This is a genomic window from Bradyrhizobium sp. LMG 9283 (genome assembly GCF_045571415.1).
Lineage (GTDB): Bacteria > Pseudomonadota > Alphaproteobacteria > Rhizobiales > Xanthobacteraceae > Bradyrhizobium.
In genome coordinates this window covers 5,036,664-5,092,629 of sequence record NZ_CP120691.1, presented here as the reverse complement: position 1 = coordinate 5,092,629, position 55,966 = coordinate 5,036,664, and the positions used below count along the sequence as shown (strand labels likewise).

Sequence of the window (55,966 nt, the reverse complement as noted above, 5' to 3'; positions counted from 1 at the left end):
CAGATTTCGAGCCTGCGTCACTAGGACCTCTGACTAGGGACTTGGCCCAATAGGGGACTTGGCCCTATTCACCAGCCAGCTTGAGCCAGGGCTTGCTCGCACCTTCTCGCGCCCGCAGCCGGGCTTCCTCCCGCGGGATGTAGTCGCGGATCATCGGCACCACGCCCTGGCGACGGGTGAGCTGGATCTGGAAGTTCATCATGGCTTGCTTGCGGAACGTCATCTCGCAGGCCGCCAGATAGAATTCCCACATCAGGGCGAAGCGCTCATCGTAGAGCTGCACGGCCTCCTCGCGCCGCGCCATGAAGCGCTCCCGCCAGGCCTTCAGCGTCTCGGCATAGTGCAGGCGCAGAATTTCGATGTCGCAGACCAAGAGGCCCGCGCGCTCGATCGCCGGCAGCGCTTCCGATAGGGCGGGGATGTAGCCGCCGGGGAAGATGTATTTGGCGATCCAGGGATTGGTCGAATCCGGGCCCTGCGAACGGCCGATCGAATGCAGCAGCATGACGCCGTCCTCGCTCAGCAGTTCGGCGCAGCGCTGGAAGTAGGCGTCGTAGAACCTTGCTCCGACATGTTCGAACATGCCGACCGAAACGATGCGGTCGAACTTACCGTCAATGTCGCGGTAATCCTGGAGCAGGAATCTGGCCGAGGCCGTCAGGCCCTTTTCGGCTGCGCGCGCATTGGCGACCTGCAACTGCTCGGTCGACAACGTGACGCCGGTGACATCGGCGCCTGCGATCTCGGCGAGATAGAGCCCTAGGCCGCCCCAGCCGGAGCCGATGTCGAGCACCCGCTGGCCGTCCTTGATGAGAAGCTTCGCCGCAATGTGCCGTTTCTTGGCAAGCTGTGCGTCGTCCAGCGGCATCTCGGGCGTTTCGAAATAGGCGCAGCTATATTGCTTGTCGGCATCGAGAAAGAGCGAATACAGTCGGCCGTCGAGATCGTAGTGGTGCGCCACATTGCTGCGAGAGCGCGAGCGCGGGTTGAACTGCTTCAGGTGTCGCGTCAGGTAGCGCAGGTGCCACCAGGGTTTTGCCCACTGCGGCAATAGGTCGGGTTGATCGAGCAGGATCGCGAGGGCATCAGCTATGGTGCCGCGTTCGACCACGAACTCGCCGTCCATATAGGCCTCGCCAAGCCCCAGCTCGGGATTGATGAGGACCTTCCGCTCCGCGTCCGCGGTGACGAAGCGCACGGCCACCGGCTCGCCAGAGCCGTCGCCGACGGTAAACTTCGATCCGCTTGCGCTGGTCACCGTCATCGACCCGCGGCGGATGAATTGAGACAGGAATCTGCGCAACAAGCGGTCCATCGGCACTTCCTCTCGAGCGAACCCGAAAGATGCGACTAACCCGGCCTTCATATCTGACGCCCAGGCGCCGCAGCGGTTCCTATGCGTTTGCATCTAAATGTAGCGAGGCGGTTCCGGCCGCGCTATTGCACTGTACTCAAAGCCGATATTCGAAAACTGCTTAGTCACGTCCTTGCGCGTGGGGCCTGCTTCCATTCGCGGCTCAATCGGTTAAAAGGTGACCCGCCGCCGCGTAGGATGCCGGCTGCATTCGCGTTAAATTCAACGGAGATAATGGGAATGTCGAGCCGAGCGCTCAGCCTCGCGACGGTATTGCTTCTGATCGGCTTCGGTGCGGCCGATTCCGTTCTTGCGCAGGCGACGAACCTTGAGGCCGGCAAGACCCCGTCCCAGCTATTCGCGCAGACCTGCAATGCCTGCCACAAGAGCCCGCGCGGACTTCTGAAATCCGTGGCGCCGGGCTCGCTGCCGGGATTCCTGCGCCAGCACTACACCACGAGTTCGGACATGGCGGGCGTCCTCGCCTCCTACCTGGTCTCGAACGGTGCCACCGACACCCGCTACCAGGCCAAGGATGGCAAGAAGGACGGCGCTAAGGAGAAGGAAGCGAGCACCGCTCCGGGCCAGTCGCCTGAGCATCAGGGCCGCCGCCATCGCTCGCAAGAGGCCACCAAGCCCGAGGGCGAGGGCGCCGCTCCGGTCGCTGAGGGCGCGCGCCAGAAGCGTGCGGCGCGGCCTGCCGACGACGGCGCCAAGCCGGAAGGACAGGCAGCGCCCGAGGCACGCAAAGGCAAGCGGCGCGCTAAGCAGGCGCCTGAGGAAGCCCCTAAGGTCGATGCTGCCGCCCCGGCTACCGAAGACAAGAAGAGCGAGTCCAAGCCTGAGACCGCCAAGCCTGAGACCGCCAAGCCTGAGACCGTCAAGCCCGACAGTGCCAAGGCCGAGCCCGATAGTGGCAAGGCATCCGAGAAGCCCGCCGAGACCAAGCCTGATAGTGCGAAGGTCGACCCGCGCGAGGCTCCGGCATTACGACCCGACCCCGTCCCGCAAGCGACGCCGGCTGCACCTGCCGCCGCAAAGCCTGCCGAGCCGGCGCCCAAGCCGGCAGAAGAGGCTGCTTCCAAGCCGGCCGCGCCTGCGGCCAGCTCCGAACCGGCGGCCAAGTCGCAGCAGGAGCAGGCATCGCCCGCGGCCGCTGCAGCCCCGCCCGCGGCGCCAGCCGAATCATCCGGTCCGCCGACACCGCCGATCTCGCGCTAAGCCCACCACGTTCTTTAGACCGATATGCGGAGGCCGCCTTCATCGCGGCCTTCGCATCGTATTGACCCGGACTAGAGTAGGGCTCTAGAGTAATGCTCTAGGAGGCGCCGATGGCGAACAGCGTGCGAGACGATCTGTTGGCAGCCGGACTGATGGTGTTCGATCGCGTCGGCTTCGAAGCCGCGACGGTCGCCGCGATCCGCACCCGGGCGCGCGCCTCCAATGGCAGCTTCTTTCACGTCTTCGGCTCGAAGAAAGAGCTCGCCGGCGCGCTGTTTCTGGAGGTCCTGCGGCACTATCACGCCGCGGTGCTGGCCGCGCTTGATCCCGTCCCCAACGCGGAGCAGGGCATCGATCGCCTGATCCGGGCGCACCTCGACTGGGTCGTCACCAGCCGGCGCGAGGCGCGCTACCTCTTCGAGATCTCGCGCAGCGAATGGGGCGAGGACGTGCGCGACGCCCAGCGCGCACAGAATGCGCGGCTTGCCGAAGGCATTGAACGCTGGCGCGCGCCGCTGGTTGCAAGCGGCGAGCTTCTGCCGATGACGCCGGTGATGTTCGTCAGCCAGCTGATCGGTCCGGCGCAGATCTTCTGCCGCGCCTACCTGTCGGGGCGCGAACGCACCGATCCGCGAACTGAGGCCGACGCGCTGATCGCCCTAGCCAATCGTGCGCTGAGGCCATGCGACCGGATCAACAAGCAATAAGGAGAGACCGCATGCGAGTCGAAGCTGATCCGGAATTCGCGCCAATTGCCGAGCGCATCCACACCAATGTCAGCCGGCAGGGTGGAGCGCCGGCCGGAGCTGCTGCAGCAGCACGGCTTCTTTCATGGCGGCGTGACCGCCTTCCTGGTCGACAACGCCACGACGATCGCAGCCGCAACCTCGCGCGGCCAGCCGGCGCTGACGGCCGAATACAAGCTCAATCTGTTGTCGCCGGCGGTCGGGGAGAAGCTGATCTGCCGTGCCAGGGTGATCAAGCCGGGCCGCCAAGTGTCGGTGGTTGCGGCCGACGTGTTCTGCGTCAGCGATGGCGTCGAGAAGCACACGGCAACCGCGCTGGCCTCGATCGCGATGCTGAGCGAGGACGTCGCCGCCAAAACGAAAAGCCCGGCCGCCTGAGGCGGCCGGGCTTTCGATGCTTGTCATTGCCGGGCTTGACCCGGCAATCCATCCTTCAACAAGAGTCTTTTTTTGGTGATGGATGCGCGGGTCAAGCCCGCGCATGACGTGCAGTACATGTAGCCTTACTTCTCTTCCGCAGCCGGCGCCGGCGCGACCTCTTCGTGCTGAGCTTCCGGATCGAAGAACTCGCCGGCGGCGGCGATCGCCTCGGCGGCCGCATCGCGATCCTCGTTCCGGGTCGAGATGTCCTCGCCGCGGTTGATGCGCTCGGCCTCGTCCTGGCTGCGCGCAACGGTCACGGTGATCTCGACCTCGACCTCGGGGTGAACCGCAACGGTGACCGTGTGCTTGCCGATGACCTTGATCGGTGCGTCGAGCTGCACCTGCGGGCGGTCGAGATGGACGCCGTCGGTCTCGAAGGCGGCGACGAGGTCGCGCACCGTGACCGAGCCGAACAGCTGGCCGGCTTCGGAGGCCTGGCGGATCACGATGATGTTCTTGCCCTCGATCTTCTCGGCGACCTTGGACGCTTCGCCCTTGGCCTTGAGGTTGCGGGCTTCGAGCTCGGCCTTCATGCCGTCATACTTGGCCCGGTTGTCGGCGGTGGCGCGCAGCGCCTTGCCGCGCTTGAGCAGGAAATTGCGGGCGTAGCCGTCGCGAACCTTCACGACTTCGCCCATCTGGCCGAGCTTGTTGACGCGTTCCAGCAAAATGACTTCCATATTCGTTCTCCTTTTGAAGTGCTCTGTAAGTTTCAGTTTCGGGTGACTTTACGGGGTCGGCAGTGGTGGCGGCTGCCGGCTGCGCAGGAAGCGCTCGCGGAAGCCGAACACGGCATCCGCGAGGCCGAGGATCACCATCGCGATCACGGGCCATCCGAACACGACGACGACGGCGTAGGTGGAGCCGAGCCAGAACGTGCGGCTCTTCAGCGCGAGCGTGAGCGTATGCAGTACGGCGAAACCGGTCAGCGCATAGCCCATCATCAGCGCGGCCGTGGCGATCTGCGCGACGATGGCGAGCAGCCCGCCAGTGAAGCAGAGGGCGAGGGCGATGCAGAGCGCCACCAGCGTCATGGGCGGCAGCTCGGCGGTCATCAGATCCGGCCAGGGACGGCGCAGCCGGCCTGACGTCGCGGTCACCTTGGCGCTGAGCCAGAGGTTGAGAGTCAGCGTCATCATCGCGATGATGGTGGCGGCGGCTGGCGCGATGCGCACCAGCGCGTCGACGAACTGACTGGCTTCGCCCGAGGTCTGCGGGTCGGTGGCGCGGAGGAGGCGCATCAGGCCGCGCCGCAGCGTGCCGGTAATGGTTTCGGCGTCGGTGCCGAGCGTGAGCAGAGCGGCGATCGTGGTCAGCATGGCGAAGCCTGCGATCCAGAGCAGGATGCGGCCGACCGGGTACCACTCGATCTCGGGCTCGGCCGGCGGTTCGGCGGTGGTGGCGTCCGTCGCGACACTTCCCACCTGCCGACCGAGCAGGACGAGATGGCCGAGCCACCAGGCGGGCAACGCGACGGTGACGGCGAAGGCGATGCAGTAGGGCAGGCCGAACAGGGCGCCGAGGCCGATCGCAGCGGCAATGCCGCCGAGGCTCGCGCAAAGCGGTCCCCAGCCGATCGCGGCGACCATCAACGGCAGAGGTGCGAGATAGAACAGGACGAGCGAGATCAGCGCGCCCGAGATGATTGAGGCGAACATCAGGGCCGACGCGGCGCCGGCGATCAGGGCTATCAGTCCAAAGGCCATCATCAGCTGTCCCGCTCCCTTCGAGCGGTTAGAGGCGTCTTTTGCCCCAACCATCGGCGACCGGACGATCCGGAAGCCTTATGAGTTCAGAAAGTGGCGACCGGCGGCGCGATGGCCGCCGGCCGAATTGGTCGTCTTAGCGAATGACGTAGGGCAGCAGACCCAGGAAGCGCGCACGCTTGATGGCGCGGGCGAGCTCACGCTGCTTCTTCGCGGACACCGCGGTGATGCGGCTCGGTACGATCTTGCCGCGCTCGGAGACGTAACGCATCAGCAGCTTGGAGTCCTTGTAGTCGATCTTCGGCGCATTGGCGCCCGTGAACGGGCAGCTCTTGCGACGACGGAAAAACGGGCGACGTGCACCAGCTTCAGCCATTGGTCTTACTCCCCATCCGTGGTTTCAACTTCATCGCGCGGACGGCGCGGTCCGCGATCACCGCGGAAACCGCCCTCGCGGTCGCCACGGAAGCCGCCTTCGCGCTCGCCGCGGAAGCCGCCGCCGCGGTCGTCACGCTCGCGATCGCGATCGGCCTTGCGCATCATCGCGGACGGGCCTTCCTCGAGCTCCTCGACGCGGACGCTGAGATAGCGGATCACGTCCTCGCTGATGCGCTCCTGGCGCTCGATCTCGGCGATCGCCGCGGACGGCGCGTCGATGTTGAGCAGCACGAAGTGCGCCTTGCGGTTCTTGTTCATGCGGTAGGTGAGGGAGCGCACGCCCCAATTCTCGGTCTTGGTGACTTTGCCGCCGAGACCTTCGACGATACCGGTCATCTGCGCAGTCAGCTCTTCGACCTGCTGCGGGCTCGCGTCCTGACGCGCGAGAAAAACATGCTCGTAAAGAGGCATGGACGTCCTTTCCTCATGTTGGCGCATCGCCCGGCGTCAAACCCTTAAGAGACCTTCGGAAAGGACTCTGGGATCAAGCTCAGAAGGCGGAAACACGGGACGACGGGCCGACTGGCCCTGCCACACCAAAATCACGAATGACTTGCTGAGACCGTCCGTTCAGCTCCCGGCCGGGGTCTGCGGATGGGCGCCTTATACGGATTTTGGCTGGCTTTGCAAGGTTGGAAGGGCATTTTCGGTCCTGATCCTTCTTTCGCGACGAGTCAGACCATCCTCCCCGCACCACTTTCTGGCTTGATCTATTTGTTTGTATGACATACAAATAAATCAACGAAGAGGACTTCCATGGCGGAAACGTCGGCCGATGCGCCGCTCGAGGCGGCAGGCGACCCCAAGCACGCCGCGCGTGCGACGCGCTCGGCCGGCCGCAAAATGCGGTCGCTGCTCCTGGATGCTGCGAGCCCGCTATTTCGGGAGCGGGGGCTGTCCGGCACGGCGATCACCGACATTGCGGCCGCCGCGAACGCATTTCCGAGCCAGATCACCTATTACTTCCGCACCAAGGAGGCGCTGTTCGTCGAGTGCGCCTGCCGCGATCTCTTGTATCTGGCGCGCGCGACCGAGCAGGCGGCGCTGAAGGCGCGCACGCCCCGGGAATACACCCACGCGCTAGCCGGGACCGTGACGGCGAGCGATTCGGTCACCTTCTTCGCCGAAGCACTGACATTGACGCGTCGTCGCCAGGATCTCGCGCCGCTGGTCGAACGTACCATCGAGCGCCTGCACAGCGAAGGCGCGCGCGCCTATGCGGCCCAGGTCGAGCGGCACGGCTGGCGTTCGCTGCGCGCGCCCGACGAAAGTTCGCGGCGCTTCTGGGCGGTCGCCATCGGCGTCATTCTCGAAGGCTACGCCATGGGCCGTTCGCCCGAGGAGCTCTGCACCGAGATGCTGCGCGTGCTGGGCGAGCAGGCGAAATCCACTGAAGACACCGGGCGCCTGCGTCTCGTCGAGGAGCGCGACGCATCCAGCAATTCGAATGGAGAGGGTTAGGCCATGACTGCGCTTCGCATGCGTGCCCGCGATTTCCTGACCGATGATCAATTGGCTGACGTGCGCCAGCGCGTGACGTGGAAAGGCGCTGCGCTGATCGCGCACGCCTGGGCGCTGATTTCAGGAGCGATCGCTCTGGTCGCGTGGTGGCCCAATCCGATCACCTATATCTTCGCCGTCGCCATCATCGGCTCGCGTCAGCTCGGCCTTGCGATCCTGATGCATGACGGCGCCCACGGCTGCCTGTCCGCCGACGAGAAAACCAACCTGGCCTTGAGCCAGTGGTTCTGCGCCTATCCGCTGTTTGCGGAGACGCGTAGCTACCGGCGCTATCACGTTCAACATCATGCGCGCACTCAGCAGGAGGACGATCCCGATCTCGTGCTGTCGGCGCCGTTTCCGATCACCAAGCTGAGCTACCGCCGCAAGTTCATTCGCGATATCACCGGGCAGACCGGCTACCAGCAGCGCAAGGCGCAGTTGCTCAACGCGCTCGGGCCAAAGGACTGGTCGTGGCGCCAGCGAGCGGCGCATTTCTGGCAGATGCTTGGCCCGCAATGCGTGGTCAATGCGATCATGTTTGCGGCGCTCACTGCGGCTGGCGTGTGGTGGGCCTATCCGTTGCTCTGGCTGGTGCCGCTGCTGACCTGGATGATGGTCATCACCCGCATCCGCAACATCGCCGAGCACGCCGTCGTTCCTGACAGCAATGATCCCTTGCGCAACACCCGCACCACGCATGCCAATTTTCTCGAGCGCCTGTTCATCGCGCCGTACTACGTGAACTATCACCTCGAGCACCATCTCTTGTTCTATGTGCCCTGTTACAATCTGCCGAAGGTGCATCGCCTGCTGAGCGCGAGCCGGTACGCCGGCCGCATGGAAGTGCAGCCGAATTACGCGGCGGTGCTGCGGCTGGCGACGGCAAAGCCAAACCGCGAGGATCGGCCGGGGCAACTTGTCAACAGTGCACGCCGCGCGCGCGCCGGGGCGGAAGTCGATCCCAACCAGACTGCCGGCGGGTTCTAAAGGGCGCATTCCACGTTGAATGCTGGTCCAAGTTCCCGTCTCGGCTTGACAGTGCGGCCCCGGACGGTGTCTACGGCCCCCTTTGGAGCATGATCCGGAACCATGGCCCAAGGCCGTGCGTAATCGGCTGCCGGTTCTCGAGAGGGATCATGCCTGACACGCAGGGAGCGCCGATGACGGCTGCATTCACATTTCCTGGGCAGGGTTCCCAGGCGGTCGGCATGGGCAAGGCCCTGGCCGACGCCTTCCCAGTGGCGCGCGCCGTGTTCGACGAGGTCGATGCCGCGCTTGGGGAGAAGCTGACGGCCATCATCTGGGACGGTCCGGCTGAAACCCTCCAGCTCACCGAGAACGCGCAGCCGGCGCTGATGGCGGTGTCTATCGCCACCCTGCGCGTGCTCGAGGCAGAGGCAGGGTTTTCCGTGGGACGAGACGCGGCCTTCGTTGCCGGCCATTCGCTTGGTGAATATTCGGCGCTGGCCGCGGCCGGCAGCCTGACGGTTTCGGATACCGCCCGTCTGCTTCGCACCCGCGGTCTCGCAATGCAAAAGGCCGTCCCTGTCGGCGCCGGCGCGATGGCCGCGCTGCTCGGTCTCGACTATGAGGCCGCCATGGAGGTTGCTGGCGAGGCGGCGCAGGGGCAGGTCTGCCAGGCCGCCAACGACAATGGCGGCGGGCAGGTGGTGGTTTCAGGCGACAAGGCCGCGGTCGATCGCGCCGTCGAGATTGCCAAGGCCAAGGGCGCCAAGCGCGCGATGCTGCTGCCGGTGTCTGCGCCGTTCCATTGCAAGCTGATGCAGCCGGCCGCTGACGCCATGGCGGAGGCGCTCTCGAAGGTCACGATCAAGGCGCCGGCGGCGCCGCTGGTGTCGAACGTGCTGGCGAGCGCCATCAGCGATCCCGACGAGATCCGCCGCCGCCTGGTCGAGCAGGTCACCGGCACGGTGCGCTGGCGCGAGTCGGTCGCCTATATGGCCGGGCAGGGCGTCACCCGCTTCTTCGAGATCGGCGCCGGCAAGGTGCTGACGGGTCTCGTCAAGCGCATTGCGGATGGTGCCGTCGGCATTGCGGTCGGCGGTCCGAACGATATTGCCGCCGCCAAGGATGCATTGGCCGCTGCAAAGCAGGCTTGAAGGAGTCATCAATGTTCGATCTGACTGGCCGAAAGGCGCTCGTCACCGGCGCGACCGGCGGCATCGGCGGCGCGATCGCGCAGGCGCTGCACGCGCAGGGCGCCACCGTCGCGATATCGGGGACGCGGAAGGAGGTTCTGGACGAGCTTGCGGGCAAGCTCGGCGAGCGCGCCCATGTGCTGCCATGCAATCTCTCCAAGGCCGACGAGGTCGAGGCGCTGGTGCCGGCTGCGGAAGCGGCGATGGGCCAGGTCGACATTCTCATCGCCAATGCCGGCATCACGCGCGACAACCTCTTCGTGCAACTCCGTGACGAGGACTGGGACGAGGTCATCAACGTCAATCTGACCGCGACCTTCCGCCTGGCGCGCGCCGCGACCAAGCTGATGATGCGCAAGCGCTTTGGCCGCATCATCGCCATCACTTCTGTCGTCGGTGTCACCGGTAATCCGGGGCAGGGTAATTATACTGCGTCGAAGGCAGGCCTGATCGGCATGATCAAGACGCTCGGTGCCGAATACGCCAAGCGTGGCGTCACCGCGAACTGCATCGCGCCCGGCTTCATCAAGACGCCGATGACGGATGCGCTCAACGACAAGCAGCGCGAAACGATTCTGACCAAGGTTCCGGCCGCCCGCCTGGGGACGCCCGAGGACATCGCGGCAGCTGCGGTCTACCTGAGCTCGAACGAAGCGGCCTATGTCACCGGCCAGACCATCCACGTCAACGGCGGCATGGCCATGATCTGACGCTGTGTGCCGCGCCGCCTCTCAGGGGCGGTGCGGCATGCGGCAACGGCCGTTTCCGGAGCGAAATGAGGCTTGTAGTCAAGGCAATTGAAGTATGATAACCGGACCTTCAACGGATGGGCAAAGAACGCCATTGCAGGTTTTTGAAACCCTGTATATTGGCGATGCGGAGCCTTTGGCCGTCGTTCGCCGGGGCCGCATCGGTTAGGATGGGCCACATCAAAGTTCGTAAGCGAAGGCAGTCAAACGACCACGACGGCTCGTATCGTCCCGGGGGGTCGGGTCTACAGGGAACAACACGAGGTTAAGCAATGAGTGACATTGGCGAGCGGGTTAAGAAGATCGTGGTCGAACACCTTGGTGTTGAACCCGAGAAGGTTGTCGACAACGCGAGCTTCATCGACGACCTCGGCGCCGACAGTCTGGATACCGTCGAGCTGGTGATGGCGTTCGAAGAGGAATTCGGTTGCGAGATTCCGGACGACGCCGCGGAAACGATTCTTACCGTCGGCGATGCCACGAAGTTTCTCGAGAAGAACGCGAAGAGCTAAGGCTCTTCATTTTCGCGGGGACAACATTGAAACCGGACGGGCCGCTTCGCAGCGGTCAGCCGGTTTCTTGTTATTGGCCGTGAATCTTTCGATGCGGAGTTTTCGGATATGAGGCGGGTCGTCGTCACGGGTCTCGGCATGGTCTCGCCACTCGGCTGTGGCGTCGAGCCGACCTGGAAGCGCATCCTAAACGGCGAAAGCGGTGCGCGCAGAATCGAGAGCTTCGATGTCTCCGATCTTCAGACCAAGATCGCCTGCACGGTCGTGCGCGGCGACGGGGCGAACGACAGCTTCAATCCCGACAAGTGGATGGAGCCGAAGGACCAGCGCAAGGTCGACGACTTCATCATCTTCGGCATGGCCGCGGCCGGCCAGGCGCTCGACGATGCCGACTGGCATCCCGAGACCGAAGAGGACAAGTGCGCGACCGGCACCATGATCGGGTCCGGCATCGGCGGCCTCAACGGCATCGCCGATACCGCGATCCTCTTGAAGGAGCGCGGGCCGCGCCGGGTCTCGCCGTTCTTCATTCCGGGTCGCCTGATCAATCTCGCTTCCGGCTACGTCTCGATCGCGCACGGGTTGAAGGGGCCGAACCATTCGGTTGTCACGGCCTGCTCGACCGGTGCGCACGCGGTCGGCGATGCTGCCCGCCTGATCGCGCTCGGCGATGCCGACGTGATGGTCGCAGGCGGCGCCGAGTCGCCGATCAGCCGCATCGGCATTGCCGGCTTCAACGCCGCGCGTGCGCTCTCGACCGGTTTCAACGAGACGCCCGAGAAGGCCTCGCGTCCCTATGACAAGGACCGCGACGGCTTCGTGATGGGCGAGGGCGCCGGCGTCCTCGTGCTGGAAGAGCTCGAGCACGCCAGGCGCCGCGGCGCCAGGATCTATGCCGAGGTGATCGGCTACGGCCTGTCCGGCGACGCCTACCACATCACCTCGCCGTCGCCCGACGGCGATGGCGGCTTCCGCAGCATGTCGGCGGCGCTCAAGCGCGCCGGCCTGACGCCGTCCGATCTCGACTACATCAACGCGCACGGCACCTCAACGCCGCTCGGCGACGAGATCGAGCTCGGTGCGGTCGAGCGTCTGCTCGGCAATGCCGCCTCCAAGGTTGCGATGTCCTCGACCAAGTCGTCGACCGGCCATCTCCTCGGCGCCGCCGGCGCGATCGAAGCGATCTTCGCCATTCTCGCGATTCGCGATAATGTCGTGCCGCCGACGATCAATCTCGACAATCCGTCGGTCGAGACCGCGATCGATCTCGTGCCGCACAAGGCGAAGCAGCGTGAGGTCAACGTCGCATTGTCGAACTCTTTTGGTTTTGGCGGTACCAATGCGTCGGTGATCGTCCGGCGTTTGGCCAGTTAGTTTGCGTTTGAGACGAATCCACCGTTTTGCCGTATTCGGCGATAGTCATGGACGTGGGCGTGCATTTTGGCAGGGCAAGCGATTGTCGGGCCGCGATTGAACCGGCAGGATTCAGGTTGTTTCGATGAGTGAAAGGCCGCCCATTTCACCCCGGAGCCCGCGGGCCGCGCTCGAGCCCGAGCAGCTCCCGCCGCCGCCCAAGCGGTCGGACCGCGCGCGCAACCCGCTCGTGATCGTCGGCAACGCCATCATCACCCTTGTGCTGATCATCATGCTCGGCGCCGGCGGAATCTATTATTACGGCCGGCAGGTGCTCGAGGCGCCCGGACCACTGAAAGAGGACAAGATCGTCAACATCCCGCAGCGTGCGGGCAAGCGCGACATTGCCGAGACGCTGAACCGGGAAGGCGTGACCGATGTCAATCCCTGGGTGTTCATCGCCAGCGTCGCCGCGTTGAAGGCGAGCTCGGACCTCAAGCCGGGTGAGTATTCCTTCCAGAAGAACGCGTCGCTGCGCGACGTGATCGCCACCATCGTCGAGGGCAAGGTGGTGCAGCATGCCGTCACGATTCCGGAAGGCCTGACCTCCGAGCAGATCGTGGCGCGGCTGTCCGACAACGACATCTTCACCGGCAGCGTGCGTGAGCTGCCGCGCGAAGGCACGCTGTTGCCGGAGACCTACAAATTCCCGCGCGGCACCCCGCGCGAGCAGGTGATCCAGCGCATGCAGCAGGCGCACAAGCGCGTGCTGGCGGAGATCTGGGAGCGCCGCAATCAGGACATTCCGGTCAAGACGCCGGAGCAGCTGGTCACGCTGGCATCCATCATCGAGAAGGAAACCGGCAAGCCCGATGAGCGCAGCCGCGTCGCCGCGGTGTTCGTCAACCGCCTCAAGCAGCGGATCAAGCTGCAGTCTGATCCCACGATCATCTATGGGCTCGTCGGCGGCAAGGGCACACTGGGCCGGCCGATCAAGCGCAGCGAGATCACGCAGCCCTCGCCGTACAACACCTATGTGATCGAGGGGCTGCCGCCGGGCCCAATCTCCAATCCGGGCCGGGCCTCGCTCGAAGCCGCCGCCAATCCGGCCCGCACCCGCGACCTCTATTTCGTCGCGGACGGCACCGGCGGGCACGCCTTCACCGAGACCTACGACGCGCACCAGAAGAACGTCGCGAAGCTGCGCGCGATGGAGAAGCAGATCCAGAACGATACGGTCGAGCCGGCCGAGGACGCGCAGCCGCCGGCCGCCGCCGCGCCCGGACCTGCCGACACGCCGACTGCGACCACGCCGGCGCGGCCCAACCAGCAGAAGAAGCCGCCGGCGGCGCGCCCGGCCAATCCCGCGCCGGCCCGGCAGGGCGCGGTCCAGTCCTCGCCGCCGGTGGTCCAGCGCTAGGCTCGCGGACCTTACCTGCGGACATTGCGGATTCCACTTTCCGGCAAAATAGTCTTAAGATTCGCGTGGCTTGATGGCCTCGCGAATCCCGTGTTCCTGGAGAATCTGAACTGATGGCGCTGTCGTCCATGACCGGCTTTGCCCGAAGCCACGGCGCGAGCGGGCCTTACACGTTCGAATGGGAATTGAAGTCGGTCAACGCCAAGGGCTTTGACCTCAGGGTGCGCCTCCCACAGGGGTTCGACGAGCTCGAGGCTCATGCCAAGAAGCGCGCCGGCGAGCTGCTCTCGCGCGGCACCGTCTACGCCAATCTCAACGTCAAGCGCACCGACGCCGCCGCTACGGTGCGCGTCAACGAGGACGTGCTCAACGCGGTCCTCAAGGCCGCCGCGCTGATTTCCGGCAAGGTCGACGCGGTGGCGCCGAGCATCGACGGCCTGCTCGCCATCAAGGGTGTCGTCGAGGTCGCCGAGCCCGAGGGTGACGAGGAGGAGGACAAAGCCGCGCGTGCCGCTGCAGCCGACGCCTTCGACAAGGCGCTCGCCGACCTCGTCGCGATGCGCAAGCGCGAGGGCACGTCGCTGGGGCAGATTTTGACCCAGCGCGTCGACGAGATTGAGCAGCTGGCCAAGAAGGCCGAGGCCGCGCCCGGCCGCAAACCGGAGGCGATCAAGGCCAAGCTCGCTGAGCAGATAGCTACGCTGCTCGACACCTCCGATCGTTTTGACGCCGATCGCCTGATGCAGGAGGCGATCCTGATCGCGACCAAGGCCGACATCCGCGAGGAACTCGACCGCATCGCCTCGCACATCGCGCAGGCGCGCGAGCTGATCGGCAAGGGCGGCCCGATCGGGCGCAAGCTCGACTTCCTGGCGCAGGAGTTTCACCGCGAGGTCAACACCTGCTGCTCGAAGTCGAACGATATCGAGCTGACCAACACGGGGCTGGCCATGAAGAACGTGGTCGAACAATTCCGCGAGCAGGTCCAGAATCTGGAGTGATCGATGACGACGGGCGGTCACGGAACTGACGGTGTCGAGCGGCGCGGATTGATGTTCGTGCTATCTTCGCCGTCGGGCGCGGGCAAGACGACGCTATCGCGTCTCCTGATGGAGCGGACGCCCGGCTTGAAAATGTCGGTCTCGGCGACGACGCGGCCGATGCGTCCCGGTGAAATCAACGGTAAGGATTATTCGTTCGTCGACAAGGCGACGTTCGACGCGATGGCGAAGGCCGGCGAGCTCCTGGAATGGGCGACGGTATTCGACAATAGTTACGGCACGCCGCGCGGCCCCGTCGAGGCGGCGCTGTCGGCGGGACAGGACGTGCTGTTCGACATCGACTGGCAGGGCACGCAGCAGCTGCGCGAGAAGGCGCGTGCCGACGTCGTCAGCGTCTTCATTCTGCCGCCTTCGGCGGCCGATCTCGAGAAGCGCCTGCACTCGCGCGCGCAGGATTCCGACGAGGTGATCCGCAAGCGGATGAGCCGCGCCAGTCACGAGATGAGCCACTGGGCCGAGTACGACTACATCGTCATCAATCGCGACGTCGACGAGGCCTTCGCCGAGGTGCAGTCGATCCTGAAGGCCGAACGCCTCAAGCGCGAGCGGCGGATTGGCCTCGTAGGCTTCGTGCGAAGTTTGCAAGGTCAGCTTCAAGGTTAGGCCGCGACAGGCGCGGCCCTTCCTTCGCCAGCTGCTCCAGCATCGTCGTGATGGCGTCGACATCGACCGCATCCTGATCGCGGCCTGCCGGCGCCTCATCGCGATCCGCGCCAATTTCGTCGGCGGCTAGCTTGGGTGCAGCAGCCCGATCGAACAACTTGATCTCGACCTCGGCCGGCTTGGTCTCGACATGTTCTGCAGCAGGAACTGCAGCGCGCCGCTTGCGCGCATCGATCAGATCGATCTCGCGGCCGATCGCGGCAAGTTTTGTCACTTGTCTTGCCGCTTGCGGACGTGCCGTATCGAAGTCGATCGGGTGCGGCGGCTGCGCGCGCGGCGCAACAGCCGGCGTAGCATCGCGCCAGGGCGCGCGGCTTGCGTCCTGGTTCTGCGTCTCCCAATCGCCCCAATAGCCGTGACGGTCGGCGGACTGGAGGCGGACGCGCGCGCGCGCGCCGGCGAAGCGGTAGATGAGGCTGGCGAGGAGACCGGCGAGCGCCAGCGCACCGCCGATCACGAGCATCAGCATCTGGACCGAGCCGGCCGGTTTGTCGGCGCTGCCGTCTGCCGCGGCGAGCGCCGCCGGGGCAGGGGATTTTGACGGCTTGCTCGGCTGCGCGGCTGCCGCGACCGCGGCAGGTGCCGGCTGTGGCGCGGGCGGCGCGGTCGTCGAGACCTCGGGCCAGGGCGCGGCCGGTTGCTGCGCGTTGCTGTCAGCGGTCTGGTCCGCAGATGGTTGCGCCGGTGTCGCGGCTGCGGCTTGCGCAACTGCGTTTGGTGTTTGGGGGGCGACACCGCTCCCCGCTGTCAGATATTCGGCGCGAGCATCCTGCACCGGGTTTTGTTGCTGCTGCTGCTGCTGCGCCGGCGCCGTCGGCGTATCGCTCGCGGTCTGCGCGATCTTCGCGCTGTCCTTGTCGCCAGCGGCGCGCAGATACCAGCATTTCCGCTTGGTCGTGCGATCGAGGCGATAGTACCAGTGCTGGCCCTGCGGCGCGGCGTCCTTCGGCGAAGCCAGGCAGTCTGGTGCCGCGTTGGCCGTGCTCGATGCCGTTGGCGCGTTCTGCGATACCGCGGCCAACGGCGCGCCGGCAATGATGCTGGCGACGAGGGTCGAAATGAACTTTGCGGCGCGGTTGCCCATCCTGGTCTCCCGGTTACGCATGACGCAACTCTCAACCAGCCCTTTGTCATCAAAGACTTGGGTGGCAATGAGCCGCAAATCCGGAGAGGATGTGGCTTGAATCGGGCCTGCGGCGCGTTCGTTCCATGGCGGCCCCGTGTTTCGCTCATCCGATATTCTGTCGAGATCGAGGTTCCGCAACAGTGAGGCCGGCGCCATCGGACCTCGGCTTGCGCATTGGAGTTCCCATCCCGTGGCGGCAATCGGCTGGCCGACGGCGGCCATGGTCTTGCATTCCCGCGACAGGTTCTGCCCGAGCCTTGCTGTCGTTCGTCGCCCGTTGGAAGCCAAAGGGTGCAGGCCGGGCGCCGGCGGCACCCGCAAGTCCGTGCGCTACAGGAATGCACACGGGGTGGGCCACAGGTAATGCCGGTCACCCGGCCTTCCCCATAGGCGTTAAGTTTATTCTTGAGTGTTGGAATCACACGTGATTCCAAGGCGGGATGGCAGACGAATCGCTTCTGAACGAGGACTGGACGAGAGTGGTTGCGCAGCTCGGCGGGGCTGCGCAGCTTGAAATAAGTGCGCGCCAGACGAAGGCTTTCGTGCGGCGGCGCCAAATTCCAGATGCGGTGTCGTTACTTCGGCTGATGCTGGCCTATTGTCTGGGTGAAAGAGGGTTGAGATCGACAGCCGCATGGGCCGCTTCTGTTGGCCTTGCCGACCTCAGCAGCGTGGCGTTGTTCTATCGCCTGCGTCAATGTGGCGATTGGTTTGCAGTGCTGGTGGAGGGCTTGCTCGCTGCGGCAGCCCCGAAGGCGAGCCGAGGCCGCCTGATCCGCATTATCGATGCGACGACAGTGCCTCAGGCAGGACCGGCTGCGCGCAGGAACAGTGAGCTTTGGCGCGTTCATAGTGCATTCGATCTGCCATATGAGCGCTTTGGTCACTTCGAGCTGACAGATCAGCAAGAGGGCGAAACGTTTGACCGGATACCGGTGGTCAAGAACGAGATCCGCATTGCTGACCGCGCTTATCTGCAACCTGACCGCATCGCCGCTGTCCGCGACGCCGGGGCAGACGTTTTGATCCGAGCGGGCTGGAAGAACGCACGTTGGCTTGATGCCAAAGGCCTTCCGTTCGATCTGATGGCCCAATTGCGTGCGGCGAAGGCGCACGGACTGATCGATCGGAGGATTTGGATCAAACGCAAGGACGGTGCGCCTCTGGCTATGCGTCTGGTCGCAGTCAAGAAGCCCGCCGGTGCAGTCGCGGCTTCGCGTCGTAAAGCCCGGCGCGACGCACAAGACGAAAACCGCGTCATCTCCAAAGAAACTCTGGAAGCCGCGGATTGGGTCATTCTGGTCACGTCGCTCGCACGGGACGAGTTCTCCACCAAGGATGTACTCGCGCTCTATCGACTGCGATGGCGCATCGAACTTGGCTTCAAGCGACTGAAGAGTCTGATTGGTCTCAAGACGCCACCTGGAACCGATCCGCGCTCCGCCAAGCCCTACTTGCTGGCACACCTCTTGATCATCCTGCTGCTCGAGCCGCTTGCCCGCGACTTCGAGGACTCTCCCCGCTGGATGCAGGCCGCCTGACGGCACCCGGCGCTTGGCGTGTTTTGCAACAACTCGTTGCATCCTTGCTACAAGCGATCATTCCACAACCAACCATCCGTTGCTTCCGCCGCAGAAAGCGAGCGCTTGGGCGGCACCTGCGCGAGCCTCCTCGAAAACGTCCGTATCAATCGATGCTCGCGCTACCTTAACGCCTATGCGGCCTTCCCTGCGCGGATGGTTTTAACGGTGTCCTTCGTGCTCTCCCCGGGGAGCGATGCACTATTGCCCCCGTCGCCTTGCAGATCCCTGATGCGCGCACCGGTCGGGCCGCCACATCACCGCAAGCCTTGACGCACAGACCCCGGGCGTCAGGACCACACGACTTCTCAGTCCGCGGACGGTTCCGCCTGATCATCAGGGGCTTGCGTGTGCTCGCTCCCGGTGACCGACGAACCCGCTGTAACCGCGCCGTGTCGTACCGCCGTCACATGAAGACTCACGGTTGCCCGCCCTGTCATCACGCAATCCGCGCCGGCGCTGCCAAATCCGAAATTCGGAAAAGTAAAAATATTTTTGCGCCAAGGGCTTGACGAGGTGTTTTGCCCGACGCGTCGTGGCGCCCGCCGTCGGTCGGCGCGTGGCTTCGGGGCGCGACTTAGTCCGCTGAAAACTGACGCCTAGGGGCACCTTGGGCCGTTGCTCATGTCCGCAACTGGCCAGACAGCGCCCGCTGCTGCGCTGTCAGTAGGTGACCCGAAGCGGGCCGAACATAGCTACGAGCGCCCCATGCAATTGTTTCAGTCGCACATTGGATGTATTGATGAGACGAGCGACCTTTAGTTTCACGCCTGCCAGTTTCTCGTGGGGAGTGTGATGAAGATGCAATTGCTACAGCGTCAATCTTCGCAGGAAGGGTCTTAACGGCCAACGGTCCATCGTGAGGAGACTGAGAATGATCACCTGTTACCTCCGCTATGAGATCGAGCCCTTCAAAGTGAAAGAATTCGAGACTTACGCCAAGATGTGGCTGCCACTGGTTGAAAAATTCGGCGGCACGCATCACGGCTATTTCCTGCCGCATGAAGGCGGGGACTACGTCGCAATCGCATTGTTTTCATTTCCTTCGCTTGCCGACTACGAAGCCTACCGCTCCAAGACGGTCAGCGATCCCGATTGCCAGAAGGCGATTGCATATTACCGGGAGACAAAATGTTTCCTAAGACATGACCGGTCGTTTCTTAGACCGCTCCTTCAAAGCGGCGCCGGAGCGCCACCGAAGCCGGATGCGGGCTTGTGATGGGCTGAGGACACGCGTTCTTTCGGAACATGCCTGCTATGGTCCGGAAGATGGCCTCGCTGCTGCGCTATCAGCAAACGACCCACAGCCCACCTTGTCGCTTGAACCGCTCAGATGACGATCGAGGGAGCGGAAAGGTCGTTGTAATCGATGACGATCGTGGCCTTCGCTTCCGGTTGGCAGTTCCGAAGATAGAGCCGCTGTCCCTCAATGTAGCGTCGGTTCGATGGAGCCGCAGGGTCGGGTGACGAGCCATCGCGCGAAGCGCACCGCGCAACTGACACAGCAAAATCCGTGCGGAGGAAGACTGAAGCGTCCCAGTAGGCGAGGAGTTCGGGTCGATGCAGGAAGATGCCGTCTGTCAGCAAAATGGAAGACGGCGCTGCCTCCAGATCATGGGCAGGTACAATGTCATCGGTCACATGATCGAAGAATGCTCGACGGTAGCGGCGAGAACCATCGGGGCTTAACGGGTCTAGCAGGTATCGCTTCAATGCCGGGTAGTTATAAGAGTCCTCGAAAAAGCCTTCCGGTGAATGCCGTCCGCGCCGATATCTGACCGCCCTGGTATTATGAAATCCGTCTACTGATGCACGAATGACAGGCCGCCCCTTGGTTGCGACGAGGCTTCCGAGCTCATTGGCGAATGTGGTCTTTCCAGCCCCGTCGACGCCGTCGATGGCGACGAGGACGATTCGATTTGGCGACGTCACGACAAGGCGATCGGCCAAGTCGGATAGAAGTTTCTGTCTCTTTTCCATCGCAGCGTTCGACCGCGCGAGCGGTTTAGTCCTCTGACCCATCCTGACTCTGGAGAAGTTGAACCATCTCGCGCGGCTTGGGAAGCGCGCTGCTCAGTCCAACACTTCGTCGGCGCGTGCGAGCAGAGAAGGTGCGAACGTCTTCCCAATAGCTTGGGAAGCTTTGGCCGTGCCGTTTCTCCATTCGACAATGATTGACACGATAATTAGCCTGTACTAATCATTAGCTGAAACTAATGATGCGACGAACGGCCGACCAAATTGCAGATCGGCAGGCATCGGGCAGCGGATAGCTATGGCTAAAGACAGCGCGCAACTGGCTGCTCTCGGCGATCCGACCCGCAGGCGGATATTCGAAATGGTGGGTGCACGGCCACGCACGGTCGCTGAAATCACGCGACAGCTGACCGTCTCCCAGTCGGCCGTCTCGCAGCATCTCAGGGTGCTCCGCGAATGTCGCTTGGTTCGTGCAGAGCCGAAGGGCGCCAGCAACGTTTATCACATCGATCCGGCGGGGCTCGGCCAGATGCGCGCGTGGCTCGACCGGTTCTGGAGCGACACGCTGGCAGCTTACAAATTATCCGTCGAAAAACCACCGGAGGAATCGAAATGAACACACGTGTATCGGCTGCACCTGTAAAGCAGTCTATCGTCGTCGAGGCACCGATCGAGCGCGCGTTCAAGGTCTTCACCGAAGACTTCGGCAGCTTCAAGCCGCGCGAGCACAATCTGCTCGCCGTCCCCATCGCAGAGACTGTATTCGAACCTCGGGTGGGCGGAGGCATCTATGATCGGGGGATAGACGGCAGCGAATGCCGGTGGGCGCGTGTGTTGGCGTTTGAACCACCCAATCGAGTCCTCTTAAGCTGGGACATCAGCCCGCGCTGGCAAATCGAGACTGATCCCGCCAAGACCAGTGAATGGGAGGTACGGTTCATTGCGGAGACGCCAAGCCGGACGCGCTTGGAGCTGGAGCACCGTCACCTCGATCGGCATGGCGAAGGCTGGGAGGGCGTGCGCAACGGCGTTGATAGTGATCAGGGGTGGCCGCTCTATCTGCGGGAGTTTGCCAAGCTGATTGCCGGCAAGGCTTGATACGCTCTTATCAACACGCGTGATGATCAACTGGAGAGGCCTTGCTCCGATGGGACCTGGAAACTTCTCACCTCCGCCGCCGTTGAATCGCGGCTGAGGAGAGGTCATGCCGGTCAAGGATCAGATCAAGAACTTCGCCAAGAAGCTCGTCGAGGAGCATCCCGACACGGCGACGCTTCGGGCCCTGGTGCGCGTTCGCAAGCCGACGGCCGTCCATTTTCGCGACGATGGCATCGTGCCGAACAATCCGCACTTTCCGGTGTTGCTCTATCGCGGGGCGGTGAAACTGAAGGGCCGGCGCATTCCGCCTGAGGTCATCATCGACACGCTGTTCGACACGAACGGCTGGGGCCGGTCGTGGCGCGACAGCGTGTACGACTTCGTCCACTATCATTCGCAGATCCATGAAGTGATGGGCGTGGCGCGCGGCACGGCGAGGATCGAGTGCGGCGGGATCAAGGGCCGCATCCTGAGTGTGAAAGCCGGAGACGTTCTGGTCTTGCCCGCGGGCACGGGACACCGGCTGATCGAGTCCAGCCGGGACTTTCTTGTCGTCGGAGCCTACCCGCAGGACGGCACGTACGATGAGTGCACGGACACGCGGGAGCATCCTGACGCCATCAAACGCGTCGCCAAGGTCCGCAAGCCGAAGACGGATCCTGTGCTGGGGACCGGCGGGCCGCTGCTCAACGCGTGGCGCACGAAGCCGCGACGGACACAGTAATCACACGTTCATGCATCCCGCGCTCAGCTCAGATAATCCGGCGTAAAATCCGCAAGTCTCCGCAGCTCGTCGGGCTGGAGCAGCTCGATCTCGCTGCCTTCCCATGTAATCAGTCCACGATGCCTCAGCTCCTGGATGGTGCGATTGACGTGGACGATCGACAGTCCGCAGGCGTCCGCAACGTGGCGCTGCGTCATCGGCATCTGGAAGCTGCCGTCATTGACGAGGCCGACGACCTCCAGCCTTGCCGCGAGCTCGCAGATGAGATGCGCGACCTTGGGCAGTGCCGCCTGTGCGCCGAGGCGCGCGATCCATTGCCGCGAGATCGCGGCGTCGATCAGCGTCTCGCGCCAGAAGGCGCGGGTCAGGTGGACGGAGCCGTCGAGAAGCTGGCGGAGCTGGCTATGCGCGACGATGCCGACGATGGTCGGGCCGAGCCCGACGAGGTCGGCATCAATTGGCGAGACCAGCAGCGTGTGCAGGCACGGCATGTCGCCGGGAACGTGGAACGCGAGGATCTGGCTGCGATCGCCGACGATACGGGCCTGGTAGAGGAAGCCGCTGACGACGAAGACGCAGCGTGAAGCGGCCTCACCCTGGCGCAGGACGATCTCGCCATCTGCGACCTGGCGCAGCGTGGACGGCAAGCCTGCGATCTGCCGGCGTTCGTCCTCGGACAGGTCTTCAGCCGCTTGCAGACGCGCGATGAACTTCGGATGCGGCATGAACCAGCGCTTCAGACGTCGCCCGGCCCGGGCGCCTCGAGCAGGCGCCGCGAGAGTCTTGCGAGAGTCCAGTCCGAGACCGGAACGGAGCGGAACTCGCGGATGGCACGGGCCAGTTCCTGATCGGACATCGGGTGGGCTGGCTCCTTCAGCGTTCCGTTGAGGAGGGCGTCGCTAATTCTGTCCAGGTGCTCGCCTGTGTCGGATGCGAACATGCCGCGGATGCGCTCCAGGATCGTCGTCGGATTCATGAGAAGGCGGCTGGGTCCGAAATCGGGGGATGGTGTGGTTGCGATCGGTGCGTCCACAAACCGGTTAGCAACCTGTACTTCCGACCAGCGTTCTAGTCCGCTGAACACAAGCCAGACGTATCATTTGATAGAACCGAGGCGATTTTCGGCGGGCCTATGCAAAAAGCTCATGACGTGCTGATCCGGAACCTCGGCGAGCACACCGCGCTCGAAGAGGAGGATATTGCCGAAATCCGCGCGCTCACCTTCACGCTGCGCGATTTCGCGCCCAACGAGGATTTCATCCGTCAAGGTGACGAGCCCAAGCATTCGGCATTGGTCGTCTCCGGCATGGTTGCCCGCTATCACCTGCTCGGCAGCGGGCGGCGGCAATATCTGGCGTTCCATTTCACCGGCGACCTTCCGGATGCGCAGGGCTTGTTCATCGACCAGATGGATCACGGGCTCAGTGCGCTCGGGCCGGCTTCGGTCGCCTTCATCCCGCATCGCGAATTGTTCGTCGCGTTCCGCCGGCGCCCGACCTTCGGGCTGGCCGTCTGGCGCGAAACGCTGCTCGATGCCGCGATCTTTCGCGAGGCCATCACCAACAACAGTGCCCGGCCGATGCAGGCGCGCATGGCGCACCTGTTTTGCGAGCTGTTCTACCGCGCCCGTGCGGCGCAGCTGGTCCGGGGCAATCGCTGCCGCCTGCCGATCAGCCTGGCCCAGCTCGGCGAGACGCTGGGCATGGCGATCGCAACAGTGAACCGGACCCTTGCCGACCTCAGGCGGAGCGGAGCCATGGACCTGCGTGAGGGCGAGCTGATCGTGCTGAAATGGCGTGAACTGCAGCGGCTCGGAGATTTCAGTTCAGCCTATCTGCACCTGAAACGGCAGGCGCCGCCCTTTGCGTGAGGCGCGCTAGCGCGAAGCTCAGCCTGAGGGGAACAACTCTCTTGCGGGCACGTCATTTATGAGACGAGGGAGATGCCCATGAAAGCGCTCATCGTGGCGATCGCGTTTGCAGCGATGTCCGGGCCCGTCATCGCGCAGAATACCGGACCGGCTCCGCAGTCCGGCATGGAGAGGCCGGAGAACACGAACGGTGCCACGGAGAAAGGGACGATGGATACCACCGGCATGAATGCAACTCAGGCAGATCGGCCCGGCATCAAGGATGCGCCCAAGACCGAGCACAGGACCGGCGGCAAGAAAAAATGAGTGCGCCGGCCATGCAGCCGGCCATGCAACGGTGTCAGTTGCGCGCGCAGTGATCACTGAAGGCGATCATCCAGGGCGCGCTGCACGTCCGGCGGCGGCATTGCCCTTCGCCGCAGCCGCGCGGTAAGCGTCGATCGCTCTGTTGGCAAGCATCAACTGCCGGCGTTCACCGGCCCGGAGCTGGGCTTCGATCGAGTCGAGCAGGAAATTCGCGCTCTCGTCAGGCGGGCCGAGCTCGCCGCTCTTCTCCAGGCAGCTCCAGGCGATGAAGAATGCGCTTTCGACGGTGCAACGGATCGACATGCGCTGCCAACGCGGCGCGGCCGTAGGCGTTCCCGTGCGGCGGGCGGGACTTGCGTCGGGCCCGCCGCTGGAGTGGATCAGTTCTTGAGCACGATGCGACCGACGACCTTGCCGGCGCGCAACTCGTCGATCCATTTCTGCACGTCGCCCATCGGCTCCTCGCGCATCGGCGTCGGCTTGATCTTGTCGGCGCGCGCGAGCGCCATCAGCTCGTGGGCCTCAGCAAGCGTGCCGACCATGAAACCTTCGATGGTCATGCGCTTGTAGACCCATTGCACCATCGGCAGCGTGAACTGGCCGCCCATCAGGCCCGAGACCACGATCTTGCCGCCGCGCGCGGCGACCGCGACCGCGAACGCCATCGACTTCTCGTTGCCGGCGAAATCCACGATCTCGTCGAAGCCGCCTTCGGTCTCCTTGAGGATGCGCTTGATCACGTCGGGCTCGGCCGGATCGTAGGCGACGGCGGCGCCGTTCTTGAGTGCGGTCTCGCGCGCGGCCGGTGAGAGGTCTGCGACCGTGATCGGCTGCTTGAACATCGCCTGCGCGAACGACAGGCCCATCATGCCGACGCCGCCGAGGCCGATCAGCAGAAGATTGCGCTGGCGCGGACGGTCGACCAGGCGCTTGAGCGCGCCATAGGCGGTCACCCCGGAGCACATCAAGGTCGCGGCCTGGTTGACGGGCAGGGGATCGTAGTCGAGCAGATATTTGGCGTCGGGCACCAGCACGTGGCTGGCAAAGCCGCCGTCGATGGAGACGCCGAGGAAGCGCTGCTTGACGCAGAGATTCTCGTCGCCATTGGCGCAGTCGCGGCACTGGCCGCAGCCGATCCACGGAAAGACGGCCTTCTTGGCGCCGACGAGGCTGGCTGCTACGTCGGGGCCGACTTCGTCGACGACGCCCGCGATCTCGTGGCCGAGCGTGAAGGGCAGCGTCATGCCGCGCGTGGTGTCGAGCTTCTTGCCGCCGCCGAGATCGGCGTAGCCGTCCTGGATGTGCAGGTCGGAATGGCAGAGGCCGCAACGCTCGATGCGCACCAGCACTTCGCGGCCTTGCGGCTTGGGCGTGTCGACGATGGTCTCGCACAGCGGCGCATCGAACTTGACCAGGGACTGCCTGCGCATCAGCGCCATATTCTTTCCTCCGAAATTATCGCTCTGCTTCGTTCCGTATATTGGCCAATTCACTGGCCATGGCAACAAAGCCGGAAATCGGGATGGTCTCGGCGCGCCGCGTTGCATCGACGCCGGCGGCGCTCGCGAGCCGCGCGGGATCGACGCCCAGCGACTTCAGGCTTTGCCGCAGCATTTTTCGGCGCTGGCCGAACGCGGCGGCGGCGACCTGCTCGAGCAGCCTGCGATCGCAGGGCAGCGGTTCTGCGCGCGGCACGACGCGCACGACGGAGGAGGTGACCTTCGGCGGCGGCACGAAGGCGGAGGGCGAGATGTCGAACAGGATCTTGGTCTCGCAGCGCCAGTTGGCGAGCACGCCGAGCCGGCCATAAGCCTCCTCGTCCTCGCGCGCGACGATGCGCTCACCGACCTCGCGCTGGAACATCAAGACCATCATCTCGTACCAGGGCGGCCAGGGCTCGACGGTGAGCCAGTTGATGAGAAGCTGGGTCGCGATGTTGTAGGGCAGGTTCGCAACGATCTTTGCGCGTTCGCCCGCGAGCAGCGGGCGCGGATCGAAGGTCATGGCATCGCCATGCACGATCTCGAGCCGGCCGGGATAGCGCGCCGAAATATCCTGCAAGGCCGGGATTGCGCGCTCGTCATGCTCGATGGCGATGACGCGCCGCGCGCCGAGCGCGAGCAGCGCCCGCGTCAGCCCGCCCGGGCCGGGCCCGATCTCGACGATGGTAGAATCCTCGAGCGGCGCGGCCGCGCGCGCGATGCGCGCAGTGAGGTTGAGGTCGAGCAGAAAATTCTGACCCAACGATTTCCTGGCCGACAGCGCATGCTGGCGAATGACCTCGCGCAGCGGCGGGAGGTCGTCGATCGCGCTCATCAGCTTGGCGAAGCCGCCATGCGGCTGGCAAGCTGAAGCGCCGCGATCAGGCTCGCCGGATTGGCTTTGCCGGTGCCGGCGATGTCAAAGGCGGTGCCGTGATCGGGCGAGGTGCGGATGAAGGGCAGGCCGAGCGTGACGTTGACGGCGTCGTCGAAGGCGACCGTCTTGATCGGGATCAGCGCCTGGTCGTGATACATGCAGACTGCGCAGTCATAGGTCTGTCGCGCGGCCTCGTGGAACATGGTGTCGGCGGGCAGCGGGCCCCTGGCCTCGATGCCGTCGTTGCGCAGCACTTTCAGCGCCGGGGCGATGATGGTCTGCTCCTCGTGGCCGAGCGATCCGTCCTCGCCGGCATGCGGATTGAGGCCGGAGATCGCGATGCGCGGCTTTGCGATGCCGAAGCGGGACTTCAGTTCGGTAGCGACGATGCGAACGGTCGAGACGATCAGCTCGCTGGTGAGCTGGGCCAGCGCATCGCGCATCGAGACGTGGATGGTCACGGGCACCACGGCAAGCTGTGGCGACCACAGCATCATCACCGGTTGCGGCACATGGCCGTTCTCCGCGGCAAGCTCGGCGAGGAATTCGGTGTGGCCGGGATGGCGGAAGCCGGCGCGGTAGAGCACGCTCTTGGCAATCGGGTTGGTGACGACGGCTCCGGCGCGACCCGCGCGCACGTCGATGACCGCCTGACGGATCGAGGCGAGCGCAGCCGGCGCGCTGGATGCGTCGGGCTTGCCGGGCTCGGCACTCGCGCGCTCGCCGGTCGCGACCACGGGCAGGGCATCAGCGAAGGCGGAAGCGGCCTCACTGGGGCTCAGCGCGGCGATCCTGATGTCGGCGCCGAGCGCTTTGGCCCGCCGCGCGATCAGCACCTCGTCGCCGAGCAGATAAAAGGCGGGCAGGTTCAGCTCGCGGCGCCGGAGCCAGGCTGCGATCGTGATGTCGGGGCCGATGCCGGCGGGCTCTCCCAGGGTCAGGGCAAGGGGCTTGGCTGCGGACTTGGTGGAGGGCTCTGAGAGGGGCTTGGCCATCAGCGGTTGCGATATTCGATCATCGCCGCCTTGCGGAGCTCCTCGAGATAGGCCTTCTGGGTCTTCTCGTACTTCTCCTGATACATCTTCTCGCGGACCTCGCGCTTCTTCGGCGTGTCGATCATGGTCGGCTTGCGCGAGCACAGCACCACCATCTCGATGCCCGCCTTGGTCACCTCGGGCGCGGTCAGGTGGCCGATCGGCGTGTCGTCGAGCAACTTGCGCAGCGGCTCGGGCAGCTCCGCGGTGGTCTTGGTGACTGTGTCGCGGATGGTGGCGTTCGGTGTCGAGCGGAACAGCGAGTTGGCTTCCTCGCAGCTTCCGACGCGGGCGCGATAGGTCTCGGCTTCCTTCTTCCGTGTTTCCAGGAACGCCGCCGACGAGCCGCGCGGCACGATCAGCACGATCGGCTGCATCTTGTATTCGGTGCCCTCGATCTGGAGCTTGTCGCCGGTCTGGGCCTGCACGGCCTGCGCGACGTCGCGCTCGCCGACGAGCAGCTTCTCCTTGAATCGGCCGCGCACCAGGCTGGTCCAGACCATCTCGGACTTCATGCGGCCCTTCAGCGTCTCGGGGCGGACGCCCTTGGATTCGAGCGACTTGGTGAGCTGCTCCGGCGAGATGCGCATGCGCTGCGCCATGCCTTCATAGGACTGGTTGATGTCGGAGACGCCGGGGTCGACGCCGTACTTCTTGCCTTCCTTCAGCTTCACCTTGTCGTCGATCAGCTCGTTGATGACCTCCTGCCGGCTCGGGGTCTTCTGCGTCGTCAGCTGGTCGAGCTTGGAGCGCTGCTCGATGTCGAAATCGGTGATCGGATCGCCATTGACCATGACGACGACGTTCTGCGCGCGCGCCGGCGAGGGCAGGGCTGTCAGCATCAGTCCGGCACCGATGGCGAGAAGGAGGCGGAAGACAGGCAATGGGGTCGTCATGATGTCGCTCGCATGTCAGCCGCGTCGTGCTGGGGCAAACGCGGCCGGCACTTCAATCCCGTTCACTGGAGGCCGGCGGAACTGCTGGTCGTCGACGAGGTCGCCAGCGTGCGCAGGCCGATTTGGAACATGAATGCGTGGCTCAACGTAGGGGGTGCGGTGCCCGCGGAATAGCTATACGAAGTTACATAGTTCGCCGCCAGCACGAAGCAATCGTCGACATAGCCGGCCCCGAGCACATACTGGTTGATCTTGTTGGCCTCGAGGTCCCAGCGCGCCGAGCCCGACACCACCCAGTTGCTCGCGATCTTGATCGAGCCCGATGTCAGGATGCCCTCGCGGCGGGTCAGATAGCCGAGCTCCGGCTGCGCTGCGTAATTGCCGTACAATACGCTGACCGACCAGCGATTGAAGTTGGCGCGGCCTTCGGCCTCGAAGCGCTGCACGTTCCAGGTCTGCTCGTCCATGCGGGAGCGGACGCTGAACGTGTAGGTGCTGTTGGGCGAGTAGCTGGCGCTCGCGACGTAATCGGACCGCGGCTTGTCGAGGCCGGAATCCAGGCCGGTATTGATGGTGTCCTGGACCGCGAAGGAGTTCAGGCCGAACAGGTGGTAGGACTGGCCGAACAGCACCTTGACCGCGCCGCCCTTGTCGAACTGCGTGGTGGACTGCACGCCGACATTAGCGCGGCCGCCGCCCTCGACGCGATCGTAGCCGGAGAACTTGTCGACGCTGAACAGGTTCGAGGCGTCGAACACCATGCTCTGGGCGTCCTCGTTCGGCAGCTTGCCGGCATAGGTCTCGTTCGGCCGGATGATGATTTGCGCGATCGGCTCGACGGTGGTGGAGCCCCAGGGCTGGATGTTGATGAAGGGATAGCGGTACTCCAGGCCCACGGTCGGCATCAGGCGGAACGCCTGGGTGTCGCCGATGGGCAGGTAGTTCGACACGCCCGGCTGGTTGGAGACCGACGAGTTGATCGCGTCGGCGCGCAGGCTCGCGAACGGCGTCCAGATCTGGCCGAACGGATCGGTGAAGGATTTGCGCCACTGCGCTTCCGCCGTCAGGCGTGTGTAGGTGCCCGGGAAGCCGCGCAGCAGGCACTGCGAGGGCATACGCGCCAGCGGATCGGCCGACGCCGTGGTGCACAGGCTGTTGGTGTTGGCGACCGTCGTGATCGGATCGAACACCGCATCGTCACGCGACAGGTTCACGAAGTTGGTCTTGTAGCTGAACTCGCCGCCGAACACGGGATAGTTGAGCACGTTCGAATAGTCGATCACCGGATAGACGATCGGCACCTGGCTCTGGTTGCCCGAATAGCTCAGCCAGTACATCGTGCGCGCATCGAAGAAGCTGCGGTTGCCGACGCCGGTCAGATAGAGCTGCGACAGCGCTTCCGTCGGCAGCAACAGGAACGAGCCGAGCGGATCACGGTATTGATAGAGCCGGTAGTCCGAGAAGAAATAGTAGTCGGACATCAGGACGCCGTCCCAGCCCCAGACCCATTTGTCGTTCAGTGCGAACTGACCCTTGGTGTCGATGGCGCCGCGGAACTGGCGGTCGCCGGGCTGTCCGGCAAACGCTCCGGGATCGAGCTGGTCGATGCCGTAAGCGCGGATCTGGTAGGCGCCGTCGATCAGGCGCTGGCGGAATTCGCCCTGCAGCATGACGCCTTGCCGCGTCATGAAGCGGGGGGTGATGGTTGCGTCCATGTCGGGCGCGATCGCCCAGTAATAGGGCACCTCGACGCCGAAGCCGGTATTCGTCGTGCCCGGGAAGTAGCCGGGCATCAGGAAGCCGGACTTGCGCTTCACGGTCGGGTCGGGGGTCGAGAAGTAAGGCATGTAGGCGAGCGGCACGCCGAAGAATTCGAGCTGTGCCGTCTCGAAATACAGCATCTTCTCCTGCTGGTCGTGGATGATGCGCGCACCCTTGACCTGCCATAGCGGCGGCTTCTTCGGATCGTCCTTACACGGCGCGCAGGCCGTGTAGACGCCGTTCTCGAATACCGTGTAGTTGCCGCTGGAGCGGTCGGCGCGGCTCGCGGCCATGCGGGTCTGGTCGGCTGTATCCACGCGCAGCGAATCGACGAAACCGTCGCGGTAATCGTCGGAGAGATCCATGATCTCGGCATAGGTGATCTTGCCGTCGGCATCCGTCATGCGGATGTTGCCTTCGGCATGCAGCCGCTTGGTCTTCTGGTCGTAGATGACCCGGTCGGCCTCGACGCTGGTGCCGTTGTAGAACAGCTGGACGTTACCGACCGCGGAGACGCGCGAATTGTTGTAATCGTAGTCGACCTCGGTCGCCTGAACCAGCATCTGGTTGTCGTTGGCGGCCTTCGGCGGCTTCGGACGCGGCGGCAGCGGATTGTAGGTGAAGCTCTGGGCCTGGGCCGGCGCCACGACGGAAGCATCGATCAAGCCGCTGAGCGAGGCAGCCGCGACGACGGCAATCAGGAGCCTGCGGACGGACAAGCCGCACCCGTTCGCGCGCACCAACGTGCGCCGCGTCAAACGAGACACGAGCCCTCGGTGGACGGCAGTCACTATCCGTCCTCCTGATAGAGCAAGGCCAAAAAGCCGGTGAGGCCGCCCACCACAACGGGCAACCACGCCGCAGCGATCGGATGCATCAACTCAGCCTTGCTCAAATCCTCAGTTACTTTCGACAGAACGTAGAGCAGAAAGCCTGCGCCCACGCCACTCAAAACCATCTTCTGCACGCCGCCCATCCGGAAGAAGCGCAACGACACGGAGGCCGCGAGCATCACCATGGCTGCGAGCAAAAACGGCTGTGCCAGAAGCTTCTGATACTGGAGTCGGTATCCGGCTGTCGCGAAGCCCGAGCTTTCCGAGGAGCGGATGTAGCTCGGTAGTTGCCAAAAGGACACAGTCTCGGGAGTGGAAAAGCTGTTGCGGACCTGCGCCTCGGTCAACGTGGTCGGAATCTCCAGGCTGGCCTGGTCGATCGGGGGCGCATCCAGCGAGAAGCGGCGGACGCCCTTGAATACCCAGCGGCCGGCCTCGAGCGTCGCCTCGCGGGCCTCGACCCGCTCCTTGAAGTGCTGGTCCGGGTCGAACCGGAACAGCGTGAGCCCGGTGAGCCGGATGCCTTGCTGCTCGCTCCGCGCCGCATTGATGATGGTCTGGCCGTCGTTGGTCACCTGATTGAGCCAGAAGCCGGAGGCGTCCTGGATGCCGCCGCCCGGCGCAGAGCCGAACAGCTCGGCTTCCATGCGCTTGGACAGCTCGCGCAAATTGGCCGACATCGGATTGTAGGCGACGGTGGCGATCACCCCGATCAGCAGCGCGCTGCCGAGCGCCGGCGAGATGAACTGCCAGGCGGAGATGCCGGCAGCGCGCGCCACCACGAGCTCGAGCCGGCGGGAGAGCGCGAGATAGCAGGTCATGGCGCCGATCAGCATGCAGAACGGCGTCAGCTTCTCCAAGAGCTGCGGCACCCGGAACAGCGAGGTCTCGGCCACCATGATCGCGGAGGCGGATGCCAGCCCCGAGGTCTTGCGTACCATCTCGATGTAGTCGACCAGCACCAGCAGCAGGAAAATGCCGCCGAAGACGCCAAGCGCCGCGACCACGAAGCGGCCAGCGAAATAGCGCCCGAGTGTATTGGTGAGCATGCTCATGCGGTGGCCGGACGTCCGAACAGCCGCGCGATCCGTGCGTTCGACCTGTTGATGGCCTCCATCAGGCCGGGAGGCGGCTCGACCACGACACCGCCGATGATCATGGCCAGCCCGATGCCGATCGCGCCGACGACCATCGCGTATTGGACCAGCACCGCGCCCGGCGATTTCACCGCCATCACCGAGCAGGCGAAGCCGGCCATGCGCAGCCCGAACACCGCAAGGATCGAGGAGGCGATCGAGAAATTCCGGCTCTGGCGCGTGGTGCGAGGCGCCCCCAGGAACGCGAAGGTCAGCACGGCAAAGGCGAACGGATAGATCGGCGCCAGGATGCCGTCGTGCAGGGCCGAGCGGAACTGGCCGGGAATCTGCTTGTAGACGGGGTCGTTCTCTGACGGCGAGAACAGCTCCCACAGATAGCGCTCGCGGATGCCGAGGGTGACGTCGCGGCCCTGGTTGGAGAACTTCGACATGTCGAAGCCGTAGCGGCCGAACGCCACCAGGGCGGGATCGCGCTTGCCCGCTTCGAAGCGCTGGAGATTGCCGGTCTCCAGCACCAGGAACGAGCCGGTCTCGTTCTTCACGACCTCGCCGTGCTCGGCGACGATCGAGACGCGCTCGTTCGGATCGCGGCGGTCGTCAATGAAGATGCCGGCGAGGATGCCGCCGGGCAGGCGCTCGCGGATCCGGATCGTGAGGTTCCTGTCGAGCTGGGCGAAGCGGCCAGGCTGCAGGATGTTGGTGAGCACGTCGGCGGTGATCTCGGCGTCCCACTGCTTGATGCGCCGCATGCCGTCGGGGGCGAGATAGGCCGCGATGAACGCGACCAGCAGCGCCACCACGCAGGTGGCGTAGAAGAACGGGTAGAACAGCCGGAACGGCGAGAAGCCGGCGGCATTCATCACGATGATCTCGGAATCGGTCGCGAGCTTGTTCAGCGTGTGCGAGATCGCGATCATCAGCGCGATCGGCGAGATGATCAGGACCAGGGCCGGGATCACGAGGCTGGTGATGCCGAGGAAGGTGAGGATGGTCTGACCCTGGCTCGTCATCAGGTCGATGCCGCGCAACGCCTGCGTAATCCAGATCACGCCGGTGAGGCTGACCAGGACTAGCGCAAACGACGCCAGCGTCGTGCGGAAGATATACCTATCGATCGACCCCATGCGCGACCGCACGAATCCCCAGAAGTCCCCAATGTCGACCAGAATTCCGGCGGTCCGACCAATCCCCGTCAGGGGACCCCCAAGGTCGGCCAGCAGCTCTTCCGGCGGTTCATTTTCTCACTACCATCCCTTTGATCTGTCAACAAAATGGCTGCCCCGTGGCACCCTCAATATATGGTTAATATTTCGGTCGTTGTGGCCTCCCGGCCACGGCGGCGCTTGGCATCGGGCGGGCCGCTGGCCCATAGTGGGGGAGCCTCAGTGAATCGCCGTTCAGCTCCGGTTTCTGGCTGGAACTCCCGAACGACGAAAAGCCCCATGTTTTGGAGGAGTTATCCATGTCCGATGCCATCAAGGTCGGCTTCGTCCCGTTGTCTGCCGCCCCCCGTGGCATCGTGGTCGTGTTCTGCGACGATGGCCTGAAGCTCGGCCCGGCGACGACCAAGGCGCTCGGTGGCGCCGTCGACCTCGTGAAGCGCGCGGCGGCTGCCGCCGCCTTCAAAGGTAAAAGCGGGGCGGCGCTGGACATTCTGGCGCCCGATGGCGTGAAGGCGACCCGGCTGATCGTGATCGGCGCCGGCAAGGCGACTGGCCTGAAGGCGAACGATTTCCTCAAATTCGGCGGGGTCGCCGCGAGCAAGCTGCCCGCTGGCGCCAGCGCCATGACCATCATGGCGGAGCTGCCCGGCGGCGCCATGACGAGCGAGCAGGCGGTTGCGATCGCCTCCGGCTTTCGCTTACGCACCTACAAGTTCGACCGCTACAAGACCAAGAAGAAGGACGGCGAGGAGGGCGGCTCGCGTGCCGATGTCTCGCTTGCGGTAAGCGATGCCAGTGCTGCGAAGAAGGCGTTTGCCTCGGCCGGCCACGTCGTCGACGGCGTGATCATCGCGCGCGACCTCGTCAACGAGCCGCCGAACGTGCTTTTCCCCGAGGAATTCGCGCGAAGAGCCGGTCAGCTCCGCAAGCTCGGCGTCAAGGTCGAGGTGCTCGACGTCAAGGCGATGCAGAAGCTCGGCATGGGCGCGCTGCTTGGCGTCGGTCAGGGCTCAGCGCGGCCGAGCCGCACCGTGATCATGCGCTGGGACGGCGGCAAGAAAGGCGAGGCACCGGTCGCCTTCGTCGGCAAGGGCGTCTGCTTCGACACCGGCGGCATCTCGATCAAACCGGCCGGGAGCATGGAGGACATGAAGGGCGACATGGGAGGCGCGGCCTGTGTCGTCGGCCTGATGCATGCGCTCGCTGCGCGCAAGGCGAAGGTCAACGCGGTCGGCGCCATCGGCCTCGTCGAGAACATGCCCGATGGCAACGCGCAGCGGCCGGGCGACATCGTCACCTCGATGTCCGGTCAGACCATCGAGATCATCAATACAGACGCGGAGGGCCGCCTCGTGCTGGCCGACGTGCTCTGGTATGTCGCCAAGAAGGTGAAGCCGAAATTCATGGTGGATCTGGCGACGCTGACCGGCGCGATCATGGTCGCGCTCGGCACCGAGCATGCCGGCATGTTCTCCAACAATGACGAGCTGGCCGACCGGCTGCTCACGGCTGGCATCGAGAGCGGAGAGAAGGTCTGGCGGATGCCGCTCGGTCCCGAATACGACAAGCTGATCGATTCCCAGTTTGCCGACATGAAGAACACCGGCGGCCGTCATGGAGGCTCGATCACCGCAGCGCAGTTCCTGCAGCGCTTCGTCGACGGCACGCCCTGGGCGCATCTCGACATCGCCGGCACCGCCATGGGCGCGCCGAAAACCGATATCAACCAGAGCTGGGGAAGCGGCTACGGCGTCCGCCTGCTCGACCGCCTGGTCTCCGACCATTACGAGCGCAAATGACCCGACATGACTGAAGTGCTGTTCTACCATCTGCAAAACATGTCGGTGGAGAATGTGTTGCCGCCGCTTCTCGAGAAGTCGCTCGAGCGCGGCTGGCGCGTCGTGGTGCAGTCGACCTCGGAAGAGCGCGCCGATGCGCTCGACGCGCATTTGTGGACCTATCGCGACGATTCCTTCCTGCCGCACGCGACATGGCGGGTGAACGATGCCGCCGACCAGCCGATCGTGCTGGCGATCGAGGGCGGCAATCCCAACGGCGCCAATGTTCGCTTCCTGGTCGACAATGCCGCGCTGCCGGAGGACGCACAGGGCTATGAGCGCATGGTGCTGCTGTTCAACGGCGACGATCCGGATGCGCTTGCGCTCGCCCGCACGGCGTGGACGGATTGCAAGGCGCGCGGATTTGATGTCACCTATTGGCAGGCCGACGAGCGCGGCCGGTGGCAGAAGCGGAATTAGCTGCAATTAATGATAATTTGCACTTTTCGGGCGATGCTGGCTTCGGCCACCTTCGTGCCGCAAAGGGATGTTGGGACAATCGTTTAGGGCTGGTCCTTCACGCGGGGAATTAGTTTATCGTGCGACATCAAAAGCTTCCCGGCTCGCTCATGATTGCGTTGGCTGTCGTAGCACCGCTGGTTGCGGGCTGTTCGGGCGGGACCGATCTGTTGTCGAAGGACGCCGAATGGTTCCAGCGACCCGGCCGTCTCTTCATCAAGAACATCTCGATCGAATCGCCGCCGCTGACTCCGGATAAGCCCGTGGGACCCGAGGACCTCGTCAGCGCCGACGGCGCCTGTCCCGGCATGGCGCCGCCGCCCGGACCGGCCGATGCCAATGCCTCGACGACAGCACCCGCGCCGATCGGCGGCACCGTCGCGCTCGGCCATACCGAATGCGACGTGGTGCGCGGCATCGGCGCGCCCTCGACCGTCAATCTCTCCAACGATGCCGCCGGCCGCCGCGTTGCCGTCGTCACCTGGACCACCGGCCCGCGCGCCGGCATCTACACGTTCACTTCGGGGCGCCTGTCTTCGATCGAAGGCAATCCCGAGCCGCAGCCGGTGCCGAAGGCGACCAAGCCGAAGAAGAAGCACGCGTAAGTGGGCGAGCTTTCGGGACGGCTACGGCCGTCCCTTCATTGCATCTTCGAACGACAGGATCTGACCGCTCGCTCCCCGGAACGTGGTTTTCGCGGGCCAAATCTTCTCGATCTCACTGAGAAAATGGCGGGCGAGCGGTTTCCAGTCCACGTCTGGTTTGAGCGAATAGATGCTGAGCGTCATGCCTTCATCCGCGCGAGGCGAGTGCACTTCGGCGAGCCAAGGCTCATTGAGCAGGTTGATGCTAATCCCCGCCTCGTTGCACAGGTCCAGTGTGCGCCATGTGCTGCGTCCGTTTCGAAGCTGTTCGTCGCCGCGAATTGACAGCGCATGTGTGTGGCCAAAATCGGCGAACGTTCGCTCGAGCGTTCTCCAGTCTTCGGCAGGCACCTTCAAGTTTGCATAGACCTGCGGTCCGACGGACGTGCGCCCGTCTCTGAAGAGATTGTGGCAGCTTCTGTCCCTTACGACGACCGGCAGGATAAAGACGCCACACGTCAGAACGGCGGCAGCAGAGACGACACTCCACGATCGGCGGCCGGATCCGGACAATCGCATAGCAGCCCAAAAAGCGAGGCCCCCAACAAGGCCCAACAAGCCTGCCAGTCCCAGGGTGCGAACGTACTCAATCCAGAAAAAAGGGTTGGCACGCCATTGACGATCGTAGGCCTGCCGTCGGTCGAGGCGTTCTGGACACTGAGCATCGACACCAATGCCAATACGCCGAATGGCAGTGCCGCGACGACGAAGCCTCCGAGCGCGCAGATCGCAATGCCGACATGCGATCGCTTGCGGCGGACGAGAAGAAAGAGTGGAAGACCGAACAGCACGGCGTGGGCCGTTGCGACCATGAACGTCGTCATGGTCAGGTTCAGGAATTGCTGGATGGCGACGATGTTGACCGGCTCTTCGATCTGCACGCAAAGCGGAACGACGAACGCAATGGTCACGCCAAACGCGGCAAGTAGGGTTGCTCCCAACAGATGCAGATGCTGCTGAAGTCGCATGTCCGGCCGTCGCCCAGGGTTGTCGTGGTGCATCCCACAACTGACCAACCTAAAGCATGATGCGGAAAAGTGCGAAGCAGTTTCCGGAGCTCATGCGCAACCAACAACCCCAAGCGTGATGACGATTCAATATCTGGCCATCGTCAGCCCGGAGGGCTTTCTTTCGCGATATGCTGCCAGAACGCCTCCGCGGCCTGCGCCAGGCGCAGCTTCGGCCGGAATACGTGGATCTCGATCGGCACGTGCCATTCGGGCCCGCCCGCGGCGACGATCTCGCCGGAGGCGAGCTGATCGGCGATCAGGCTTTCCGGCAGCCACGCCATGCCGCGGCCGGCCTGGACCATCGTCACCAGCAGCTTTGCAAGGTGAGATGTGAAGGTTGGGCGCAGATGCGCGTCCAGCGGCGACGTCGCGCGCACCGCTTCGAGGATTCGTCCCATGCCCGATTCAGGGCGGAAGCTCAGGAAGGGGACCGGCGTGGCCGCCGTGCCAGGCAGCTTGAAACGCGGCTTGCGGCTTCGAGGCGACATCGGCACCGATGCTGGAACGAGCCTGTCGTCGCCGACATGGAGCGAGCGGAAATGCGACGGCGCCAGCGCCGTGGGTGCCGCCGGGTGATAATGGCAGAGCAGGAAATGTGCATCGCCCGCCAGCAATATCCGCTCGCAGGCCTCCATGTGATTGGCGACGAGCTGCACGTTCGGCACGAACAATAGCTTGGTCTCGATGCCGCGCAGCCAGTCGGGAAAGAAGGTCAGTGACAGCGCGTTGGTCGAGGCGAATTTCAGCACGTCGGACGCGCCGCGGGCCCGCTCCTGAGCGTCGAGCCGGCCGGCGGAGAGCCGGCGCAGGACGTCCTCGGCAGTCTCGCGAAAGCCCTCGCCGGCCGGTGTGAGATTGACGCTGTGGGTGGTGCGATCCAGCAGCGGCGCGCCGGTCCACACTTCGAGCGCCTGGATTCTGCGGCTCAGCGCCGGCTGGGAGCAGTTCCGCTGTTCTGCTGCCCGCGAGAAGCTGCGGGTGGTCGCCACCGCGATGAAATCGTGCAGCCAGTTGATCTCCATTGCACGGCCTCCTGATGTCTCAAACATTGCTTATGCATGATTTGCATAAAGATATCAGAACACGACATTGGATTTCCAGTGTCGCGGGCGGCACGGTGCAGCAAGTCTTCTCGGGGAGGAAAGCGCGATGGCCGCGCGCACGCTGTACGACAAGTTGGTCGACGCCCATGTGGTCCGCAATCTCGATGATAGCGGTCTCGTGTTGCTCTATGTCGACCGTACCGTGCTCAACGAATACACCAGTCCGCAAGCCTTCGCCGGGCTGCGCGCGGCCGGGCGCAAGGTCTGGAATCCGAAGGCCGCGCTGATGGTCGTCGACCACGTCAACCCGACCGCGGCTCAGCGCACCCGCGCGATGCCGGACCGAGGCGCGGCGCGGCAGGTCGATTACTTCGCCGAGAACGCCAGGGATTTCGGCATCGAATATTTCGACATCCTCGATCCGCGGCAGGGCATCGAGCATGTCGTCGCCCCCGAGCAGGGGCTCGTCATGCCGGGCATGGTGATCGCCGCCGGCGACAGCCACAGCACCGCCTATGGCGCGTTCGGCGCTCTCGGCTATGGCATCGGGACATCCGACATCGAGCACTATCTCGCGACGTCGACGGTACGCTATCGCCGCCTCAAGACGATGCGCATCCACCTGACCGGGGCGGCGCCGCTCGGCGTGACGCCCAAGGACATCGTGATGGAGGTGATCCGGCGGATCGGTGCCGATGGTGCGACCGGATACGCCGTGGAGTTCAGTGGTCCCGTCGTCTCAAACATGAGCGTCGAGGGCCGGATCGTGATGTCTATCATGATCGTCGAGGCGGGTGCGCGCGGCGTCGTGATCGCACCGGATCAAAAGGTGCTGGATTATCTGAAGGGACGTCCGCGGTCGCCGAAGGGCGAGATGTGGGAGCGGGCGGCCAGGAGCTGGCTGACCTTGGCTTCGGATTCCGACGCTCGGTTCGATCGCGAGGTCACGCTCGACGTTTCTGAAGTCGCGCCGGTCGTGACCTGGGGCACCAGTCCCGACCAGGCGATCGCCGTCACTGAGACCATTCCAGATCCTGGACAGCAGGCTGCGCCCGAGCGCCAGGCAGCGGCAAACCGCGCCTTGAACTATATGGGCCTCACGCCCGGCCTGCCCATTCAATCCGTTCCGATCGACTTCGCTTTCATCGGATCCTGCACGAATTCGCGCATCGAGGATCTGCGCGACGCGGCCGAGATCTTTCGCGGCCGCCGCGTTGCCGAGGGCGTGCGGGCGATCGTGGTGCCGGGTTCGACCCAGGTCAGGGCGCAGGCCGAGGCGGAAGGTCTCGCCAAGGTCTTCACCGACGCCGGCGTTGAATGGCGGCAATCCGGCTGCTCGATGTGCCTTGCGATGAACGACGATGTGCTCAGGCCGGGTGAACGCTGCGCGTCCTCGACCAACCGCAACTTCGAGGGCCGCCAGGGGCCGGGCGCGCGCACGCACCTGATGAGCCCGGCCATGGTGGCCGCGGCAGCCGTCACCGGACGCATCACGGATGTGCGTTCTCTGTTGAGAGGAGCACGCCAATGATGCCGTTCGATCAGGTCACGGGCGTGGCTGCGCCCATGATGGCGCCGAATGTCGACACGGACGTCATCATGCCCAAAATGTTTCTCAAGGGCGTGGATCGCAGCGGGCTCGGCGAGGGCGCCTTCAATCTGCTGCGCTTCAGCGACGGCAAGCCCAATCCGGGCTTCATCCTGAACCAGGACGGCTATCGCGAGGCCTGCTTTCTCGTGGTCGGCCCGAACTTCGGTTGCGGGTCGAGCCGCGAGCACGCGGTCTGGGGGCTTCAGCAGCTCGGCATTCGCGCGCTGATCGGCACCAGCTTTGCCGGCATCTTCAACGACAATTGCGCCAACAACGGTCTGCTCACGATTTCGCTCGATCCCGGCGTGGTGGCGGAGCTCGCTCAGGCCGTCGCCGACAGCTCGCGCAATGACGTCACGATCGACCTCGCCGCGCAGACGATCCGGTTCGATTGCGGTCGCCGCTCGATCGAGTTCGACATTGAGCCGGACAGGAAAGAGGCCTTCCTGACCGGCCGCGATTTCATCGCCTCCACGCTCGTCTTCGCCGACGACATACGCGCCTTCGAGGCGCGGCATCGGGCGGAGAACCCCTGGATCGTCTGAACTGCACGAAGCTGGCGCGGCTCGAATCCGCTCGCCACGAGAAACCATAAACAGCGGAGGGACCCTTGGTGGACACGACTTATCGCGCGGCTGAGGCGCCGCAGACCGCAGTTGCGACGAAGCTCGCCCGTCTCAGGATTGGCCCGTTGCCGGTCGGCATCTACGGCGCGGCGGCTCTCGTCTGCGTCACCGCAGTCTATTCCGGCAAGCTGCCGAACGACGTGATCGGTGGCCTTTCAGTCCTGATGCTGCTCGGCTTCCTGCTGGGCAAGCTCGGCCAAACCATTCCGGTGCTGAACCGGATCGGCGGCACGGCGATCCTCTGCCTGTTCGTGCCGTCGGCCCTGGTGAGCTACGGCTTGGTGCCGGATGCGGCCCTGAAGGCGGTCACGACCACGTTCCGCACCGCCAACTTTCAGTATTTCTTCATCGCCTGCCTCGTCGCAGGCTCGATCCTCGGCATGCCCTACCGGGTCCTGGTTCAGGGCTTCATTCGCATGTTCGTTCCGCTCCTGATCGGCACGATCGCGGCCGTCGCCGCAGGCATCGCCGTCGGGCTTCTGTTCGGCCATAGCCCGAAGGACACGTTCTTCTTTGTCATCATTCCCATCGTCGGCGGCGGTCTTGCCGAAGGTGTCCTGCCGCTGTCCATCGCCTATTCCGAGATGTTGCATCGGTCGCAAGCCGAGCTTGTCGCGCAGATGGTGCCGGCGGCGCTGCTCGGCAACGTCGTCGCGATCGTGAGCGCGGGCCTGCTGGCCCGTCTTGGCGAGATGAGGGCCGACCTCAATGGCAGAGGGATGCTGGTCAAGACCGGAGACGACGACATTCTCGGCGATGCGCGGCCGGACCGACCGATCGATCTCGGACTGCTCGGTGCCGGCATGGTGCTGTCGTGCGGCTTGTTCGTGCTCGGCATGATCCTTGCGCCGCTCACGGGCATCCCCGGACCGATCATGATGATCATCGCCGCGGTGGCATTGAAGCTCACCAAGTTGCTACCGGCCGAGATGGAGCTCGGCGCCTATCAGATCAACAAGTTCATGTCGACCAATCTTACCTTCGCGATCCTGGTGGCGATGGGGACCTTGCTGGTCTCGTGGCAGCAGCTCGTTGCCTCCTTCAATCCAGGCTACATCATGATCTGCACGGCCACGGTGCTGGCGATGATCGTGTCGGGATTTTTCGTCGGCAAGTGGCTGAACATGTATCCGGTCGAGGCGGCGATCGTGACCGCCTGCCACTCGGGCCTCGGGGGCACCGGCGACGTCGCCATTCTCGGCGCCGCGGACCGCATGGGCCTGATGGCGTTCGCCCAGATCGCCACCCGCGTCGGCGGCGCGATCATGATCGTGATCGCGACACTCTTGATGAAGTCGCTGTCCTGATACGGGCCGCGCTTTTCGCGCAGGACGAATGTTCCAGGGGAGAATTGCAATGCTCGAATTCGAACAGATTGAATCGGGCTCCGATCGATCGGAGACCGGGTTGACGCGCCGCCATCTGATGTCGATCGCGTTGACAACAGGTGCCCTCGGTTCGGCCATATTGGCGCCGGGCGCTTTCGCTCAGGAGAATAATGCCGTGACGACCAACACGCTGCAGAAGTTGCTGCCAGGGTTTCAACAGAAGCGCCTCAAGACCAGCGGCGCCGAAATCAATGCGCTCGTGAAAGGCGAGGGGCCGCCGCTGCTGTTGCTGCACGGGCACCCGCAAACATTGGCGTGCTGGCACAAGATCGCGCCCAAGCTCGCGGAGCGCTTTACCGTGGTGCTGACCGATCTGCGCGGGTATGGCGACTCCAGCAAGCCCGACGGCGGCACCGACCATATCGCATATTCCAAGCGGGAAATGGCGCGGGATCAGGTCGAAGCGATGCGCGCGCTCGGCTTTGACCGCTTCCAGGCTGTCGGCCATGATCGCGGCGGGCGCGTGCTGCATCGTCTGTTGCTTGATCATCCGGACGCCGTCTCCAGGGCGGTCATGCTCGACATCGCGCCGACCGCGACGATGTACGCCAAGGTGAACAAGGAGTTCGCCACGCGCTACATGTGGTGGTTCTTTCTCATCCAGCCGGCGCCGCTTCCGGAAACCCTGATCGGTAACAATCTGGAATTCTATCTTCAAACCCACATCAACAAGCAGAACAAGACACCGGGCGCCATCGATCCGGTTGCGCTCGAAGAGTATCGCCGCTGCTACACCCGCGAGACGCTGCACGCCGTGTGCGAAGATTATCGCGCCGCTGCCGGCATCGACCTGATCCACGATGAAGCGGATTCCGACAAGAGGATCGGTTGCCCGCTGCTCGTGCTCTGGGGTGCAAAGGGAGTCGTGGGGGCGAGCTACGACGTGCTTGACACATGGCGCGCCAAGGCAAGGGACGTGCGAGGCGGAAGCCTGCCCTGTGGCCATTATCTGCCGGAAGAGGCACCGGAGCTGCTCGTCGAGCAGCTCAACGCCTTCCTCGCCTAATTAGGCGGCGCGCGTCGGCGGCCCGGTCATGATCGTGATCGCGCCGCGCTTGTTGAAACTGCTTTCCCGATGGTCTTGCGACCAGGAATAGGCTCATATGGAGCCATAAGAACTCGGAGGAAAGTATGCGGTTCATTGCCCTCGTTTCGGCTCTGCTTCTGCCGCTCGGTGCGGCCGTCGCTCAGGACTATCCGACCAGGCCCATCACCATGCTGGTGCCGTTCGCCGCCGGCGGACCCACCGACACCATCGCGCGGCTCACGGCGGCCGGGATGGCGAAATCCCTGGGACAGCAGGTCATCGTCGAGAACGCGACCGGCGCCGGCGGCACCATCGGCACCACCCGCGCCGCGCGCGCCCAGCCGGACGGGTACACGCTGCTGATCCATCATGTCGGCATCTCGACCGCCGCGACGCTCTACCGCAATCTCAGCTATGACACCAAGACGGCCTTTGCGCCGATCGGGCTCGTGACCAACGCGCCGATGACGATCATCGCGCGTCCGGATTTTCCGGCCAACACGCTCAAGGAGCTGGTCGCCTACGCCCAGCAGCAGGGCGACAAACTGACCTATGCCAATGCCGGGCTCGGCGCGGCATCACATCTGTGCGGCATGCTGTTCATGACGGCGATCCAGAAGCAGCTCACCACGGTGCCCTATAAGGGCAACGGTCCCATCATGAACGACCTGCTGGGCAAGCAGATCGATCTCACCTGCGACCAGGCGACGAACACCACCGGACCGATCACGGCCAAGCAGGTCAAGGCCTATGCCATCACCACCAAGGAGCGGCTGAAGAGCCTGCCCGATCTGCCGACGGCCGACGAGGCCGGCCTCAAGGGTTTCGAGCTCGGCGTCTGGCACGGTATCTATGCGCCCAAGGGCACACCGCCGGCGGTCGTTCAGAAGCTGACGGCGGCGCTTCAGGCGGCACTCAAAGATCCCGCGCTGATCTCCCGGTTCAACGACATCAATACCGAGCCCGTCCCGCAGGACAAGGCAACGCCCGAGGCGTTAGGCGCGATGCTGACGAGTGAGATCGACCGCTGGGCGCCGATCATCAAGGCAGCCGGGCAATACGCGGATTGAGTTATCGGGGGCCCGCTGGGATTGCCAACCGAGCGGGTAAATGAGCAGCTCATTCAATAGCTCGCTCGCCGGTGTCCTAACACCGGTACTGTGCATGGGGTTGTTTTGCACGTTTTTGTTGGCGCGCCCTCGCGCCGGAAGCGTTAGCTGGCCGCCTCATCGAATTGCGCGCTCGCCTCCAGCCATTGCTCCTCGGCGCGGGCGAGCGCCTCGGCCGCATTGGCACGCGCCTTCGACAGTTGCGCGGCCTGCTTGGGATCGCGCGTAAAAATGTCGGGCAGGGCGAGCGCCGTGTCGATCTTGGCGATGATCTCGCCGACGCGGGCGATCTCGGCTTCGGCTTCCGCGATGCGCTTCTTCAGCGAGCCGCGATTGTCCGACTTCGGGCGCTGCGGCTTTTCGCTTGGCGCACTTCGCTCGCGTGGCGCGGCGTCTGCGTTGCGTGCTGACAGCACCAGGCGGCGGTACTCGTCGAGATCGCCGTCGTAATTGGTCACGGTGCGGTCGGCGACGATCCAGAGCCGCTCGGCGCAGGCCTCGATCAGATAGCGGTCGTGCGAGACCATGATGACCGCGCCGGGAAACTCGTTGATCGCTTCCGCAAGCGCGCCGCGGCTGTCGATGTCGAGATGGTTGGTCGGCTCGTCGAGGATGATCATGTTGGGGCCGAAGAAGGTCGCAAGCCCCAGGAGCAGCCGCGCCTTCTCGCCGCCTGACAATTTGCCGGCCTTGGTGTCGGCGGCTTTGCCGGAGAAGCCGATCGCGCCGGCGCGGGCGCGCACTTTCGCTTCGGGCGCATCGCCCATCAGCTTGCGGACGTGGTCGTAGGCGGAGGCGTCCTCGTTGAGCTCGTCGAGCTGGTGCTGCGCGAAATAGGCGATCGACAGCTTGTCCGCGCAGGTCACCTTGCCCGAGAAGGGCGCGAGGCGTCCCGCGAGCAGTTTGACCAGCGTGGACTTGCCGTTGCCGTTGGCGCCGAGAAGCGCGATGCGGTCATCGTTGTCGATGCGCAGGGTGACGCGATTGAGCACGGGGCTGGCCGGATCGTAGCCGACCGCGGCGTTGTCGACGGCGATGATCGGCGGCGAGAGGATCTTCTCCGGTGCGGGAAAGCTGATCTCGCGCACATCCTCGGTGACCAGCGCCGTGATCGGCTTCAGCCGCTCCAGCATCTTGACGCGGGATTGCGCCTGGCGCGCCTTGGAAGCCTTGGCCTTGAACCGATCAACGAAAGCCTGCAGGCGGGCGCGCTCGGCCTCTTGTCGCTTGACAGCCTTGGCGTCGAGCAGCTCGCGCGCGGCGCGCTGCTCCTCGAACGAGGAGTAGGTGCCCTTGTAGAGCGTGAGCTTGCCGCGCTCCAAATGCAGGATCTGGTCGACCGAGCTTTCCAGGAGGTCGCGGTCGTGGCTGATCACGATCACCGTGCGCGGATAATGCGCGAGGTGATCCTCCAGCCACAGCGTGCCTTCGAGGTCGAGATAGTTGGTGGGCTCGTCGAGCAGCAGAAGATCAGGGGCCGCGAACAGCGTCGCAGCGAGCGCGACGCGCATGCGCCAGCCGCCGGAGAATTCGGCGCAGGGGCGCAGCTGATCGGCGGCGGAGAAGCCGAGGCCGGACAGGATCGCGGCGGCGCGGCTCGGTGCCGAATGCGCGTCGATGTCCACGAGCCGGGTCTGGATCTCGGCGATCCGGTGCGGATCGGTCGCGTGCTCGGCCTCAGTGAGCAGCGCGTCGCGCTCGAGGTCGGCCTTGAGCACGACCGAGATCAGGCTTTCGGGGCCGTTCGGCGCTTCTTGCGCGAGGCTGCCGATGCGCCAGCGCGGCGGCAGGGTCACGGAGCCGTGCTCGGCCGCGAGCTCGCCGCGGATCACCTTGAATAGCGTCGACTTGCCGGTGCCGTTGCGTCCGACCAGGCCGACGCGTGATCCCGGCGTGATCTGCACGGAACTCTGGTCGATCAAGAGGCGTCCGGCGAGGCGGATGGAGAGGTCGGAGATAGCAAGCATGCGGCCTTGTCACCGCAAGGCGCGTCGAACGCAACCCGCTTTTTCGTCAATGCGGCTCGCGCTCGCGCCGCTGCAGCTCGTTCAGGAGCTGCTCAAGATGTGTCGGGAGACGAGGTTCGGGCCGGAGGCTCTGCTGGAGCCGCTCGCCCACGGCATCGCAAATCGAGCGGCTGGTGCGCCGGTCGATCTGTACGCTGTCATCGGCAAAGGGCCCAGCCATCGCAAGGTTCCGTGTTTTGAAAGTAAGGACACGGTACCAAGTCATTGCCGGCGAAATGGTTTCGCTGACCTTGGGGAATGCCGGGCATTCTCGTGAAAATTGTATTAATGGCGTCTTATTTACTCAAGGCAAAGCCCCGGCGAGGGGAGCGCCGGGGCTTCTCTTGGAAGGTACCTGGGGGGCTTAGGTACCCTCATGAAGGTGCTGACGGGCTCAGTAGCAGCGGTTGATCAGGCGCCAGCGGGGTCCCCAGGGGGTCGGGACCAGCCGGCGCACATAGCAGCCGCCATAACCGTAGGAGACGGGGGCGCCGAAATAGAAGCGCGGTCCACCCCAACCGTAGCCATGGTGCCAGCCGCCGCCATGCCAGCCCCAACCGCCATGCCAGTGAGCGGATGCAGAGGTTGGCGCCAGCGCGGCACCCAGCGCGACCGCGGCGACTGCGGCAAGCGAAAGTTTCCTCAACATGGTGATCTCCTAAAGACTGCCGGCGCGGGGTGATCCGCGTCGATGGAAAGGCCGCCGAAACGGTCCGCCTGATGATCAAGCTTCGGTTTCGATGGACCCACCTTACGCCGGCGAAGCTGAACCGAACCCTGACGGCGGTTTCAGATTGGGTTCATCTGGGTGAAATTGTTGTCATCCAAGCTGGAATGGGGGAGCCCGTCCCTGCGGCGAAGCGCCTGTGAGGCTGTTTCGGCGGTCGCTTGCCGTCCGGCAATGGCGCCGATATAAGCCCCGCAACTCGACAACCACCCGCTTTCTTCCCAAGGACAAGATTATGGCCATCGAACGCACTTTCTCGATCATCAAGCCCGACGCGACCGAGCGTAACCTGACCGGCGCGGTCAACGCCGTGATCGAGAAAGCGGGCTTGCGCATCGTGGCGCAGAAGCGCATCCGCATGACCAAGGAGCAGGCCGAGACCTTCTATGCCGTCCACAAGGCGCGCCCCTTCTTCGGCGAGCTCGTGGCGTTCATGACTTCCGGCCCGGTCGTGGTTCAGGTTCTGGAAGGCGAGGGTGCGATCGCCAAGTACCGCGAGGTGATGGGCGCGACCGATCCGTCTAAGGCGGCCGAGGGTACCGTGCGCAAGCTCTACGCCAAGTCGATCGGCGAAAACTCGGTGCACGGTTCGGATGCGCCGGAGGCCGCCGCGATCGAGATCGCGCAGTTCTTCTCGGGCAACGAGATCGTCGGCTGATCCAGCCGGCAGGTTAGAGGCGACGGGCGAAAGGACTCATTGTGGACTGGCTCTGGCAGATCTTCGATCCCGCTACGATCGGGGCATTCTTCACCCAGTTCCGCAACGAGATGGCTGCGCCGACCTTCTGGATCGCGGTCGGCAAGATCATCTGGATCAACATCCTGCTCTCCGGCGACAATGCGCTGGTGATCGCGCTCGCCTGCCGCGGCCTCAATCCGCGGCACCGGCTCTGGGGTATGATCTTCGGTGCCGGCGCAGCCGTGATGCTGCGAATCATATTCACCGGCATCGTCGCGACCCTGATGGAGCTGCCGTATCTCAAGCTCGTCGGTGGCCTCGCGCTGATCGTGATCGCGGCCAAGCTCCTGGTGCCGGAAAACGAGGACGAGGACGACGTCGAGTCCGCCTCGCATCTGTGGCAGGCCGTGCAGATCGTCGTGGTCGCCGACATCGTCATGAGTCTCGACAACGTCATTGCGGTCGCTGCCGCGGCCAATGGCAGCGTGCCGCTCTTGATCCTCGGCCTCGCCATCAGCGTGCCGCTGATCGTCGCCGGCGCGGCGCTGATCATGGCGCTGCTCGCAAAGCTGCCGGTGCTGGTCTGGGCCGGCGCGGCGCTGCTCGGCTGGATCGCGGGCGAGGTGATCGCGACCGACCCTGGCGTCGCGCCGAGGCTACATACACTGTTTGACGGCCCGCTCGGTACCTCGCTCGACAGCATGCTCGGCGTGCTACGTATCCCGCCGCAGTTCGGCCATGGCGGCGGAGGCGGCGAATATCTCTGCGCCGTGCTTGGCGTGGTGGTCGTGCTGGTGGTCGGCTCCATCTGGCGCCGACGCAGCCTGATCCAGGCAGCGCTGGAATCCTCCGAGAGCCACGCCAAAGCCTCGGCGGAGTGACCTTGAAGCGCTAATCGGTATGGCCTTCCTCTCCAGCGATGAGAGGCGAGCACGTCGCTGAGACGCTCGCCTCGTTGGCAGAACACGAGCGATCGCCGGCATGGGCTCGGCGCAAAAGCCGAAGTCTCCCATCATTGCGTTCGTATAACCGCGCGCCTCGCGCGTCGCGGGATCTTCGCGTTGCGCGGTCGTGCGCGTGGGCGTTGCGTAGAGGGCCCCCTTGCGCAACCACTAGGCGATTTAGACATTGTCTTATTATAAACTACTGAAAACAAAGGGTTCCTTCGTTGACTCGACGAAGGCTCCCACGGCACGTCGCTCCGACGTTCATGTTCATGAAATCGGAAGCTGGTGCGATGTCGTCGAAAGTGATTTGCCGTCCTGTTGCTGTTCTTGCCGCTCGCATCAAAACACTTTTGACGGGCGCCAGCCCGAGAGCCTTTGCGGTCTCCGTGGCCTCCATCGCCTTGGTTTGCGACGGCGTCCTGCACGGCACCAGTGCGCAGAGCGCTGTGACGGGGACGCAGCAGGGCGCTACGTTGCCGGCGGTGACCGTCACTGCAGACGCGCCGAAGCCGCGCGCACGTCCGCGATCCAACCCCAGCCGAAGGGCGGGTCGTCAAACTGCGCCCGCAAGTGAGCGGGCCAAGATGCAGGCGGAAGCCGCCCCCGGTGCCGCGAAGCGTGGCGCACTCCCTCCGTCCTACGCAGGCGGACAGGTTGCGCGGGGAGGCCAGGTCGGCTTGCTGGGCAACAAGGATTTCATGGATACGCCGTTCAACATCACGAGCTACACGGCGAAGAAGATCGAAGATCAACAGGCCGTCACGGTCGCCGACGTCGTCAGCAACGATCCATCGGTGCGGTTCACCGGCCAGACCGGCGGCATCCTCGACTCCTTCTTCATTCGTGGCTTTCCGATCGGCGAGGGTAATGTCGGAGAAATTGCCTTCAACGGTGTCTATGGCGTTGCGCCGAACTACCGTGTCTTCACCGACTACGTCGAGCGCATCGAAATCATCAAAGGCCCGACCGCGCTGCTTTACGGGATGGCGCCGAACAGCAGCGTCGGCGGCACCATCAACATCGTTCCGAAGCGTGCAGGGGATGTCGACCTCACGCGGGTCACGACCGACTACGCGACGGGCTCCCAGCTCGGCACCCATGTCGACGTGAGCCGACGGTTCGGCGAGAACCGCGAGTTCGGCATTCGCGTCAATGGCAGCTATCACAATGGCGATACGCCGCTGGATAACCAGACCCGGGAGGCGCATGTCGGCTCCGCGGCGTTCGACTACCGCGGCGAGAAATTCAGAGCTTCGCTCGACTTCATCGATCAGGAAGAAAAGTTCGATGCGCCCACAAGGCCGTTCCTGGTCGCAACAGGCGTGGCCGTCCCGACCGCGCCGGTCGGACGGCGCAACGTCACACAGGCTTGGGAATGGGCCAAGGTTCACGACAACTCCCTGCTGGCACGCGCCGAATATGATGTGACTGACTCGGTGACGGTGTTCGCCGACGGCGGTGGCGGCAGGACCCAGGTCGATCGCCTGTTTGGCACGCCGACGATCCTGAACGCAGCGGGCAACACCACGTCGACGCCGGGTCACTTCAAATTCGATATCGACAGGAACGTGGCCGATGCCGGCGTGCGTGCCCGGTTCGAAACAGCCGCGATCAGTCACGCGGTGACCTTTCAAGGCAGCTACTACACGGATCAGATCTCGAGGGGCTCTGTGTCCGGAACGCCGGTATTGTCCAACATCTATGCGCCGATCGCCCGTCCCGAGCAGCTCGTCCCGGCGCCCGCGACCGTCCCGAGGCTGTCGGACACTGAATTGACCGGCCTTGCGCTGGCCGACACGTTGTCAGTGTTCCAGGATCGTCTTCAGCTGACCGTTGGTGTCAGGCAACAGGGCGTCAAGTCGAACAACTACAACACCACGACGGGGGCCGTCACTTCCGCCTACGACCAAACGGCGTTCACGCCGATGGTTGGCGTCGTCGTCAAGCCCTGGAGCAACGTTTCGCTGTACGCCAACTACATCGAAGGGCTGAGCAAAGGCGACGTCGCACCGGCGACCGCGAGCAATCAAGGAGAGGTCCTTGCGCCGTATTTCAGCAAGCAGAAGGAAGCAGGCGTCAAGGTCGATTTCGGCATGCTCGCCACCACGATCAGCCTGTTCGAGATCACCAAGCCGTCGGGACAGCTGGGTGCCGATAAGGTCTTCCGGGCCGACGCCGAGCAGCGCAATCGCGGCGTGGAATTCACCGTGTTTGGAGAAGTGCAGCCGGGCATTCGCGTGCTTGGCGGCGTGACGTTGATCGACGCAGAGCTGACAAAGACGAGCACGCCAGCCAATCTTGGCAGGACGCCGATCGGCGTGCCTCAGGTGCAGGCCAATCTGTCGGCTGAATGGGACACCCCGTTCGCGCCCGGACTGACGCTGGTCGCCAACACTATCTATACGGGACATCAATATCTGGATGGAGCAAATGCGCAGGTCATTCCGGCCTGGACCCGGCTCGATCTCGGCGCGCGCTACAACACGCGCATCAACAACCGTCCCGTCACGCTTCGCGCTCTGGTCCAGAACGTGTTCGATACCAATTACTGGGCTGGCGTGGCGAGCTTCTCCGCAGTGGCGCAAGGCGCGCCGCGAACCCTGCTCTTGTCGATGTCGACGGATTTCTGAGCGGAGAGCCCAGCTCGTCTAACGCCTCACGATAGACCCAGAACGGCCAACCAGCCGGGCAAGCTGCTTGAAGCGGCTACCGACGCGGTCGGCGACGAGGTCGCCGAGCCGGTGCTCGAACACCAGCATCAATTTGCGGCTCTGGCTGCGGAAATGCGTGGCGGGCAGGACGCCCGGACGCGCCGCCGAGATCAGGTGCGCGACGCGAAACGCAGCGCCCAGCAGGCGTGCGCGTTCGAGCTGGGCCGGTGTCAGCAGCTCCTGCGTGGTGGCCGGTGGCTGGTTCTCCTCGCTGAGGCCTGCATAGCGATAGAACACCGATAGTCCGACGAAGGCGCGCTCGGTGTGGGTGATCGCACCGAAATTGCCGTTGACGACGAGGCTCAGCGTCTGCTCGCCGCGATGGTCGGGATGCACGCGCCAGCCGATGTCGGAGAGCAGGCACGCGGTGTGGCGGAGGCGACGGTCCTCTTCAGTCTCGCGCACCTTGACCACGCGCACCAGGCGGTCGGTCCAGGCGATCAGCTCGCGGGCGTGTTTCGCCGAGCGTGACAGCAACTGGTTCAGCTCCTCGGCCGCGCAGATCAGCCCGTCCTTGTTGCGCTCGGACTCCGATAGCTTCTCGTGCAACAGGCCTTCGCGCACGCCGAAGGTCGAGAACACGATCGTCTTGGGTTTGGCGACGCGGATGATGTGCTCGAGCACCAGCGCTGCATAGGTGAGGAGCGGGCGCCGCGCATCGGCGACGATCTCGATGTCGGCAAGCATGTCGGCGGCAGCGAGGCGCCGGAGGCGGCGCGAGAAGTCGAGCGCCTCGGCGGCCGAAATCGAATAGCCGTGCATCACCTGGAGCGGATAGCCGCTCTGGATGATGTGGATGCGCGCGAGCGCGCGCCAGGTGCCGCCGACGGCATAAAAGGTGCGGCCGCGGCCTGCTGTGAGTTGCGGCACCTCGTCGAGCTCCTCGCGCACGATGCGATCGGCGCGCTTGAGCGATTTGTGCGCGAGGTCCTGGAGCGCGAGTCCGCCGAGCGGCAGCGTCACGCCGCTGCGTACGGCGTTCTTGCGTACGTCGATCAGCTCGAGCGAGCCGCCGCCGAGGTCGCCGACGATGCCGTCGGGAATGTGGATGCCGGAGATCACGCCGAGCGCCGACAGCCGCGCCTCACGCGGACCCGACAGGATCTCGATCGTCACCGCGCAAATGCGCTCGGCCCTGGCGATGAAGTCGGGGCCATTGGAGGCGTCGCGGCAGGCCGCGGTCGCAATCGCGAACACGCGCCCGACCTGCATCACGCGGCACAATGCGCGGAAGCGCTTGAGCGAGGTCAGCGCCTTGTCGACGGCATCGGGGGCGAGCAGACCCGTGCTCTGCACCTCGCGTCCGAGGCCGCACAGCGTCTTCTCGTTGAAGATGGGGATGAGGCTCCGCGACAGTCCCTCATAGACGACGAGACGGACCGAGTTGGAGCCGATGTCGATAACCGCGACGCTCGAGCCGCGCTTGCGCGGCCGCTTCACGTCGCAGGTCCCGAATCAGGATTGATGGCGTTCGTTCCGGCGCGTGAGACGACGCGGCGAGGATTCCTTGAGCGACTTTCCACGGCCAGACAGACTCGGATTTGTCATGAAGTAGTTGTGGACGTTGAAAGGCTCCTCGCCTTTCGCGGCCTTCATACGCGTTGAAGACCCATCCGGCAACAACTGCCAGCTCTGCTCATTGTCCTTCAAGTTCGCGACCATGATCTGTTCGAGAACCTGCTGATGCACCGTGGGATTTTGCAGCGGACACAGCACCTCGACGCGGCGGTCGAGGTTGCGCGGCATCATGTCGGCGGAGGAGATATACACAGCCGCTTTCGCGCTCGGCAGGCCTTGGCCCATGCCGAAGCAGTAGATTCGGCCATGTTCCAGGAAACGTCCGATGATCGATTTGACGCGGATGTTCTCCGAGAGGCCGGGGATGCCGGGCCGGAGGCAGCAGATCCCGCGCACCACGAGCTCGACCTGCACGCCCGCCTGGGAGGCCTCGTAGAGCGCGTCGATGATGTCGGGGTCGACCAGCGCGTTCATCTTCATCCAGACTGCGCCGGGCCGGCCGTGCCGCGCATGCGCGGTCTCGCTTTGAATGTGCTCGATGATGCGTTTGCGCAAGGTCAGTGGCGACACTGCCATCTTTTCCAGATCGCTGGGCGCGGCATAGCCGGTGATGAAATTGAACACGCGCGCGGCATCGCGGCCGATGGTCGGATCGGAGGTGAAGTAGGAGAGGTCGGTGTAGATGCGCGCGGTGACCGGGTGGTAGTTGCCGGTGCCGGTATGGACGTAAGTCGTCAGGCTGCCGCCCTCGCGGCGCACGACCATCGAGAGTTTGGCGTGCGTCTTCAATTCGAGGAAGCCGTAGACGACCTGCACGCCGGCGCGCTCGAGGTCGCGCGCCCAGCGGATGTTGGCTTCCTCGTCGAAGCGCGCCTTGAGCTCGATCAACGCGGTGACGGACTTGCCGGCCTCGGCGGCCTCCGCCAGCGCGCGCACGATCGGCGAGTTGTTGGAGGTGCGGTAGAGCGTCTGCTTGATCGCGACGACGTCAGGATCGCGCGCGGCCTGCTGCAGGAACTGCACGACGACGTCGAAGGATTCATAGGGATGGTGGACGATCAGGTCCTTCTGCCGGATCGCGGCAAAGATGTCGCCGCCATGCTCGCGCACGCGCTCCGGATGGCGCGGCACGTAGGGGGTGAATTCGAGATCGGGCCGGTCGAGGCGGGTGAGCTGCGAGAGCTCGTTCATGGCCTGCACGCCGTCAACCAGGAAGACCTCGTCGTCGGCAGCCGAAAGCGCATGCTGCACGAAGCTGCGCAACTGCTCCGGCATCTTGGCGTCGATCTCGAGCCGGATCACCGATCCGCGGCGGCGCCGCTTGAGCGCGGTCTCGAACAGGCGGACAAGGTCTTCGGCCTCTTCCTCGATTTCGAGCTCGGAGTCGCGGATGATGCGGAAGGCGCCCTGGCCGTGCAGATTGTAGCCGGGGAACAGGCGGTTGATGAACAGGGCGGTGGCCTGCTCCAGCGAGATCAGCCGCACCGTGCCTTCGGCCGGCAGGCGGATGAAGCGGTCGATCTTGCCCGGCATGCGGATCAGCGCGTTCATTTGCTTGCCGTCGGCGGCGCGCGTGAGCTGGAGCGCTATGGTGAAGCCGAGGCTCGGAATGAACGGGAAGGGGTGGGCGGGATCGATCGCGAGCGGCGTCAGCAGCGGGAACACATTGTTGAGGAAGTAGTCCTCGATCCAGGCCCGCTCCGCCTTGGTGACGTCCCTGCCGTCGACCAGCACGATGCCGACCTCGGCCAGCGTAACGCGCAGATCGCGCCAGATCGCCTGCTGGTCGGAGGCGAGCTGGGAGACGGTGCGGTTAATCAGCGCGAGCTGCTCCGACGGCGTCAGGCCATCTGGACTGCGCTCGGCAATGCCCTCGCGCACCTGGGCCTTGATGCCAGCGACGCGGACCATGAAGAACTCGTCGAGGTTATTCGCGGAAATCGACAGGAATCTCACCCGCTCCAGCACGGGGTGGCTGGGATTGACCGATTCCTCCAGGACGCGGCGGTTGAAATGCAGCCAGGACAGCTCGCGGTTGATGAACCGTTCAGGGCTGGATGCGATCGCCGGCAAACCCTCGATTTCCGGGACTTTCTCTTTGATTTCAACAGCTTGCGCAGAGTCCATCAGAAGTCGGTCCATCTAGTTCGCCCCCATTGCGACTTACGCGCAAAATCGGCGGGAGCATGTGTTAGAGCGATGACGTTTCGATGACATTGATGTTCCGCCGCTGCGCCGCGTCAAGGCGGGTTTCAGGCCGCTTTGGGAGACCGCGAGCCGGTCAGGCGTCTCGGAGCAACTCAGCGGCCAGCGCCCGGGTGACGGGGCGGCCGAGCCGCAGGGCTTCGCTGTCGAGCAGTTCCACGGCCTGCCGGGCGGCGGCCGAGGACCGCTCCAGGCGGGTGGCGAGGTAGCCGACCACGCTCTCGTCGACGGTGAGCTGGCGGTCGGCGCAGAACTTGACGATCAGGCCGCGGAAGAGCTGGTCGTCGGGGGGCTGCAGCGCGACCACCGGAACGGCCCGCAGACGCGAGCGCAAGTCGCGAAGCTCGATCTCGAGCGCGGCCGGCGCCTCGCGTCCGGTGAAGAGGACGCAGGCACCGTCCTCGCGGGCGAGGTTCATCAGGTGAAACAGGGCGCGCTCGTCAAAATCCCTTGTCTTGAGATCCTCGACCACCAGGGCGCCGGTGGCGAGCGCGCCCGGAACGCCTGCGGCAGTGAGTGCATTGGCGGTGGTCGAACGGGCGCCTGATACTTCGGCCCAGATCGCGGCGAGATGGCTCTTGCCGCTTCCTTCCGGCCCGGCCAGCCACATGATCCGGTTCGGCCATTCCGGCCAGCTGTCGATCAGGCCGAGACCGGCCGCATTGGCCGGGCCTTCGAGGAAATTGTCCCGGCTGAGGCTCTCCGCATGCGGAAGTGAAAACGCCAATTGTCGGGGATGAACGCGGCCTGCCACGCTTGCTTTGCTCCATGCCGGCACGCCGGCCCGTCTGAAGAGGTTCGACTTGATCGTGCGGGACTTGGCCTTTTGCCAGGCCGTATCCTCACTTCATTTGGCCTCGATCGTGCTCATGTGCTTTAGCCACTCGACGAGATAGAGCGACACGGAGGAGAGCGTGAAGACCGTGACGAGGCCCATCAGGATGATATCATAAGGTGCCGGCTTGAAGCCGAAGGCAAGCGCCGCCAACACCAAGGCCGCGAACGCCACCTGTGCCACGGTGTTGAGCTTGGACACCTTCGACGGCTTCATCTTGACCGGCCGGTCGAACAACCAGGATACGATCACGGCGGCAACGATCATGATGTCGCGCGAGACCACCAGGATCACGATCCAGCGCGGGATCGCGCCCCAGATGCCGAGCGCCATGTAGATCGAGACCAGCAGCGCCTTGTCCGCGAGCGGATCGAGTAGGGCGCCGAGTTCGCTGGTCATGTTGAAGCGCTTGGCCAAGAAGCCGTCCACGGCATCGCTGATGCCGGCGATCAGGAAGACGGCGAACGCCACC

General features: G+C 64.4%; 56 protein-coding genes and 1 pseudogene (2 of these 57 only partly in view). 31 read left to right on the top strand and 26 right to left on the bottom strand.

The window, feature by feature from the left end; translation table 11 throughout:
* On the top strand, positions 1-24 hold the final stretch of the coding sequence (locus P6U29_RS24135) for a transcriptional regulator (RefSeq protein ID WP_407112609.1). The gene continues 183 nt to the left of window position 1, outside the view; 24 of the gene's 207 nt are visible here — the last part of the coding sequence; its start codon lies off the left edge, out of view; it ends in the stop codon at positions 22-24.
* A 40-nt stretch (positions 25-64) separates the two neighbouring features.
* Here the strand turns inward: P6U29_RS24135 and P6U29_RS24130 are convergent, their stop codons facing one another.
* Positions 65-1,315 (bottom strand): class I SAM-dependent methyltransferase, encoded by a 1,251-nt coding sequence (locus P6U29_RS24130; protein WP_407112608.1) that lies wholly within the window; start codon positions 1,313-1,315, stop codon positions 65-67.
* A 279-nt stretch (positions 1,316-1,594) separates the two neighbouring features.
* On the opposite strand from P6U29_RS24130, the gene P6U29_RS24125 reads away from it, so the two are divergent.
* The 3 genes and pseudogenes from P6U29_RS24125 (at position 1,595) to P6U29_RS24115 (ending at position 3,699) form a co-directional block, all read left to right on the top strand.
* Positions 1,595-2,575 carry a hypothetical protein gene (locus P6U29_RS24125; RefSeq protein ID WP_407112607.1) on the top strand — a complete coding sequence of 327 codons (981 nt, stop codon included), beginning with the start codon at positions 1,595-1,597 and terminating at the stop codon, positions 2,573-2,575.
* Between the two features lie 110 nt (positions 2,576-2,685).
* Positions 2,686-3,282, top strand: coding sequence for a TetR/AcrR family transcriptional regulator (locus P6U29_RS24120; protein ID WP_407112606.1), 597 nt, complete (start codon positions 2,686-2,688; stop codon positions 3,280-3,282).
* Between the two features lie 11 nt (positions 3,283-3,293).
* Positions 3,294-3,699: pseudogene (locus P6U29_RS24115) on the top strand (PaaI family thioesterase).
* Positions 3,700-3,824: 125 nt separating this feature from the next.
* Here P6U29_RS24115 and rplI read toward each other — a convergent pair.
* The 4 genes from rplI to rpsF all read right to left on the bottom strand — a co-directional run bounded on the left by rplI (position 3,825) and on the right by rpsF (position 6,299).
* Entirely contained in the window at positions 3,825-4,424 is a 600-nt protein-coding gene (rplI, locus tag P6U29_RS24110; RefSeq protein WP_407112605.1) for a 50S ribosomal protein L9, read from the bottom strand.
* Positions 4,425-4,472: 48 nt separating this feature from the next.
* Positions 4,473-5,453, bottom strand: a complete 981-nt coding sequence (locus P6U29_RS24105; RefSeq protein ID WP_407112604.1) for a hypothetical protein — start codon at positions 5,451-5,453, stop codon at positions 4,473-4,475.
* 133 nt (positions 5,454-5,586) lie between these two features.
* The gene (gene rpsR / locus P6U29_RS24100) at positions 5,587-5,826 is read right to left on the bottom strand and encodes a 30S ribosomal protein S18 (RefSeq protein ID WP_007592020.1); all 240 of its coding nucleotides are present in this window, start codon (positions 5,824-5,826) and stop codon (positions 5,587-5,589) included.
* Positions 5,827-5,831: 5 nt separating this feature from the next.
* Positions 5,832-6,299 carry a 30S ribosomal protein S6 gene (gene rpsF, locus P6U29_RS24095; protein WP_407112603.1) on the bottom strand — a complete coding sequence of 156 codons (468 nt, stop codon included), beginning with the start codon at positions 6,297-6,299 and terminating at the stop codon, positions 5,832-5,834.
* A gap of 345 nt (positions 6,300-6,644) precedes the next feature.
* Here rpsF and P6U29_RS24090 point away from each other — a divergent pair, with 345 nt between their 5' ends.
* From P6U29_RS24090 to gmk, 9 genes are all read left to right on the top strand, one after another.
* Positions 6,645-7,349 (top strand): TetR/AcrR family transcriptional regulator C-terminal domain-containing protein, encoded by a 705-nt coding sequence (locus P6U29_RS24090; RefSeq protein ID WP_407112602.1) that lies wholly within the window; start codon positions 6,645-6,647, stop codon positions 7,347-7,349.
* Positions 7,350-7,352: 3 nt separating this feature from the next.
* Complete coding sequence (locus P6U29_RS24085; RefSeq protein WP_407112601.1) at positions 7,353-8,378, top strand: fatty acid desaturase family protein; 1,026 nt, start codon at positions 7,353-7,355, stop codon at positions 8,376-8,378.
* A gap of 173 nt (positions 8,379-8,551) precedes the next feature.
* Positions 8,552-9,511, top strand: coding sequence for an ACP S-malonyltransferase (gene fabD / locus P6U29_RS24080; protein WP_407119412.1), 960 nt, complete (start codon positions 8,552-8,554; stop codon positions 9,509-9,511).
* An 11-nt stretch (positions 9,512-9,522) separates the two neighbouring features.
* The gene (gene fabG, locus P6U29_RS24075) at positions 9,523-10,260 is read left to right on the top strand and encodes a 3-oxoacyl-[acyl-carrier-protein] reductase (protein WP_407112600.1); all 738 of its coding nucleotides are present in this window, start codon (positions 9,523-9,525) and stop codon (positions 10,258-10,260) included.
* 311 nt (positions 10,261-10,571) lie between these two features.
* Positions 10,572-10,811 carry an acyl carrier protein gene (locus P6U29_RS24070; RefSeq protein ID WP_008551805.1) on the top strand — a complete coding sequence of 80 codons (240 nt, stop codon included), beginning with the start codon at positions 10,572-10,574 and terminating at the stop codon, positions 10,809-10,811.
* A gap of 108 nt (positions 10,812-10,919) precedes the next feature.
* Positions 10,920-12,185: a beta-ketoacyl-ACP synthase II gene (gene fabF / locus P6U29_RS24065; protein WP_407112599.1), complete on the top strand. Its 1,266-nt coding sequence runs from the start codon at positions 10,920-10,922 to the stop codon at positions 12,183-12,185.
* Positions 12,186-12,309: 124 nt separating this feature from the next.
* The gene (gene mltG / locus P6U29_RS24060) at positions 12,310-13,584 is read left to right on the top strand and encodes an endolytic transglycosylase MltG (protein WP_407112598.1); all 1,275 of its coding nucleotides are present in this window, start codon (positions 12,310-12,312) and stop codon (positions 13,582-13,584) included.
* A 113-nt stretch (positions 13,585-13,697) separates the two neighbouring features.
* Entirely contained in the window at positions 13,698-14,585 is an 888-nt protein-coding gene (locus P6U29_RS24055) for a YicC/YloC family endoribonuclease (RefSeq protein WP_407112597.1), read from the top strand.
* A 3-nt stretch (positions 14,586-14,588) separates the two neighbouring features.
* Positions 14,589-15,248, top strand: a complete 660-nt coding sequence (gene gmk / locus P6U29_RS24050; RefSeq protein WP_407112596.1) for a guanylate kinase — start codon at positions 14,589-14,591, stop codon at positions 15,246-15,248.
* Here the strand turns inward: gmk and P6U29_RS24045 are convergent.
* The gene (locus P6U29_RS24045; RefSeq protein WP_407112595.1) at positions 15,181-16,392 is read right to left on the bottom strand and encodes a hypothetical protein; all 1,212 of its coding nucleotides are present in this window, start codon (positions 16,390-16,392) and stop codon (positions 15,181-15,183) included. The two genes, gmk and P6U29_RS24045, sit on opposite strands and share 68 nt — an antisense overlap.
* A gap of 482 nt (positions 16,393-16,874) precedes the next feature.
* On the opposite strand from P6U29_RS24045, the gene P6U29_RS24040 reads away from it, so the two are divergent.
* Both P6U29_RS24040 and P6U29_RS24035 read left to right on the top strand, forming a co-directional pair.
* Entirely contained in the window at positions 16,875-17,975 is a 1,101-nt protein-coding gene (locus tag P6U29_RS24040) for an IS4 family transposase (protein ID WP_407112594.1), read from the top strand.
* A gap of 913 nt (positions 17,976-18,888) precedes the next feature.
* Positions 18,889-19,233 carry an NIPSNAP family protein gene (locus P6U29_RS24035; RefSeq protein ID WP_407112593.1) on the top strand — a complete coding sequence of 115 codons (345 nt, stop codon included), beginning with the start codon at positions 18,889-18,891 and terminating at the stop codon, positions 19,231-19,233.
* A 110-nt stretch (positions 19,234-19,343) separates the two neighbouring features.
* On the opposite strand, the gene P6U29_RS24030 is transcribed toward P6U29_RS24035, so the two are convergent.
* On the bottom strand, positions 19,344-19,994 hold the full coding sequence (locus tag P6U29_RS24030; RefSeq protein WP_407112592.1) for a uridine kinase: 651 nt from the start codon (positions 19,992-19,994) through the stop codon (positions 19,344-19,346).
* A 295-nt stretch (positions 19,995-20,289) separates the two neighbouring features.
* Here P6U29_RS24030 and P6U29_RS24025 point away from each other — a divergent pair, with 295 nt between their 5' ends.
* From P6U29_RS24025 to P6U29_RS24015, 3 genes are all read left to right on the top strand, one after another.
* Complete coding sequence (locus P6U29_RS24025; RefSeq protein WP_407112591.1) at positions 20,290-20,607, top strand: ArsR/SmtB family transcription factor; 318 nt, start codon at positions 20,290-20,292, stop codon at positions 20,605-20,607.
* Positions 20,604-21,089, top strand: a complete 486-nt coding sequence (locus P6U29_RS24020; RefSeq protein WP_407112590.1) for an SRPBCC family protein — start codon at positions 20,604-20,606, stop codon at positions 21,087-21,089. The genes P6U29_RS24025 and P6U29_RS24020 overlap by 4 nt, the downstream gene beginning before the upstream one ends.
* Before the next feature lie 106 nt (positions 21,090-21,195).
* Complete coding sequence (locus P6U29_RS24015) at positions 21,196-21,813, top strand: cupin (RefSeq protein WP_407112589.1); 618 nt, start codon at positions 21,196-21,198, stop codon at positions 21,811-21,813.
* 23 nt (positions 21,814-21,836) lie between these two features.
* On the opposite strand, the gene P6U29_RS24010 is transcribed toward P6U29_RS24015, so the two are convergent.
* Together P6U29_RS24010 and P6U29_RS24005 are read right to left on the bottom strand one after the other, a co-directional pair.
* The gene (locus P6U29_RS24010) at positions 21,837-22,538 is read right to left on the bottom strand and encodes a Crp/Fnr family transcriptional regulator (RefSeq protein ID WP_407112588.1); all 702 of its coding nucleotides are present in this window, start codon (positions 22,536-22,538) and stop codon (positions 21,837-21,839) included.
* Positions 22,539-22,549: 11 nt separating this feature from the next.
* Positions 22,550-22,789, bottom strand: coding sequence for a hypothetical protein (locus P6U29_RS24005; RefSeq protein ID WP_407112587.1), 240 nt, complete (start codon positions 22,787-22,789; stop codon positions 22,550-22,552).
* A 156-nt stretch (positions 22,790-22,945) separates the two neighbouring features.
* Here P6U29_RS24005 and P6U29_RS24000 point away from each other — a divergent pair, with 156 nt between their 5' ends.
* Positions 22,946-23,683, top strand: a complete 738-nt coding sequence (locus P6U29_RS24000; RefSeq protein WP_407112586.1) for a Crp/Fnr family transcriptional regulator — start codon at positions 22,946-22,948, stop codon at positions 23,681-23,683.
* Positions 23,684-23,761: 78 nt separating this feature from the next.
* Positions 23,762-23,989, top strand: a complete 228-nt coding sequence (locus tag P6U29_RS23995) for a hypothetical protein (protein WP_407112585.1) — start codon at positions 23,762-23,764, stop codon at positions 23,987-23,989.
* 66 nt (positions 23,990-24,055) lie between these two features.
* Here the strand turns inward: P6U29_RS23995 and P6U29_RS23990 are convergent, their stop codons facing one another.
* The 8 genes from P6U29_RS23990 to lptF form a co-directional block, all read right to left on the bottom strand.
* Positions 24,056-24,292, bottom strand: coding sequence for a hypothetical protein (locus P6U29_RS23990; RefSeq protein WP_407112584.1), 237 nt, complete (start codon positions 24,290-24,292; stop codon positions 24,056-24,058).
* A gap of 77 nt (positions 24,293-24,369) precedes the next feature.
* A complete protein-coding gene (locus P6U29_RS23985) occupies positions 24,370-25,428 on the bottom strand; it encodes an alcohol dehydrogenase (protein WP_407112583.1) in 1,059 nt (352 codons plus the stop codon).
* Between the two features lie 16 nt (positions 25,429-25,444).
* Positions 25,445-26,305 carry a 16S rRNA (adenine(1518)-N(6)/adenine(1519)-N(6))-dimethyltransferase RsmA gene (gene rsmA, locus P6U29_RS23980; RefSeq protein ID WP_407112582.1) on the bottom strand — a complete coding sequence of 287 codons (861 nt, stop codon included), beginning with the start codon at positions 26,303-26,305 and terminating at the stop codon, positions 25,445-25,447.
* Complete coding sequence (gene pdxA / locus P6U29_RS23975; protein ID WP_407112581.1) at positions 26,305-27,342, bottom strand: 4-hydroxythreonine-4-phosphate dehydrogenase PdxA; 1,038 nt, start codon at positions 27,340-27,342, stop codon at positions 26,305-26,307. The genes rsmA and pdxA overlap by 1 nt, the downstream gene beginning before the upstream one ends.
* Entirely contained in the window at positions 27,342-28,277 is a 936-nt protein-coding gene (locus P6U29_RS23970; RefSeq protein ID WP_407112580.1) for a peptidylprolyl isomerase, read from the bottom strand. The genes pdxA and P6U29_RS23970 overlap by 1 nt, the downstream gene beginning before the upstream one ends.
* 62 nt (positions 28,278-28,339) lie before the next feature.
* On the bottom strand, positions 28,340-30,829 hold the full coding sequence (locus P6U29_RS23965; protein ID WP_407112579.1) for an LPS-assembly protein LptD: 2,490 nt from the start codon (positions 30,827-30,829) through the stop codon (positions 28,340-28,342).
* A complete protein-coding gene (gene lptG, locus P6U29_RS23960; RefSeq protein WP_407112578.1) occupies positions 30,829-31,926 on the bottom strand; it encodes an LPS export ABC transporter permease LptG in 1,098 nt (365 codons plus the stop codon). The genes P6U29_RS23965 and lptG overlap by 1 nt, the downstream gene beginning before the upstream one ends.
* Entirely contained in the window at positions 31,923-33,092 is a 1,170-nt protein-coding gene (gene lptF / locus P6U29_RS23955; protein ID WP_407112577.1) for an LPS export ABC transporter permease LptF, read from the bottom strand. The genes lptG and lptF overlap by 4 nt, the downstream gene beginning before the upstream one ends.
* A 338-nt stretch (positions 33,093-33,430) precedes the next feature.
* Between lptF and P6U29_RS23950 the strand changes: the two genes are divergently transcribed.
* The 3 genes from P6U29_RS23950 (at position 33,431) to P6U29_RS23940 (ending at position 36,033) form a co-directional block, all read left to right on the top strand.
* The gene (locus P6U29_RS23950) at positions 33,431-34,930 is read left to right on the top strand and encodes a leucyl aminopeptidase (protein ID WP_407112576.1); all 1,500 of its coding nucleotides are present in this window, start codon (positions 33,431-33,433) and stop codon (positions 34,928-34,930) included.
* A 6-nt stretch (positions 34,931-34,936) separates the two neighbouring features.
* Entirely contained in the window at positions 34,937-35,389 is a 453-nt protein-coding gene (locus P6U29_RS23945; RefSeq protein ID WP_407112575.1) for a DNA polymerase III subunit chi, read from the top strand.
* Between the two features lie 158 nt (positions 35,390-35,547).
* Positions 35,548-36,033, top strand: coding sequence for a hypothetical protein (locus P6U29_RS23940; RefSeq protein ID WP_407119411.1), 486 nt, complete (start codon positions 35,548-35,550; stop codon positions 36,031-36,033).
* A gap of 21 nt (positions 36,034-36,054) precedes the next feature.
* Here P6U29_RS23940 and P6U29_RS23935 read toward each other — a convergent pair whose 3' ends face one another.
* The 3 genes from P6U29_RS23935 to P6U29_RS23925 form a co-directional block, all read right to left on the bottom strand.
* Positions 36,055-36,429 carry a hypothetical protein gene (locus P6U29_RS23935; protein WP_407112574.1) on the bottom strand — a complete coding sequence of 125 codons (375 nt, stop codon included), beginning with the start codon at positions 36,427-36,429 and terminating at the stop codon, positions 36,055-36,057.
* A gap of 101 nt (positions 36,430-36,530) precedes the next feature.
* Complete coding sequence (locus P6U29_RS23930; RefSeq protein ID WP_407112573.1) at positions 36,531-37,073, bottom strand: hypothetical protein; 543 nt, start codon at positions 37,071-37,073, stop codon at positions 36,531-36,533.
* Positions 37,074-37,183: 110 nt separating this feature from the next.
* On the bottom strand, positions 37,184-38,104 hold the full coding sequence (locus tag P6U29_RS23925; protein ID WP_407112572.1) for a LysR family transcriptional regulator: 921 nt from the start codon (positions 38,102-38,104) through the stop codon (positions 37,184-37,186).
* A gap of 127 nt (positions 38,105-38,231) precedes the next feature.
* Here P6U29_RS23925 and leuC point away from each other — a divergent pair, with 127 nt between their 5' ends.
* The 5 genes from leuC (at position 38,232) to P6U29_RS23900 (ending at position 43,827) form a co-directional block, all read left to right on the top strand.
* Entirely contained in the window at positions 38,232-39,656 is a 1,425-nt protein-coding gene (leuC, locus tag P6U29_RS23920) for a 3-isopropylmalate dehydratase large subunit (RefSeq protein ID WP_407112571.1), read from the top strand.
* Positions 39,653-40,261, top strand: coding sequence for a 3-isopropylmalate dehydratase small subunit (gene leuD, locus P6U29_RS23915; RefSeq protein ID WP_407112570.1), 609 nt, complete (start codon positions 39,653-39,655; stop codon positions 40,259-40,261). The genes leuC and leuD overlap by 4 nt, the downstream gene beginning before the upstream one ends.
* Before the next feature lie 68 nt (positions 40,262-40,329).
* Entirely contained in the window at positions 40,330-41,649 is a 1,320-nt protein-coding gene (locus tag P6U29_RS23910) for a 2-hydroxycarboxylate transporter family protein (protein WP_407119410.1), read from the top strand.
* Positions 41,650-41,698: 49 nt separating this feature from the next.
* Entirely contained in the window at positions 41,699-42,736 is a 1,038-nt protein-coding gene (locus P6U29_RS23905) for an alpha/beta fold hydrolase (protein ID WP_407112569.1), read from the top strand.
* 125 nt (positions 42,737-42,861) lie between these two features.
* Positions 42,862-43,827, top strand: coding sequence for a tripartite tricarboxylate transporter substrate-binding protein (locus tag P6U29_RS23900; RefSeq protein WP_407112568.1), 966 nt, complete (start codon positions 42,862-42,864; stop codon positions 43,825-43,827).
* A gap of 143 nt (positions 43,828-43,970) precedes the next feature.
* On the opposite strand, the gene P6U29_RS23895 is transcribed toward P6U29_RS23900, so the two are convergent.
* Both P6U29_RS23895 and P6U29_RS23890 read right to left on the bottom strand, forming a co-directional pair.
* Positions 43,971-45,833, bottom strand: a complete 1,863-nt coding sequence (locus tag P6U29_RS23895) for an ABC-F family ATP-binding cassette domain-containing protein (protein ID WP_407112567.1) — start codon at positions 45,831-45,833, stop codon at positions 43,971-43,973.
* A 433-nt stretch (positions 45,834-46,266) separates the two neighbouring features.
* Complete coding sequence (locus P6U29_RS23890; RefSeq protein WP_407112566.1) at positions 46,267-46,521, bottom strand: sulfur globule protein precursor; 255 nt, start codon at positions 46,519-46,521, stop codon at positions 46,267-46,269.
* Between the two features lie 313 nt (positions 46,522-46,834).
* Here P6U29_RS23890 and ndk point away from each other — a divergent pair, with 313 nt between their 5' ends.
* From ndk to P6U29_RS23875, 3 genes are all read left to right on the top strand, one after another.
* Positions 46,835-47,257: a nucleoside-diphosphate kinase gene (ndk, locus tag P6U29_RS23885; RefSeq protein ID WP_407112565.1), complete on the top strand. Its 423-nt coding sequence runs from the start codon at positions 46,835-46,837 to the stop codon at positions 47,255-47,257.
* Between the two features lie 41 nt (positions 47,258-47,298).
* Positions 47,299-48,159, top strand: a complete 861-nt coding sequence (locus P6U29_RS23880; protein ID WP_407112564.1) for a TerC family protein — start codon at positions 47,299-47,301, stop codon at positions 48,157-48,159.
* Positions 48,160-48,809: 650 nt separating this feature from the next.
* Positions 48,810-50,855 carry a TonB-dependent receptor gene (locus P6U29_RS23875; protein ID WP_407112563.1) on the top strand — a complete coding sequence of 682 codons (2,046 nt, stop codon included), beginning with the start codon at positions 48,810-48,812 and terminating at the stop codon, positions 50,853-50,855.
* Between the two features lie 18 nt (positions 50,856-50,873).
* On the opposite strand, the gene ppx is transcribed toward P6U29_RS23875, so the two are convergent.
* From ppx to P6U29_RS23855, 4 genes are all read right to left on the bottom strand, one after another.
* Positions 50,874-52,376 (bottom strand): exopolyphosphatase, encoded by a 1,503-nt coding sequence (gene ppx, locus P6U29_RS23870; protein ID WP_407112562.1) that lies wholly within the window; start codon positions 52,374-52,376, stop codon positions 50,874-50,876.
* 15 nt (positions 52,377-52,391) lie between these two features.
* Positions 52,392-54,581: an RNA degradosome polyphosphate kinase gene (locus tag P6U29_RS23865; RefSeq protein WP_407119409.1), complete on the bottom strand. Its 2,190-nt coding sequence runs from the start codon at positions 54,579-54,581 to the stop codon at positions 52,392-52,394.
* A gap of 154 nt (positions 54,582-54,735) precedes the next feature.
* A complete protein-coding gene (locus P6U29_RS23860; RefSeq protein ID WP_407112561.1) occupies positions 54,736-55,413 on the bottom strand; it encodes a chromosomal replication initiator DnaA in 678 nt (225 codons plus the stop codon).
* 93 nt (positions 55,414-55,506) lie between these two features.
* Positions 55,507-55,966 carry the 3' portion of a CDP-alcohol phosphatidyltransferase family protein gene (locus P6U29_RS23855; RefSeq protein ID WP_407112560.1) on the bottom strand. It continues 83 nt past the right edge of the window, so the window shows 460 of its 543 coding nt (coding positions 84-543); its start codon lies off the right edge, out of view; the stop codon is at positions 55,507-55,509.

Bases quoted from the DNA above. Each gene is read 5' to 3' on its own strand.
- P6U29_RS23995 (WP_407112585.1), top strand. From the start codon at position 23,762: ATGAAAGCGCTCATCGTGGCGATCGCGTTTGCAGCGATGTCCGGGCCC.
- P6U29_RS24125 (WP_407112607.1), top strand. From the start codon at position 1,595: ATGTCGAGCCGAGCGCTCAGCCTCGCGACGGTATTGCTTCTGATCGGC.
- pdxA (WP_407112581.1), bottom strand. From the start codon at position 27,342: ATGGCCAAGCCCCTCTCAGAGCCCTCCACCAAGTCCGCAGCCAAGCCC.
- P6U29_RS23990 (WP_407112584.1), bottom strand. From the start codon at position 24,292: ATGTCGATCCGTTGCACCGTCGAAAGCGCATTCTTCATCGCCTGGAGC.
- P6U29_RS23890 (WP_407112566.1), bottom strand. From the start codon at position 46,521: ATGTTGAGGAAACTTTCGCTTGCCGCAGTCGCCGCGGTCGCGCTGGGT.
- lptG (WP_407112578.1), bottom strand. From the start codon at position 31,926: ATGAGCATGCTCACCAATACACTCGGGCGCTATTTCGCTGGCCGCTTC.
- fabD (WP_407119412.1), top strand. From the start codon at position 8,552: ATGACGGCTGCATTCACATTTCCTGGGCAGGGTTCCCAGGCGGTCGGC.
- fabF (WP_407112599.1), top strand. From the start codon at position 10,920: ATGAGGCGGGTCGTCGTCACGGGTCTCGGCATGGTCTCGCCACTCGGC.
- P6U29_RS24035 (WP_407112593.1), top strand. From the start codon at position 18,889: ATGATCACCTGTTACCTCCGCTATGAGATCGAGCCCTTCAAAGTGAAA.
- P6U29_RS23875 (WP_407112563.1), top strand. From the start codon at position 48,810: ATGCAGGCGGAAGCCGCCCCCGGTGCCGCGAAGCGTGGCGCACTCCCT.
- P6U29_RS23985 (WP_407112583.1), bottom strand. From the start codon at position 25,428: ATGGCGCTGATGCGCAGGCAGTCCCTGGTCAAGTTCGATGCGCCGCTG.
- P6U29_RS24040 (WP_407112594.1), top strand. From the start codon at position 16,875: ATGGCAGACGAATCGCTTCTGAACGAGGACTGGACGAGAGTGGTTGCG.
- P6U29_RS24120 (WP_407112606.1), top strand. From the start codon at position 2,686: ATGGCGAACAGCGTGCGAGACGATCTGTTGGCAGCCGGACTGATGGTG.
- P6U29_RS24045 (WP_407112595.1), bottom strand. From the start codon at position 16,392: ATGGGCAACCGCGCCGCAAAGTTCATTTCGACCCTCGTCGCCAGCATC.
- gmk (WP_407112596.1), top strand. From the start codon at position 14,589: ATGACGACGGGCGGTCACGGAACTGACGGTGTCGAGCGGCGCGGATTG.
- P6U29_RS24000 (WP_407112586.1), top strand. From the start codon at position 22,946: ATGCAAAAAGCTCATGACGTGCTGATCCGGAACCTCGGCGAGCACACC.
- P6U29_RS23900 (WP_407112568.1), top strand. From the start codon at position 42,862: ATGCGGTTCATTGCCCTCGTTTCGGCTCTGCTTCTGCCGCTCGGTGCG.
- P6U29_RS23925 (WP_407112572.1), bottom strand. From the start codon at position 38,104: ATGGAGATCAACTGGCTGCACGATTTCATCGCGGTGGCGACCACCCGC.
- fabG (WP_407112600.1), top strand. From the start codon at position 9,523: ATGTTCGATCTGACTGGCCGAAAGGCGCTCGTCACCGGCGCGACCGGC.
- P6U29_RS24085 (WP_407112601.1), top strand. From the start codon at position 7,353: ATGACTGCGCTTCGCATGCGTGCCCGCGATTTCCTGACCGATGATCAA.
- lptF (WP_407112577.1), bottom strand. From the start codon at position 33,092: ATGGGGTCGATCGATAGGTATATCTTCCGCACGACGCTGGCGTCGTTT.
- P6U29_RS24005 (WP_407112587.1), bottom strand. From the start codon at position 22,789: ATGAATCCGACGACGATCCTGGAGCGCATCCGCGGCATGTTCGCATCC.
- leuD (WP_407112570.1), top strand. From the start codon at position 39,653: ATGATGCCGTTCGATCAGGTCACGGGCGTGGCTGCGCCCATGATGGCG.
- P6U29_RS23865 (WP_407119409.1), bottom strand. From the start codon at position 54,581: ATGGACTCTGCGCAAGCTGTTGAAATCAAAGAGAAAGTCCCGGAAATC.
- P6U29_RS23945 (WP_407112575.1), top strand. From the start codon at position 34,937: ATGACTGAAGTGCTGTTCTACCATCTGCAAAACATGTCGGTGGAGAAT.
- P6U29_RS23895 (WP_407112567.1), bottom strand. From the start codon at position 45,833: ATGCTTGCTATCTCCGACCTCTCCATCCGCCTCGCCGGACGCCTCTTG.
- P6U29_RS24010 (WP_407112588.1), bottom strand. From the start codon at position 22,538: ATGCCGCATCCGAAGTTCATCGCGCGTCTGCAAGCGGCTGAAGACCTG.
- P6U29_RS24055 (WP_407112597.1), top strand. From the start codon at position 13,698: ATGGCGCTGTCGTCCATGACCGGCTTTGCCCGAAGCCACGGCGCGAGC.
- P6U29_RS23950 (WP_407112576.1), top strand. From the start codon at position 33,431: ATGTCCGATGCCATCAAGGTCGGCTTCGTCCCGTTGTCTGCCGCCCCC.
- leuC (WP_407112571.1), top strand. From the start codon at position 38,232: ATGGCCGCGCGCACGCTGTACGACAAGTTGGTCGACGCCCATGTGGTC.
- P6U29_RS23930 (WP_407112573.1), bottom strand. From the start codon at position 37,073: ATGCACCACGACAACCCTGGGCGACGGCCGGACATGCGACTTCAGCAG.
- P6U29_RS23970 (WP_407112580.1), bottom strand. From the start codon at position 28,277: ATGACGACCCCATTGCCTGTCTTCCGCCTCCTTCTCGCCATCGGTGCC.
- rplI (WP_407112605.1), bottom strand. From the start codon at position 4,424: ATGGAAGTCATTTTGCTGGAACGCGTCAACAAGCTCGGCCAGATGGGC.
- ndk (WP_407112565.1), top strand. From the start codon at position 46,835: ATGGCCATCGAACGCACTTTCTCGATCATCAAGCCCGACGCGACCGAG.
- P6U29_RS24090 (WP_407112602.1), top strand. From the start codon at position 6,645: ATGGCGGAAACGTCGGCCGATGCGCCGCTCGAGGCGGCAGGCGACCCC.
- P6U29_RS24020 (WP_407112590.1), top strand. From the start codon at position 20,604: ATGAACACACGTGTATCGGCTGCACCTGTAAAGCAGTCTATCGTCGTC.
- rpsR (WP_007592020.1), bottom strand. From the start codon at position 5,826: ATGGCTGAAGCTGGTGCACGTCGCCCGTTTTTCCGTCGTCGCAAGAGC.
- P6U29_RS24130 (WP_407112608.1), bottom strand. From the start codon at position 1,315: ATGGACCGCTTGTTGCGCAGATTCCTGTCTCAATTCATCCGCCGCGGG.
- mltG (WP_407112598.1), top strand. From the start codon at position 12,310: ATGAGTGAAAGGCCGCCCATTTCACCCCGGAGCCCGCGGGCCGCGCTC.
- P6U29_RS24015 (WP_407112589.1), top strand. From the start codon at position 21,196: ATGCCGGTCAAGGATCAGATCAAGAACTTCGCCAAGAAGCTCGTCGAG.
- P6U29_RS24070 (WP_008551805.1), top strand. From the start codon at position 10,572: ATGAGTGACATTGGCGAGCGGGTTAAGAAGATCGTGGTCGAACACCTT.
- P6U29_RS23905 (WP_407112569.1), top strand. From the start codon at position 41,699: ATGCTCGAATTCGAACAGATTGAATCGGGCTCCGATCGATCGGAGACC.
- rsmA (WP_407112582.1), bottom strand. From the start codon at position 26,305: ATGAGCGCGATCGACGACCTCCCGCCGCTGCGCGAGGTCATTCGCCAG.
- P6U29_RS24105 (WP_407112604.1), bottom strand. From the start codon at position 5,453: ATGATGGCCTTTGGACTGATAGCCCTGATCGCCGGCGCCGCGTCGGCC.
- P6U29_RS24030 (WP_407112592.1), bottom strand. From the start codon at position 19,994: ATGGAAAAGAGACAGAAACTTCTATCCGACTTGGCCGATCGCCTTGTC.
- P6U29_RS24025 (WP_407112591.1), top strand. From the start codon at position 20,290: ATGGCTAAAGACAGCGCGCAACTGGCTGCTCTCGGCGATCCGACCCGC.
- rpsF (WP_407112603.1), bottom strand. From the start codon at position 6,299: ATGCCTCTTTACGAGCATGTTTTTCTCGCGCGTCAGGACGCGAGCCCG.